At 73.9% G+C, this 56629-nt stretch carries 50 protein-coding genes and 1 pseudogene (1 of these 51 only partly in view); 19 read left to right on the top strand and 32 right to left on the bottom strand.

Features of this window, described 5'->3' with window-relative positions; translation table 11 throughout:
• Positions 1–76: 76 nt before the first annotated feature.
• From F1615_RS19100 to F1615_RS19070, 7 genes are all read right to left on the bottom strand, one after another.
• Positions 77–703, bottom strand: coding sequence for a DoxX family membrane protein (locus F1615_RS19100; protein ID WP_149550204.1), 627 nt, complete (start codon positions 701–703; stop codon positions 77–79).
• A 147-nt stretch (positions 704–850) separates the two neighbouring features.
• Complete coding sequence (locus F1615_RS19095) at positions 851–1303, bottom strand: pyridoxamine 5'-phosphate oxidase family protein (protein WP_149550203.1); 453 nt, start codon at positions 1301–1303, stop codon at positions 851–853.
• 110 nt (positions 1304–1413) lie between these two features.
• Complete coding sequence (locus F1615_RS19090) at positions 1414–1911, bottom strand: flavodoxin domain-containing protein (protein ID WP_149550202.1); 498 nt, start codon at positions 1909–1911, stop codon at positions 1414–1416.
• A 157-nt stretch (positions 1912–2068) separates the two neighbouring features.
• Positions 2069–5626: a sodium/proline symporter PutP gene (putP, locus tag F1615_RS19085; RefSeq protein ID WP_149550201.1), complete on the bottom strand. Its 3558-nt coding sequence runs from the start codon at positions 5624–5626 to the stop codon at positions 2069–2071.
• A 148-nt stretch (positions 5627–5774) separates the two neighbouring features.
• Complete coding sequence (locus tag F1615_RS19080) at positions 5775–6662, bottom strand: universal stress protein (protein ID WP_149550200.1); 888 nt, start codon at positions 6660–6662, stop codon at positions 5775–5777.
• A 158-nt stretch (positions 6663–6820) separates the two neighbouring features.
• The gene (locus F1615_RS19075; protein WP_149550199.1) at positions 6821–7753 is read right to left on the bottom strand and encodes a M56 family metallopeptidase; all 933 of its coding nucleotides are present in this window, start codon (positions 7751–7753) and stop codon (positions 6821–6823) included.
• 6 nt (positions 7754–7759) lie between these two features.
• Positions 7760–8149 (bottom strand): BlaI/MecI/CopY family transcriptional regulator, encoded by a 390-nt coding sequence (locus tag F1615_RS19070; RefSeq protein WP_149550198.1) that lies wholly within the window; start codon positions 8147–8149, stop codon positions 7760–7762.
• 148 nt (positions 8150–8297) lie between these two features.
• On the opposite strand from F1615_RS19070, the gene F1615_RS19065 reads away from it, so the two are divergent.
• Positions 8298–8480 (top strand): twin-arginine translocase TatA/TatE family subunit, encoded by a 183-nt coding sequence (locus F1615_RS19065; protein ID WP_149550197.1) that lies wholly within the window; start codon positions 8298–8300, stop codon positions 8478–8480.
• 53 nt (positions 8481–8533) lie between these two features.
• Here the strand turns inward: F1615_RS19065 and pflA are convergent, their stop codons facing one another.
• From pflA to F1615_RS19050, 3 genes are all read right to left on the bottom strand, one after another.
• Positions 8534–9280, bottom strand: coding sequence for a pyruvate formate-lyase-activating protein (gene pflA, locus F1615_RS19060; protein WP_208818355.1), 747 nt, complete (start codon positions 9278–9280; stop codon positions 8534–8536).
• On the bottom strand, positions 9277–11535 hold the full coding sequence (gene pflB, locus F1615_RS19055) for a formate C-acetyltransferase (protein WP_149550196.1): 2259 nt from the start codon (positions 11533–11535) through the stop codon (positions 9277–9279). The genes pflA and pflB overlap by 4 nt, the downstream gene beginning before the upstream one ends.
• A gap of 172 nt (positions 11536–11707) precedes the next feature.
• Entirely contained in the window at positions 11708–12640 is a 933-nt protein-coding gene (locus F1615_RS19050) for a universal stress protein (protein WP_149550195.1), read from the bottom strand.
• Between the two features lie 249 nt (positions 12641–12889).
• Between F1615_RS19050 and ppdK the strand changes: the two genes are divergently transcribed.
• From ppdK to F1615_RS19025, 5 genes are all read left to right on the top strand, one after another.
• On the top strand, positions 12890–15586 hold the full coding sequence (ppdK, locus tag F1615_RS19045; RefSeq protein ID WP_149550194.1) for a pyruvate, phosphate dikinase: 2697 nt from the start codon (positions 12890–12892) through the stop codon (positions 15584–15586).
• A 101-nt stretch (positions 15587–15687) separates the two neighbouring features.
• Positions 15688–16086, top strand: a complete 399-nt coding sequence (locus F1615_RS19040; protein ID WP_149550193.1) for a hypothetical protein — start codon at positions 15688–15690, stop codon at positions 16084–16086.
• A 380-nt stretch (positions 16087–16466) separates the two neighbouring features.
• Complete coding sequence (gene adhE / locus F1615_RS19035; protein WP_149550192.1) at positions 16467–19109, top strand: bifunctional acetaldehyde-CoA/alcohol dehydrogenase; 2643 nt, start codon at positions 16467–16469, stop codon at positions 19107–19109.
• A 214-nt stretch (positions 19110–19323) separates the two neighbouring features.
• On the top strand, positions 19324–19890 hold the full coding sequence (locus F1615_RS19030; protein WP_149550191.1) for a universal stress protein: 567 nt from the start codon (positions 19324–19326) through the stop codon (positions 19888–19890).
• A 97-nt stretch (positions 19891–19987) separates the two neighbouring features.
• Positions 19988–20449 carry a cyclic nucleotide-binding domain-containing protein gene (locus F1615_RS19025; RefSeq protein ID WP_149550190.1) on the top strand — a complete coding sequence of 154 codons (462 nt, stop codon included), beginning with the start codon at positions 19988–19990 and terminating at the stop codon, positions 20447–20449.
• An 86-nt stretch (positions 20450–20535) separates the two neighbouring features.
• Here the strand turns inward: F1615_RS19025 and F1615_RS19020 are convergent, their stop codons facing one another.
• Positions 20536–23223 (bottom strand): bifunctional GNAT family N-acetyltransferase/acetate--CoA ligase family protein, encoded by a 2688-nt coding sequence (locus F1615_RS19020; RefSeq protein ID WP_149550189.1) that lies wholly within the window; start codon positions 23221–23223, stop codon positions 20536–20538.
• Positions 23224–23429: 206 nt separating this feature from the next.
• Here F1615_RS19020 and F1615_RS19015 point away from each other — a divergent pair, with 206 nt between their 5' ends.
• Positions 23430–24407, top strand: coding sequence for an Acg family FMN-binding oxidoreductase (locus tag F1615_RS19015; RefSeq protein WP_149550188.1), 978 nt, complete (start codon positions 23430–23432; stop codon positions 24405–24407).
• A gap of 43 nt (positions 24408–24450) precedes the next feature.
• Here the strand turns inward: F1615_RS19015 and F1615_RS19010 are convergent, their stop codons facing one another.
• Both F1615_RS19010 and F1615_RS19005 read right to left on the bottom strand, forming a co-directional pair.
• A complete protein-coding gene (locus F1615_RS19010; RefSeq protein ID WP_280118899.1) occupies positions 24451–26196 on the bottom strand; it encodes a GAF domain-containing protein in 1746 nt (581 codons plus the stop codon).
• 122 nt (positions 26197–26318) lie between these two features.
• A pseudogene (locus F1615_RS19005) lies at positions 26319–26549 on the bottom strand (type I glyceraldehyde-3-phosphate dehydrogenase); the annotation flags it as partial.
• Between the two features lie 342 nt (positions 26550–26891).
• Here F1615_RS19005 and F1615_RS19000 point away from each other — a divergent pair.
• Complete coding sequence (locus tag F1615_RS19000; protein ID WP_167533794.1) at positions 26892–28844, top strand: PAS domain S-box protein; 1953 nt, start codon at positions 26892–26894, stop codon at positions 28842–28844.
• 92 nt (positions 28845–28936) lie between these two features.
• Here F1615_RS19000 and F1615_RS18995 read toward each other — a convergent pair whose 3' ends face one another.
• The 4 genes from F1615_RS18995 to F1615_RS18980 all read right to left on the bottom strand — a co-directional run bounded on the left by F1615_RS18995 (position 28937) and on the right by F1615_RS18980 (position 33979).
• Positions 28937–29554: a DoxX family membrane protein gene (locus F1615_RS18995; RefSeq protein ID WP_149550186.1), complete on the bottom strand. Its 618-nt coding sequence runs from the start codon at positions 29552–29554 to the stop codon at positions 28937–28939.
• 381 nt (positions 29555–29935) lie between these two features.
• Entirely contained in the window at positions 29936–31273 is a 1338-nt protein-coding gene (locus tag F1615_RS18990) for a GAF domain-containing SpoIIE family protein phosphatase (RefSeq protein ID WP_208818363.1), read from the bottom strand.
• Positions 31274–31403: 130 nt separating this feature from the next.
• Positions 31404–32999: an ABC transporter permease gene (locus F1615_RS18985; RefSeq protein WP_149550185.1), complete on the bottom strand. Its 1596-nt coding sequence runs from the start codon at positions 32997–32999 to the stop codon at positions 31404–31406.
• Positions 32996–33979: an ABC transporter ATP-binding protein gene (locus F1615_RS18980; protein ID WP_280118898.1), complete on the bottom strand. Its 984-nt coding sequence runs from the start codon at positions 33977–33979 to the stop codon at positions 32996–32998. The genes F1615_RS18985 and F1615_RS18980 overlap by 4 nt, the downstream gene beginning before the upstream one ends.
• A gap of 311 nt (positions 33980–34290) precedes the next feature.
• On the opposite strand from F1615_RS18980, the gene F1615_RS18975 reads away from it, so the two are divergent.
• From F1615_RS18975 to F1615_RS18965, 3 genes are all read left to right on the top strand, one after another.
• Positions 34291–34977: a DUF4389 domain-containing protein gene (locus F1615_RS18975; protein WP_149550184.1), complete on the top strand. Its 687-nt coding sequence runs from the start codon at positions 34291–34293 to the stop codon at positions 34975–34977.
• 13 nt (positions 34978–34990) lie between these two features.
• Positions 34991–35503, top strand: coding sequence for a flavodoxin domain-containing protein (locus tag F1615_RS18970; RefSeq protein WP_149550183.1), 513 nt, complete (start codon positions 34991–34993; stop codon positions 35501–35503).
• A gap of 206 nt (positions 35504–35709) precedes the next feature.
• Positions 35710–36591 carry a universal stress protein gene (locus F1615_RS18965; RefSeq protein WP_149550182.1) on the top strand — a complete coding sequence of 294 codons (882 nt, stop codon included), beginning with the start codon at positions 35710–35712 and terminating at the stop codon, positions 36589–36591.
• Positions 36592–36652: 61 nt separating this feature from the next.
• Here F1615_RS18965 and F1615_RS18960 read toward each other — a convergent pair whose 3' ends face one another.
• The 5 genes from F1615_RS18960 to F1615_RS18940 all read right to left on the bottom strand — a co-directional run bounded on the left by F1615_RS18960 (position 36653) and on the right by F1615_RS18940 (position 40403).
• Positions 36653–37033, bottom strand: a complete 381-nt coding sequence (locus F1615_RS18960; protein WP_149550181.1) for a rhodanese-like domain-containing protein — start codon at positions 37031–37033, stop codon at positions 36653–36655.
• Positions 37034–37273: 240 nt separating this feature from the next.
• Positions 37274–38254, bottom strand: a complete 981-nt coding sequence (locus F1615_RS18955) for an Acg family FMN-binding oxidoreductase (RefSeq protein ID WP_149550180.1) — start codon at positions 38252–38254, stop codon at positions 37274–37276.
• Positions 38255–38299: 45 nt separating this feature from the next.
• Positions 38300–38578 carry an SHOCT domain-containing protein gene (locus F1615_RS18950; RefSeq protein ID WP_149550179.1) on the bottom strand — a complete coding sequence of 93 codons (279 nt, stop codon included), beginning with the start codon at positions 38576–38578 and terminating at the stop codon, positions 38300–38302.
• 27 nt (positions 38579–38605) lie between these two features.
• Complete coding sequence (locus F1615_RS18945; RefSeq protein ID WP_149550178.1) at positions 38606–39502, bottom strand: universal stress protein; 897 nt, start codon at positions 39500–39502, stop codon at positions 38606–38608.
• Between the two features lie 19 nt (positions 39503–39521).
• Positions 39522–40403: a universal stress protein gene (locus F1615_RS18940; protein ID WP_149550177.1), complete on the bottom strand. Its 882-nt coding sequence runs from the start codon at positions 40401–40403 to the stop codon at positions 39522–39524.
• Positions 40404–40706: 303 nt separating this feature from the next.
• Here F1615_RS18940 and F1615_RS18935 point away from each other — a divergent pair, with 303 nt between their 5' ends.
• Positions 40707–41447: a CBS domain-containing protein gene (locus tag F1615_RS18935; protein WP_149550176.1), complete on the top strand. Its 741-nt coding sequence runs from the start codon at positions 40707–40709 to the stop codon at positions 41445–41447.
• A 180-nt stretch (positions 41448–41627) separates the two neighbouring features.
• Here the strand turns inward: F1615_RS18935 and F1615_RS18930 are convergent, their stop codons facing one another.
• The 3 genes from F1615_RS18930 to F1615_RS35960 form a co-directional block, all read right to left on the bottom strand.
• Entirely contained in the window at positions 41628–42455 is an 828-nt protein-coding gene (locus tag F1615_RS18930) for a universal stress protein (RefSeq protein WP_149550175.1), read from the bottom strand.
• A 146-nt stretch (positions 42456–42601) separates the two neighbouring features.
• Positions 42602–43507 (bottom strand): universal stress protein, encoded by a 906-nt coding sequence (locus F1615_RS18925; RefSeq protein ID WP_149550174.1) that lies wholly within the window; start codon positions 43505–43507, stop codon positions 42602–42604.
• 5 nt (positions 43508–43512) lie between these two features.
• The gene (locus F1615_RS35960; protein WP_208818354.1) at positions 43513–43686 is read right to left on the bottom strand and encodes a hypothetical protein; all 174 of its coding nucleotides are present in this window, start codon (positions 43684–43686) and stop codon (positions 43513–43515) included.
• Positions 43687–44067: 381 nt separating this feature from the next.
• Here F1615_RS35960 and F1615_RS18915 point away from each other — a divergent pair, with 381 nt between their 5' ends.
• Both F1615_RS18915 and F1615_RS18910 read left to right on the top strand, forming a co-directional pair.
• Complete coding sequence (locus F1615_RS18915) at positions 44068–44787, top strand: hypothetical protein (protein WP_208818353.1); 720 nt, start codon at positions 44068–44070, stop codon at positions 44785–44787.
• A 91-nt stretch (positions 44788–44878) separates the two neighbouring features.
• Positions 44879–45556: a CBS domain-containing protein gene (locus F1615_RS18910; protein ID WP_149550173.1), complete on the top strand. Its 678-nt coding sequence runs from the start codon at positions 44879–44881 to the stop codon at positions 45554–45556.
• Positions 45557–46336: 780 nt separating this feature from the next.
• Here the strand turns inward: F1615_RS18910 and pspAB are convergent.
• Genes pspAB through F1615_RS18885 form a run of 4 tightly spaced genes read right to left on the bottom strand, consistent with a single transcriptional unit; the run spans position 46337 to position 48905 of the window.
• On the bottom strand, positions 46337–46915 hold the full coding sequence (gene pspAB / locus F1615_RS18900; protein ID WP_149550172.1) for a PspA-associated protein PspAB: 579 nt from the start codon (positions 46913–46915) through the stop codon (positions 46337–46339).
• 15 nt (positions 46916–46930) lie between these two features.
• Positions 46931–47848, bottom strand: a complete 918-nt coding sequence (gene htpX, locus F1615_RS18895; RefSeq protein ID WP_149550171.1) for a zinc metalloprotease HtpX — start codon at positions 47846–47848, stop codon at positions 46931–46933.
• A 5-nt stretch (positions 47849–47853) separates the two neighbouring features.
• The gene (pspAA, locus tag F1615_RS18890; protein ID WP_149550170.1) at positions 47854–48132 is read right to left on the bottom strand and encodes a PspA-associated protein PspAA; all 279 of its coding nucleotides are present in this window, start codon (positions 48130–48132) and stop codon (positions 47854–47856) included.
• The gene (locus F1615_RS18885; RefSeq protein WP_149550169.1) at positions 48129–48905 is read right to left on the bottom strand and encodes a PspA/IM30 family protein; all 777 of its coding nucleotides are present in this window, start codon (positions 48903–48905) and stop codon (positions 48129–48131) included. Before F1615_RS18885 ends, pspAA begins: the two co-directional genes overlap by 4 nt.
• A 451-nt stretch (positions 48906–49356) precedes the next feature.
• Here F1615_RS18885 and dhaK point away from each other — a divergent pair, with 451 nt between their 5' ends.
• The 3 genes from dhaK to F1615_RS18870 are packed head-to-tail and all read left to right on the top strand — an operon-like array spanning position 49357 to position 51428.
• Entirely contained in the window at positions 49357–50349 is a 993-nt protein-coding gene (gene dhaK, locus F1615_RS18880) for a dihydroxyacetone kinase subunit DhaK (protein ID WP_149550168.1), read from the top strand.
• 58 nt (positions 50350–50407) lie between these two features.
• A complete protein-coding gene (gene dhaL, locus F1615_RS18875; RefSeq protein ID WP_149550167.1) occupies positions 50408–51025 on the top strand; it encodes a dihydroxyacetone kinase subunit DhaL in 618 nt (205 codons plus the stop codon).
• The gene (locus tag F1615_RS18870; RefSeq protein WP_149550166.1) at positions 51018–51428 is read left to right on the top strand and encodes a PTS-dependent dihydroxyacetone kinase phosphotransferase subunit DhaM; all 411 of its coding nucleotides are present in this window, start codon (positions 51018–51020) and stop codon (positions 51426–51428) included. Before dhaL ends, F1615_RS18870 begins: the two co-directional genes overlap by 8 nt.
• A gap of 28 nt (positions 51429–51456) precedes the next feature.
• On the opposite strand, the gene F1615_RS18865 is transcribed toward F1615_RS18870, so the two are convergent.
• Positions 51457–52323: a glycoside hydrolase family 75 protein gene (locus F1615_RS18865; protein WP_244328785.1), complete on the bottom strand. Its 867-nt coding sequence runs from the start codon at positions 52321–52323 to the stop codon at positions 51457–51459.
• 388 nt (positions 52324–52711) lie between these two features.
• Here F1615_RS18865 and F1615_RS18860 point away from each other — a divergent pair, with 388 nt between their 5' ends.
• Positions 52712–53713 (top strand): fibronectin type III domain-containing protein, encoded by a 1002-nt coding sequence (locus F1615_RS18860; RefSeq protein ID WP_149550165.1) that lies wholly within the window; start codon positions 52712–52714, stop codon positions 53711–53713.
• A 160-nt stretch (positions 53714–53873) separates the two neighbouring features.
• Positions 53874–54404 carry a hypothetical protein gene (locus tag F1615_RS18855; protein ID WP_149550164.1) on the top strand — a complete coding sequence of 177 codons (531 nt, stop codon included), beginning with the start codon at positions 53874–53876 and terminating at the stop codon, positions 54402–54404.
• Between the two features lie 76 nt (positions 54405–54480).
• On the opposite strand, the gene F1615_RS18850 is transcribed toward F1615_RS18855, so the two are convergent.
• Both F1615_RS18850 and F1615_RS18845 read right to left on the bottom strand, forming a co-directional pair.
• The gene (locus F1615_RS18850; RefSeq protein ID WP_149550163.1) at positions 54481–55056 is read right to left on the bottom strand and encodes a PadR family transcriptional regulator; all 576 of its coding nucleotides are present in this window, start codon (positions 55054–55056) and stop codon (positions 54481–54483) included.
• Between the two features lie 31 nt (positions 55057–55087).
• Positions 55088–56629, bottom strand: the 3' portion of a protein-coding gene (locus F1615_RS18845) for an NADPH-dependent 2,4-dienoyl-CoA reductase (protein ID WP_149550162.1). It continues 474 nt past the right edge of the window; 1542 of the gene's 2016 nt are visible here — the last part of the coding sequence; the start codon falls outside the window, past its right edge; its stop codon occupies positions 55088–55090.

Genomic DNA, 56629 nt, shown 5'->3' with positions numbered 1-56629 from the left:
GCGCGCGCACCGTCCGCGGATGTCCGGCATCCGCGCCCGGGGCGGGGATGCCGGACCTGCGGGCGCGCCGCGGTCGTCACAGGAGCCAGCGGTTGCGGCTGACGAAGGGGAGTCGTGCCCAGGCGCGGCCGAGTCCCCAGGTGGCACCGGCGCCCGCCGCCGCGAGGGCGATCAGGACGGCGGCGTAGACGAGGTGGTAGTCGGCGAACGGGTTCGTCGACATGCTCGGCGAACCGTCCGACAGGTGCTGGGCGGGCGGCCACTCCGCGATCCACATCAGCGCCATCATGGCGGTGCCGGCGACCGCGGCGAGCCGCAGGCCGATGCCCGCGACGAGCGCGAGGCCGGTGCCGAGCAGACCGAGCATGAACAGCCAGTCGGCCCAGGCGGCGCCGGCCCAGGCGTGGAACGTGGACTCCACGGGTCCGACGGCGACGTTGCTGAGGAAGCCCTCGGTCGGCGAGCCGCCGTCGGCCCACGCCTTGCCGGAGGGGGTGGCGTAGCCGAAGCCGAACGTCTTGTCCAGGAACGCCCACAGGAACACGAACCCGGTCAGCAGGCGCAGTCCGGCGAACACGTACGCGCCGGTCGCGGTCGCCGCCAGGGTCGCCGGCCCGGCGGAGGCGGGGGCCGTCCGGGCCCGGCGGTGCAGGGACGGAGCGCGGAATCCCGGGTGCGGTCGGGCGTGGTGGTGCACTGCCATGGTGCTCATCCCTTCCAGGGGGTGACGCCGGATCCGGATGGTTCTCGTCGCACCTTCAATGTCCCGCGTCGCCGGTCCCCGGCGGAGGGGCCGCGAGGCCCGCGCCGCGGGCCGAACGTCCCCCGGTCCGGGACCCGTCGGCGGATGTCATCCCTCGAGCGCCGCGGCCAGGTCCACGCCGTACAGGGTCCGTCCGCCGACGAGTTCGCGCCCGGTGACCAGTTCCGGCTCGATGCGGACGAAGACCTCCTGCCTCGCGGGCGCCCAGGAGACCGGGCCGGTGCGGGAGAGGCGCTCGCGTTCGGCGGGGTCGGTCACCACGGCGGCCCGGCCGGTGACGACCACGCTCCAGCCGGCCCGCCTGGCTGCGTCGACGTCGTCGGTCTCGAAGGCGACCACCGCGCCGTCGATCGCGCGGACCAGCGCCGAGTCCGCGGCGGTGCGCAGCAGCACGGCGCCGTCGCCGTCAAGGGCGAAGTTGACCGGCAGCACGGCCGGCATGGCCCAGCGCGTGTAGACGATGCGGCCGACGGGCACCCCGGCCATCAGCCGCAGGCATTCCGTGCGCCCGAGTTCGCGGAAACCGTCATTGGGATACATCTGTCCGTCCGTTCTCCGCCCGGTACGGCGGTGCTGCGTCCTACCGTGAGCCGGGCGAGGCCCGGAGACGAGGGCCGACGGTCCCGTTCCTTCCGGAGACCGGCCCGGTGTCACACCCGCGTCAGTTCGTCGGCGACACGCGCGGCCCACGTCCCGACGGCGGTGAAGTCGCGGAAGTCACCGCCCTTTCCGTTGCGCAGGAGCATCCGGGCGACCCATCCCCCGGCGCCCTCCTCCAGGCGGCCCCCGAAGGTGACGTGGCCCCTGGCGTCCAGCCGGGCCATGGCCTTCTGCACGCCGGGCACGGGCGGGACGTCCCGTTCCGAGGCCGAGGGGTCCAGCGGGCCGCTGCTGAACAGCCACAGCGGCCGCTGGGCGAGGTCGCGGCGGTGCCGGCGGAGGAACCGGCGGGCGTCCTTGTGCCAGCGGCCGGCGTACAGCCCCGCGCCGGCCACCACCGCGTCGTACGACCTCACGCTCTCGACGGACCGGGCCGGGCGGGTCTCGGCCGTCAGGCCGTGCTCGCGCAGGACGTCGGCGACGGCTGTGGCGATCTGCGCCGTCGATCCGTTCGTGGTTCCGTAGGTGACCAACACGGTGCCGGTCATGGCGCCACCTCCCGAGCCGGGTTCTCCAGTACCAGAGTGGCCACGGGCCGCGCCACGGGGCAGAGGCCGCAGGTCCCCGTTCCGGGGCCGGAGGACCCTCCGGGCCGGGCTCGGGTGGTCTCGGGGGCCGGGGGCTCAGGGTCCGGCGACGGGGGGCTCAGGGTTCGGCCACGAAGGGCTGCTCGGTCCAGATGACCTTGCCGGCCGCAGTGTGCCGGGTGCCCCACCGGTGGGCGAGCTGCGCCACGATCATCAGTCCGCGTCCGCCCTCGTCCGTGGTGCGCGCGTGGCGCGGGCGCGGTGAGGTGCCGCTGCCGTCGCTGACCTCGCAGATGAGGCCGCGGTCCCGGATCAGGCGCAGGCCGATCGGGCCGGACGCGTACCGGATGGCGTTGGTGACCAGTTCGCTGACGATGAGTTCCGTGGTGAACGCCAGGCCGTCCAGACCCCATTCCTCCAGTTGCCGCACGGCGGCGGCGCGGGCGTCGCCGACGGCCGCCGGGTCGCCGGACAGGTCCCAGGAGGCGACGCGGTGCGGTGACAGGACCTTGGTCCGGGCGAGGAGCAGGGCGGCGTCGTCGGGCGGCGGGCCGGTCAGCAGCGTGTCGACCGCGCCCCGGCCGACGTCCTCCAGCGTCTCTCCGGGCTTCGCCAGGGCGTGGCCCAGCCGGGAGATCCCCTCGTCGATGTCCCGGTCGGCCGTCTCGACGAGGCCGTCGGTGTAGAAGGCCAGGAGGCTGCCCTCGGCAAGCTCCAGTTCGGCGGCCTCGAACGGCAGGTACCCGAGCCCGAGCGGCGGCCCCGCCGGCAGGTCCAGGACCTCGGCGGTGCCGCCGGGGGTCACCAGGACGGGCGGGAGATGCCCCGCGCGGGCCAGCGTGCACCGTCTGCTGACCGGGTCGTACACGGCGTACAGGCAGGTCGCCCCCATGAAGCCGGCGCCGGCGACGGCCTCCGCCTCGTTGTCGTCGTGTGCCCCCATGAGGCCGATGACCAGGTCGTCGAGGTGGGCGAGCAGTTCGTCCGGGGGGAGGTCCAGGTTGGCGAGTGTGCGCACCGCCGCGCGCAGGCGTCCCATGGTCGCCGCGGCGTTCATGCCGTGTCCGACGACGTCGCCGACGACGAGGGCGACCCGGGCCCCGGACAGCGGGACGACGTCGAACCAGTCGCCGCCGACCCCGCTGGGGACGCCGGCCGGCTGGTACCAGGACGCCACCTCGAGCGCCGATCCCCCCGTGAGCACCTGCGGCAGCAGGAACTGCTGCATGGCGCGGGAGGCGGTCCGCTCGCGGGTGAAGCGGCGGGCGTTGTCGACGGACACCGCCGCACGGGAGACGATCTCCTCGGCGAGACGCACGTCGTCGTCCTCGAAGGGGGCGGAGCGCCTCGACCGGGCGAAGGTCGCCACGCCCAGGGTGACGCCGCGCGCCCGTACCGGCACGACCATGAGGGAGCGGAAGTCGTACTTGAGGAGCGACGCGCCCAGGGACGGGTCCTCGGTCACCCACGGGCTGGCGGTGCGGTCCAGGGTGCGTTCCACCAGGGTCCTGCTCTCCCGCAGACAGTGCGTCACGGGCGAGGACGGGGCACGCCGGACGGCTTCCCCGACGTCCAGGCTGCCCTCCGGGCAGCCCTCGCGCACCGACGCCTGCCCCGCGCGGCGGATGACGGGTCCCATGCCGACCGGTCCGGGGTCCGGCTCCTCGCCCCGCATGACGGAGTCCAGCAGGTCGACCGCCACGAAGTCGGCGAGGGGCGGCACGGTCACGTCGGCCAGCTCCTGCGCGGTGCGCCGCACGTCCAGAGTGCTGCCGATCCTGGCGCCGGCGTCGTTCAGCAGCGCCAGGCGTTCCTGGGCCCGCCGGCGTTCGGTGACGTCGATGAGCATGTACAGGATGCCCACGATGCGGTCGCGGCGGTCCTTCATCCCGAAGAAGGACACGGACATGGCACGAGCGCGCTCGGGGTCGTCGGTGGTGAGGAACTCGCAGTCCATGACCGGCCGCCCGGTGTCCAGGACGGTGCCCATCTTCTCCTGGAAGAGTCCGGCCTCCGCGGGCGGCAGCACCTCGTGCACCAGCCGGCCCAGGCGGTCCCCCAGGGGGACCAGGCGGTCCAGCGGGTCGTTGACCCAGACGTACCGCAGGTCGGTGTCGAGGACGGCGAGGCCGACCGGCGCGTGGGTGAGGAACGAGGTGAGCATCATCTGGCTCGCGCCTCCGCCGGGCATCCGCCAGAAGGCCCGCTTCGGCGGCCGGCCGACGTACCGGCCGAACAGGAGGGCGGCGGCCGTGGCGGCCAGCACGCCGGGCACCATCTCGTAGACACCCGATTCAAGCGGCCCGAGCAGGGGGTTGATCCAGTCCCACAGCAGCACCGTGCCGGCGCCGGTCACGATGCCGGCCGTGGCCCCCGCCCAGGTCATGGCGGGCCAGTACAGCGACAGCAGCACGACCGGGCCGAAGGCGGCTCCGAAGCCCGCCCAGGCGTGGGCGACGAGGCTCAGCAGCGCGTCGCCTCTGAGCGCGATGACGAAGGCCACCAGGATCACCAGGACGACGGTGGCGCGTCCCACCCGCACCAGAGCCCTGTCGGTGGCGCGCCGGTTGAGGAACGCCCGGTAGAAGTCCTCCGTGAGGGCCACGGACGACACGAGGAGCTGACTGTCCGCGGTGGAGATGACGGCGGCGAGCACGGCGATCAGCATCACCCCGGCGACCCACGGGTTGAGCAGTGTCCGGGACAGGGCGATGTACACCGTGTCGGGGGCGGACAGCGAGGGGACGAGCTCCCCGATCCCCGCCAGGCCGACAAGGGTGGCGCCGGCGAGCACGACCACGACCCACGCGGTTCCGATGCGGCGGGCGGCGGGAACGTCCCGGGCGCTGCGGATGCTCATGAAGCGGGCCAGGATGTGGGGCTGCCCGAAGTAGCCGAGGCCCCACGCGAGCAGCGAGACGATCGCCACGGTACCGAGCGTCCCGTCCGCCGACCACAGACCGCCTCCGTAGTCGACCAGCGCCCCGGGATCGCGCAGGGCGGGCTCTCTGCTGTCCAGGGCGTTGCCCAGGGCGCCGAAGCCTCCGACGGAGACGACGGCGGTCGCGGGCAGCACGATCAGGGCGAGGAACATGAGCGTGGCCTGCATGACGTGGGTCAGGCTCACCGCCAGGAAACCGCCCAGGCTCGAGTAGATCACGATGACCAGGGCGGTGACGGTCACTCCCAGCCCGAAGCGGAGGTCGAAGACGGTGTTGAACAGCAGTCCGCCCGCCACCAGACCGCTGCTGACGTAGAGGGTGAAGAACACCAGCGTGACCGCGGCCGAGACCAGCCTGAGCATCCGGGTGCGGTCCTCGAACCGCTCCTCCAGATAGGCCGACAGGCTGACCGCGTTCCCGGCCCGCTCGGTGTAGGTGCGCAGCCTCGGCGCGACGAAGAGCCAGTTGAGGTAGGTGCCGGCCGCCAGGCCGAGCGCGATCCAGGCGGAGCCGAGGCCCGCCGCGTAGACGGCCCCGGGGAGCGCCAGGAACAGCCAGCCGGACATGTCGCTGGCCCCCGCGGACAGGGCGGCGACGAGCGGCCCGAACCGGCGCCCGCCCAGGGCGAAGTCGGAGTAGGTGCGCGTGCGGGTGCAGGCCCAGACACCCGTGCCGACCATGGCGGCCACGTACAGCGCGAACATGGTGACGATCGGCGCACTCAAGTTGAACATATGGTCCTCGCCCGTGGAGTCCGCGATCAGGGGCACGCCCATCAGTCCGGCCGGCGGTTCGGTACCTCGGCGTCAAATCTACAGATTTCGAACACCCGCAACCATGCGGGTGCGCGCGCCTCGGCTCAAGGTGCCCCGCGCAACCGGTTCAGAAGTGCGGTACGACGGCCACGGGGCAGCCGGCCTGCTGCAGCACGGCGTGGGTCACCGGGCCGGTGCGCGGGACCCTCGGCCGGTCGGTGAGCCGGTGGCCGACGACCAGCAGGTCCGCCGCGGACGCGGCCCTCAGCAGGGCGCCCGACGGCTTGCCCTCCACGGCCATCTCCAGCACGACGACGTCGGGGTACTTGTCGCGCCACACCCGGAGCACCGAGGAGAGGAAACCGAGCCACTCCCCGGCTCTCCGGGGATCGCCCGGCAGGCCCCCCTCACCGGGGCCCGGGGGGAACGGACCGGGCGCGCGCCAGGCGTGCAGCACCCTCAGCCGCGCCCGGCGCAGGCGGGCCGACTCGAAGGCGAACGCGATCACCTCGTCGCACGGCTCGGTGACGTCGAGACCGAGGACCACGTCCCGCCGGCCGTCACGGGGGAGGCCGGCCGGCTCGTCGTACGGCCCTTCGGCGTCCGCCCGTACCAGGACGACGGGGTGCGTGGCCCTCGCCACCACTCCGAGCGCGACCGAGCCGGCGAGAAGGCCGGTGATGCGGCCCGCTCCGCGCGAGCCCAGCACCAGCGGGTCGGCGTCCTCCGCGGCCTTCACCAGGGCGTCGGTGGCCGGCCCCTCGACCTGGTCGTCGTACAGCCGCACCCCGGGGCACGCGGCGAGGACGCGTTCCTCGGCCTGCCGCAGGACCCGCTGCGCCAGGGTCCGCCGGGCGGCGTCCGCGATCGGTGGCTCGCCTCGGCGCGACTGCCCGTCGCGCGCGTGCAGCAGCCGCAGCGCCCGTCCGCGGCGGACGGCCTCGTGCGCCGCCCATGCGGCGGCCACCAGACTCGCGGCGGAACCATCGACGCCGGCGACAACAGGCGAAAGCATGACGTGCACCTCCAGCACAAGAGCTACTCCCCCGCTGTCAGCCTCGCTCCCAGGAGGGTGCCCGCACAGGGGCCGGAGGGTTCATCGCCGCGGGCCATCAGGCCCCATGGCGGGGCGGGGAACGGCCCGCCGCACTCCTGCGAGGTCCCCCGTCCCGGTCACAGGGGGGTGGCGGCGTACAGGATGAGGGCCATCGTCACGGCGGAGTTGGCGGATGACATCGCGGACACGGCGGCCCCCGCGGCGGCGCCCCACGCCGCCAGCCCCACCAGGGTGAACAGCGAAGGCCAGCGCCGTACGGCCGGGGCGGGACCGAGCAGCGCCGCCACCCGGCGCGGAACCGGGCCGGGCGCGGCGAGCCCCGCCAGCGTGGCGACCGGAGTGCCCCGCGACACCAGGGCCGCCTTGCCGATCGCGTGCGCCACGGTGCGGCGGCTGCCGACGGCCTGCGCCGCGTCCTCGTCGGCCCACCGTTCCGCCGTGTACGCCACCGCCGTGCGCAGCGGCCGCAGAAACGGGTTGGCCCGCGCGGCCAGCTGGACCGCGAGCAGGAAGCGGTGGTGGCGGGCGGCGAGATGGGCCCTTTCGTGCGCGAACAGCGCCCGGCGCTCGGCCGGTCCGAGCCGCTCCAGCAGCCCCGTGGTCACCACCACACGGTCCCGCCGCCCGCCCGGCAGCGCGTACGCGTACGGCACGCCGTCGGACAGGACCGCCACCTCCGTCTCCCGCAGCCCGGCCAGCGCCCGGTGGGCGCGACGGCGCACCCGGCCGTGCCGCCACAGCGTCCGGCCGCACGCCACCAGCACCGCGCACAGGGCGGGGATCGCGGCCTTCCCGACGACCTCGTCGTACGGGACCGCAGCGCGCACCTCGGGGTCCGACCAGCCGTCGGGCAGGGGGTTTCCGGGCAGCTGGGCGGTGCCGACCACCATCGCCAGCGCCAGGCACACCGTGCTGCACACCGCCATCACCGCGGCCACCCCGGTCAGCAGCCGGGTCGCGGTCCGCGGGTGCAGGTGGTGCTCGGCGAGGCGCGCGACCGGCCATGCCGTCAGGGGCAGCACCAGCGGCAGGAAGACGAACACCCCCATGGCCGCTCAGTCTTCCCCGTCGTTCCCCGACTGGCCCAGCAGCTCCCGCAGGAGGCGTTCGTCGTCCGGCCCGAGACCGGTGACGAAGCTGGCCAGCACCGCCTCCCGGTCGCTCTCGGCGTCCAGTACCTTGCGCATCTTGTGGGCGGCCAGGCCCGCCTGGTCCGACGAGGACGTCCAGGCGAAGGACCGGCCCGAGCGCTCCCGGGTGACCGCGCCCTTGGCCAGCAGCCTGGTCAGGATGGTGATGACGGTCGTATAGGCGAGGTCGCCGCCGAGGCGCTGCTGCACCCAGCCGGCCGTCGCCGGGCCGTCCGCCTCCCGCAGCGCGGCCAGGACCAGCGCCTCCAGCTCGCCCTGCCCCCGCCGCCGGGAACGCTGCCGCTCCTCCGCCACGCCCTGTCTCCCTTCCGCCACCGCCGGTTCGCCGGGCTGACATCGTATGGACGCCCGTCCGGTGCCTCCGCGCGGCCCACGGGGGCCCGCACCTACTCTACAGTGATGTAGATTCGCGACCGGGCCTCGGAGAAGGAGCAGGACACCCATGTTCGGACTGAGCGAGCTGGCCGTCATCCTGATCGTCGTCATCGCCGTACTCGCCGCCAAGAGGCTCCCGGATCTCGTCCGCTCCGCGGGCAAGTCGGCCCGCATCCTCAAGGCCGAGACCCGCGCCCTGAAGTCCCCCGCCCCGGGGACCGAGGAGCGGCGCGACGGGCTCCGCCCCTGATCCGGTACGGGGCCGGGACGAGCGGGAGGCCGTGACCGGCTCGGGGGTGAGCCTCACTGTGCCCGCAGGCCGTGCTCCCGGAACTGCCGCCGCACCCGCTCGGTCAGGTCCGGATCCGGTACGGGGGTGTCGCGCAGCGGGAAGGGGATGCCCAGCGCGTCGTACTTGTGGGCGCCGAGTTTGTGGAAGGGCAGGACGTCCACCCGGTCGACGTTGCCCAGTCCGGCCAGGAACCCGCCGAGCCCGTCGATCGCGGCCGGGTCGTCGGTCCAGCCGGGCACGAGGACGTAACGGATCCACACCGGGACGCCCAGCCGGTCCAGACGGGCGGCGAAGGCCGTCGTCGGGGCGAGGGCGGCGCCGGTCAGACGGCGGTAGGTGCGCGCGTCGAAGGACTTGATGTCCAGCAGCACCAGGTCGGTGTCGGCGAGCAGGGCGTCGCTCGCGCGGGCGCCGAGGAAGCCGGAGGTGTCGAGGGCCGTGTGCAGACCGAGCTCCTTGCAGCGGCGGAGGACCGCCGCCGTGAACGCCGGCTGGAGGAGGGCCTCGCCGCCGGTGAGGGTGACGCCCCCGCCGGCGGTGGTGATGAAGGCCCGGTACTTCTCGATCTCGGCCATCACCTCGTCGACGGTGGCCGGTTTGCCGTCCCGCATGTGCCAGGTGTCCGGGTTGGCGCAGTACAGGCAGCGCAGGGGGCAGCCGCTGAGGAAGAGGACGAACCGGGTCCCGGGACCGTCCACTCCCGTGGAGAGGTCCCAGGAGTGGATCCGGCCCGTCACCGGCTCGGCCGTGGTGCTCACAGCGAGCCGTGGAAGGTACGGCTGATCACGTCGAGCTGCTGTTCACGGGTCAGCCGGACGAAGTTGACGGCGTACCCGGACACCCGGATCGTCAGTTCCGGGTACTTCTCCGGGTGTTCCATGGCGTCCCGCAGGACCGCGCGGTTCAGGACGTTCACGTTCATGTGGAAGCCGCCCGAGGCCATGTAGGCGTCGAGGATGCCGACCAGGTTGCCGGCGCGCTCCTCGGGGACGTGTCCGAGACCCTCGGGCGTGATGGTCGTGGTCAGGGAGATGCCGTCCCGGGCCTGCTCGTACGGCAGCTTGGCCACCGAGAGGGCCGAGGCGGCCACCCCGTGCCGGTCGCGTCCGTTCATCGGGTTGGCGCCCGGTGCGAAGGGTTCTCCCGCCCGCCGGCCGTCGGGCGTGTTGCCCGTGTGCTTGCCGTAGACCACGTTCGAGGTGATGGTCAGCACGGACTGCGTGTGCTCGGCGTCGCGGTAGGTGGGGTGCTTGCGCACCTTCGCCATGAACGACTCCACCAGGTCGACGGCGATCGAGTCGGCGCGGTCGTCGTTGTTGCCGTAGGCCGGGAACTCCCCCTCGGTGCGGAAGTCGACGGCGAGTCCGGTGCCGTCCCGGAAGACCTTCACCCGCGCGTGCCTGACGGCCGACAGGCTGTCCACGGCGACCGACAGTCCGGCGATGCCGCACGCCATGAACCGGTGCACCGGGTGGTCGTGCAGCGCCATCTCCAGGCGCTCGTAGGCGTACTTGTCGTGCATGTAGTGGATGACGTTCAGTGCCTCGACGTAGGTCTCCGCCAGCCAGTCCAGCACGCGGTCGTACGCCGCCTCCAGCTCCTCGTGGTCGAGGTACTCCCCCGTCAGCGCGGGCATCGGGGGTGCGACCTGCTCGCCGGTCATCTCGTCCCGGCCGCCGTTGACCGCGTACAGCAGTGCCTTGGCCAGGTTCACCCGCGCGCCGAAGAACTGCATCTGCTTGCCCACCGCCATCGCGGAGACGCAGCAGGCGATCGCGGTGTCGTCACCGGTGCGCGGACGCATCAGCTCGTCGGACTCGTACTGGATCGCGCTGGTGTCGATGGAGACCTGCGCGCAGAACCGCTTGAAGCCCGCGGGCAGCCGCGGCGACCACAGGACGGTCAGGTTGGGCTCGGGGGCCGGGCCGAGGTTGTAGAGGGTCTGCAGGAAGCGGAAGGACGTGCGGGTGACCAGCGGGCGGCCGTCCTCCCCGATGCCGCCGATGGACTCCGTCACCCAGGTGGGGTCGCCGGAGAACAGGGTGTCGTACTCGGGGGTGCGCAGGAACCGCACGATCCGCAGCTTGATCACGAAGTCGTCGACGAGTTCCTGGGCCCGGGTCTCGTCGACCGTGCCCTCCTCCAGGTCCCGCTGGAGGTAGACGTCGAGGAAGGTGGAGGTGCGGCCGAGGGACATCGCGGCGCCGTTCTGCTCCTTCACCGCCGCCAGGAAGCCGAGGTAGAGCCACTGCACCGCCTCGTGCGCGGTCGTCGCGGGACGTGAGACGTCACAGCCGTACGAGGCCGCCATCTCGGTCAGTTCGCCCAGCGCGCGGATCTGCTCGGCCAGCTCCTCGCGGTCGCGGATGACGTCCGGGCCTGAGGGCCGCGCGTCCAGCAGGGCGCGCTCGGCGCGCTTGGCCTCGATCAGCCGGTCCGTGCCGTACAGCGCGACGCGCCGGTAGTCGCCGATGATCCGGCCGCGGCCGTAGGCGTCGGGCAGCCCGGTGATGATGCCGGCCTTGCGGGCGGCGCGCATCACGGGGGTGTACGCGTCGAAGACACCGGCGTTGTGGGTCTTGCGGTAGGTGCCGAACACCCGGGTGACGAAGGGGTCGGGCTCGTAGCCGTACGCCCGCAGCCCGTTCTCCACCATGCGCAGCCCGCCGTTGGGCATGATCGCGCGCTTCAGCGGGGCGTCCGTCTGCAGGCCCACGATCAGTTCGCGCTCCCGGTCGATGTAACCGGGGGCGTGCGAGGTGATCGTGGAGGGGGTGGCGGTGTCGACGTCGAGGATGCCCCGGCGCCGCTCCTCGGGGAAGAGCGCGCTGACCTTCTCCCACACCGCGCGGGTCCGGTCCGTCGGCCCGGCCAGGAAGGCCGCGTCGCCCTCGTAGGGCGTGTAGTTGGCCTGGATGAAGTCGCGCACGTCGATGTGCTCACGCCACCGCGTCCCGGCGAACTGCCGCCAGGCGTCGGCGGTCCGGGGGCCGGCTGTCATGGTCGTGGTCATCACGGGTCCTCTCCGTGGCGGGGCTGTCACTGTCGATGCTCGCCGTCCGGCGTGATCGCGGGGAGTGCCGGTCAGGGCACCGCACCGGTTCCGTCCGGCCCCCGTGGTCCGGGACCTTCGGCGCGGCACCGGTGCGGACGGGGCCGCCGGCCCGGCCGCGCGGCCGGGTGGGCTAGACGTGCGGCACCACGGCGACGGGGCAGGCGACGTGGTGGAGGACGGCATGGGTCACGGGTCCGGTGCGGGCACCGAGCCGGCCACCGCCCGTACGGCGTCCCACCACGAGCAGCCCGGCGTCGTGTGCGGCGCGGACCAGGGCGGTGGCGGCCCGGCCCTCGGTCACGCTCCGGGTCACCCGGACCGTCGGGTACTTCTCGCACCAGGGGCCCAGGGCGGCGCTCACCGCCCGCTCCGCGGCCGCGAGGGCCTCCGCCCCGGCCACCGGCGGCGGCGGTGCGGCGGGCGCCGTGACCAGCGACGCGTCGGAGGCGGGCTGCGGCGGCACCTTGAACGCGTGGACGACGGTCAGGCGGGTGCCCCGGCGCCGGGCGGCGTCGAAGGCGAACCCGATCAGTTCGTCGCAGGGGTGCCGGACGTCCAGCCCCAGCACGACGGCCCGGTGGGGCGTCGCGGGGATCTCCTCCGGGGCCACGCCGTCCGCGGCCGGGAGATGCTCGTCGGCCGCGGTCCACCCGGGCCTCACCACCACCACGGGCCGCGGTGACCGGGCGACCATCCGCTGGGACACGGATCCCGTGACGAATCCGGTCACCCCGCTCACGCCGTGCGATCCGAGGACCAGCAGCTCGGCGTCCGCGGCGGCGGCGACGAGGGCGGCGACCGGGGAGCCGGACACGACCCGGCCGGCGACCGGCAGTCCGGGGTGATCCGCGTGGACGCCGTGGACGGCCTCCCGGACGGTCCGCCCGGCCCGGTCCTGCCCGGTGCCGCCCGGGGGCACGTCCGGCCGGGGCCGGGCGGGGTGGCGCCCGGCGTGCACGACGGCGAGTCCGCCGCCGTGGCGCGCGGCCTCCCGGGCAGCCCAGTGCACGGCCGCCGGACTCGCCGCGGATCCGTCGACTCCGACTACTACGGTGTGTGGCATGGCGCGTCCCTCCCGGACCCCGGAACGCTTCCGGTGTCCCCGACGCCCTCGAGCCTCTCCCCCACCCGGGCCGGCTCCCAGGGGCCGCACAGACCCTGTACGGATCCCTTCGGCCCCACTTCCCCGGAACGCCCCCGGCGGGGGGCCGCGGGCCCATCGGCCCCTTGCCCGGGTCTGCCGGCACCTCGCGCCGCGGGCCCGCCGGCCGGACGCTGGATGCATCAGCCCCCAGAAGAGGAGCACGGTGTCATGGTCCGATACGTGTACGACTTCACCGAGGGCGGCCGCGAGATGGCCGGCCTGCTCGGTGGCAAGGGCTCGAACCTGGCCGAGATGACCCGGCTGGGGCTGCCGGTCCCGCCCGGTTTCGTCATCACCACCGACGCCTGCCGGGCCTTTTTCACCACCGGTGGTGAGCCGGCGGGCATGTCGCGGGAGGTCTCCGACCATCTGAAGGCCGTGGAGAAGGCGGCCGGCCGGCGGCTCGGGCAGCGGGACGATCCGCTGCTGCTGTCCGTCCGTTCGGGTGCTCGCTTCTCCATGCCCGGCATGATGGAGACGATCCTCGACATCGGGCTGAACGACGACTCCGTCCTGGGCCTGGCCAAGGTGTCCGGCAGTGAGCGCTTCGCCTGGGACTCCTACCGCCGCCTCGTCCAGATGTTCGGCAGCACGGTCATGGGCGTCGACGCGCGCCTGTTCGAGAGGGCCATGGCGGAGCTCAAGGACCGGCGGGGTGCCCGCGACGACGTGCACCTGGACGCCGGAGACCTCGCCGGGCTGGTGGAGACGTACAAGACGGTGATCCGCCGGGAGACCGGGCAGGACTTCCCGCAGTCCCCCGCCGAGCAGCTGCGCCGTGCGATCCTGGCCGTCTTCGAGTCCTGGAACGGGGAACGGGCGCGCCTGTACCGCCGGCGCGAGCACATCCCCGACGACCTGGGCACCGCCGTCAGCGTGCAGCGCATGGTCTTCGGCAACCTCGGGCCCGACTCCGGCAGCGGTGTGGCCTTCACCCGTGACCCGGCCACCGGCCGCCCCGGACTGTACGGCGACTACCTGCCCAACGCCCAGGGCGAGGACGTCGTCGCCGGTATCCGCAACACCGTGCCCCTGGGCGAGCTGGAGCGGCTGGACCCCGAGTCGTACGCCCGCCTACGGGCGCACATGGAGACCCTGGAGCGGCACTACCGGGACCTGTGCGACATCGAGTTCACGATCGAGCGCGGCACGCTGTGGATGCTGCAGACCCGGGTCGGCAAGCGCACCGCCGAGGCGGCCTTCGCGCTTGCCGCCGCGCTGGCCGACGAGGGACTCATCACCCCGGACGAGGGCCTGGCCCGGGTGAGCGGCGACGGTCTGGCGCGGCTGATGTTCCCGCGCTTCGACACCTCCGAGCACGGGGATCCGCTCGCCCACGGACTCCCGGCGTCCCCGGGTGCCGCGGTCGGCGCGGCCGTCTTCCACTCGGCGGAGGCGGTACGGCGGGCCGCGGCCGGCGAGAAGGTGGTCCTGGTCCGCCAGGAGACCAACCCCGACGACCTGCCCGGCATGATCGCCGCGCAGGCGGTGCTCACCAGCCGCGGCGGCAAGACGAGCCACGCCGCCGTGGTGGCCCGCGGCATGGGCAAGGTCTGCGTGTGCGGCGCCGAGGAGCTCACGGTGGACACCGAGGCACGGCGCTTCACCGCACCTGACGGCACGGTCGTCGAAGAGGGCACGGTCATCTCGGTGGACGGCTCCGCCGGCGCCGTGTACCCGGGGTCCGTGCCCCTCGCCGACTCGGCGGTCATGCGGTTCCTGGAGACGGGCGGCACCGACGAGGGAGCGGCCGGGGTGGTCGACTCGGTGGCGCGTGCCCTGGCCCGGGCCGACACGGTCCGGCGACTGGAGGTGCGGGCCAACGCGGACACCCCCGAGGACGCCGCGCGGGCCCGCCGGTTCGGCGCGCAGGGCATCGGCCTGTGCCGCACCGAGCACATGTTCCTCGGTGAGCGCCGCAAGCTGGTCGAGGAGATGATCCTGGCGGACTCCGACGTGGAGCGCGAGCGTGCTCTGGCGGCGCTGCTGCCGCTCCAGAGGCGGGACTTCGCCGCCATCCTCGAGGCGATGGACGGCCTTCCGGTCACCATCCGCCTGCTGGACCCGCCGCTGCACGAGTTCCTTCCCGACCGGACCGACCTCGCGGTGCGGATCGCCGCGGCCGAGGCGCGCGGGGACCTGCCGGCCGCGCACGACGCCGAACTGCTGACCGCGGTGAACCGGATGCACGAGGAGAACCCGATGCTCGGACTGCGGGGCGTGCGCCTCGGCCTGGTGGTGCCCGGCCTGGTCGCCATGCAGGTGCGGGCCATCGGCGAGGCCGTCGCGGAACGCCTGCGGGCCGGTGGCGCCCCCCGGGCGGAGATCATGGTCCCGCTCGTCGGGGACGTCCGCGAACTGCGCATCGTCCGCGACGAGGTGCGGCGGGTCCTCGCCGAGGTCTCCGAGGAGTCCGGCCTCCCGGTCGACTGCCCCGTCGGCACCATGATCGAGCTGCCCAGGGCGGCACTGACGGCGGGCCGGATCGCCGAGGAGGCGGAGTTCTTCTCCTTCGGCACCAACGACCTGACGCAGACCACCTGGGGCTTCTCCCGCGACGACGTCGAGGCCGAGTTCTTCTCCGCCTATCTCGACAAGGGCGTCTTCCCGGTCTCCCCGTTCGAGACGATCGACCGGGACGGCGTGGGCCGGCTCGTCACGATCGCCGTCGCCGAGGGCCGGGCCGCCCGGCCGGACCTGAAGATCGGTGTCTGCGGCGAACACGGCGGCGACCCGGAGTCGGTGCACTTCTTCCACTCCGCCGGCCTGGACTACGTCTCCTGCTCGCCGTTCCGGGTCCCGGTGGCCCGGCTGGAGGCCGGACGGGCGGCGCTGGAGGACGTGGAGGGGAGCGACAGCAGGTGACCGGGACCCCCGGCCCGGTACCCCGGGCCGGGCGGCCCTGGGGCCCGGGCGGCACGCGGGGCAGTCTGGGGCTGCAGAGATCAGCGGAAGGAGTGGGGCAGATGACGAACGAGGGCACCGGCACCGGTGGTGTCGCCGTCCGGGTGCGGGCCGACGGGAACGTGGACGAGGGGGCGCTCGCCTACCTGCGGGAGAAGATCGGCGCCGTCCTGGGCCGTCCCGGGCTCCCGCCCGTCAGCGGGGAGGTCCGCGTCACCAGGGCCGCGGCGGCCCACGTCGCGCTCCCCTGGTTCGCCGGGGCCGAGATCCAGGTGGGCGACGACCTCGTCGTCGTGCACGCCCGCGAGGCGAGCGCGCGGGAACTCGCCGACCGTCTGCAGGACCGGCTGCGCAGCCGTACGGAACGCTCGGCGCACCGGCGGGTCGAGGCCCGCAGGACGGCCGCGCCACCGCCGTGGCGCGGCGGCCCGCGGCGTCAGCAGCGCCAGGGCGCCGGATGAGGGTGAACGGCCGCGGCACCTCGTGCCGCGGGACGGGCGAACGGCCCGGGGCAGCCGCCCCGGGCCGTTCGCCGTGCCGGGGCCGGCGCCCGGGTACCGCGGGCCGGGACGCGGTCGGCGCCGGCGCCCGGGTGTTCCGTTCCGGCGCCCGTGCGGCGCCGGCCCGTCCCGGCCGTCCGCGGCCTTGGGGGGCCGGGCCGGGCGGCCGCCCGGCCCTCCCGGTCAGGGACGGACGGCCCGGGAAGGGGACCTTCGGCGCCTGCGCGGCACAACGAACGCAGGGGACAGTGGAGTTGAGAGCGGTGCCCGTCACCCACGGCGCCGCCTCCCCACCCGCGGCCGTACGTCATGACGGCCCTCACCCTGGAGGCGTACTCCGCATGAGCCGACACGACGAAGGAACCACGGCCCCGGCGCCCACCGGCGCGCCGTCCGACAGCGACGTCGCCGTGGACCGTCTGGTGACGGCCGCACTCAAGGCGCTCGACGACTACGAGGCCCTCACCCAGGAGCAGGTCGACCACATCGTGAAGAAGGCCTCCGTCGCCGCGCTGGAACAGCACACCCTGCTGGCCCGTCTGGCGGTGGAGGAGACCGGGCGTGGCCTCTTCGAGGACAAGGCGGCGAAGAACATCTTCGCCTGCGAGCACGTCACGCACAGCATGGGCCACATGAAGACCGTCGGTGTCATCGCCCGTGACGACATCGAGGACATCGTCGAGATCGCGGAACCCGTCGGCGTGGTCTGCGCGATCACACCGGTGACCAACCCGACCTCCACCACCGTCTTCAAGGCGCTCATGGCGCTGAAGACCCGCAACCCGGTCGTGTTCGCCTTCCACCCCTCGGCACAGCGCTGCAGCGCCGAGGCGGCCCGGATCGTGCGGGACGCCGCCGTCGCCGCCGGTGCTCCCGAACACTGCGTCCAGTGGATCGACACCCCGTCGGTCGAGGCGACCGGTGCCCTGATGCGCCACCCGGGTGTCTCGCTGATCCTGGCCACCGGCGGCAACGCCATGGTGAAGGCCGCCTATTCGGCCGGCAAGCCCGCCCTCGGCGTGGGCGCCGGGAACGTCCCCGCCTACGTGCACAGGAGCGCGGAGCTGCGCCGGGCCGTCAACGACCTGGTGCTGTCCAAGTCGTTCGACAACGGCATGATCTGCGCCTCCGAGCAGGCCGTCATCCTGGACGACGAGATCTACGACGCGGCACTGGCCGAGTTCCGCGTCCTGCACGCCCACCTGGCGACCGGCGAGGAGAAGGCGAAGCTGGAGACGTTCCTGTTCCCGTCCTCGGCCGCCCCGGGCGGCGGCTGCGAGCCCAAGGTCAACGCGGCCGCCGTCGGGCAGAGTCCGGCGTGGATCGCCGAGCAGGCCGGGTTCTCCGTGCCCGCGGACACGTCCGTCATCCTGGTGGAGGCCGAACGGGTCGGTCCCGACGAGCCGCTGACGCGCGAGAAGCTCTGCCCGGTCCTGGCCGTGCTGCGCGCCGAGAACACCCGGCGCGGTTTCGACCTGGCCGCCGACATGGTCGCCTTCCACGGCCAGGGACACAGCGCCGTCATCCACACCGAGGACCGTGAGCTCGCGGAGGCGTACGGCAAGCGCATGAAGACCGTGCGGATCATCGTCAACGCCCCGTCCTCGCAGGGGGCCATCGGCGGCATCTACAACAACCTGCTGCCGTCGCTGACGCTGGGCTGCGGCTCGTGGGGCAGCACCTCGGTGTCCAACAACGTCTCCGCCGCCCAGCTGCTCAACGTCAAGCGGGTGTCCACCCGCCGCAACAACCTGCAGTGGTTCAAGGTGCCGCCGAAGATCTACTTCGAGCCGCAGGCCATCCGCTACCTGACGTCCATGCCGGACGTGCACCGCGTCACCGTGGTCACCGACGCGACGATGACCCGCCTCGGCTTCGTCGACCGTGTCACGCGCGTCCTGCAGCGGCGCCGGGAGCCGGTGACCGTGCAGGTCATCGACAACGTCGAGCCGGAGCCGAGCATCGACTCGGTGCAGCGGGGCGCGGACCTGATGCGGGACTTCCGTCCGGACACGATCATCGCGCTGGGCGGCGGCTCCCCCATGGACGCGGCGAAGGTGATGTGGCTGCTGTACGAGCAGCCCGACATCGACTTCGCGGACATGCGGCAGAAGTTCTTCGACATCCGCAAGCGCGCCTTCCGCTTCCCCACCCTGGGCGCACTCGCCCGGCTGGTCTGCATCCCGACGACCTCGGGCACCGGCGCCGAGGTGACCCCGTTCGCGGTCATCTCCGACCCCGCCACCGGCAAGAAGTACCCCCTGGCCGACTACGCGCTCACCCCCAGCGTGGCGATCATCGACCCCCTGCTGACCACCGAGCTGCCGCCGGCCCTGGCCGCCGACAGCGGCTTCGACGCCCTCACCCACGCCATCGAGGCGTACGTGTCCGTCTACGCCAACGACTTCACCGACGGACTGGCCCTGCACGCCATCCGCCTGATCTTCGACAACATCGAGACGGCGGTGAACGACCGCGACGGGTCGCCGAAGGCGCGGGAGAAGATGCACAACGCCGGCACCATCGCGGGCATGGCCTTCGGCAACGCCTTCCTCGGCATCGTCCACGCCATGTCCCACACCCTGGGCGCGACCTTCCACGTCGCGCACGGCCGCACCAACGCGGTCCTGCTGCCGCACGTCATCCGCTACAACGGCACCGTCCCCACGAAGCTCACGGGCTGGCCCAAGTACGAGAACTACCGGGCCCCCGAGCGCTTCCAGGACATCGCCCGCGCCCTCGGGCTTGCCGCCGCGACACCCGAGGAGGGCGTGGAGTCGCTGGCCGCCGCCGTCGAACGGCTGCGCGCCGCCGTGGGCATCGAGCCGACGTTCCGGGCGCTCGGCGTCGACGAGCGGGCCTTCCTCGACGCGCTGCCGCAGCAGGCCCTCAACGCCTACGAGGACCAGTGCGCGCCCGCCAACCCCAGGATGCCCATGCTCGACGACATGCAGGAGCTCATGCGTGCGGCCTACTACGGCTGAACGCGGCCCGCGGGCGGGAGCCGGCCGGCCGGGGTCGTCCGGACCCCGCCCCGGCCGGCTTCGGCGTGCCGCCGCGGCACGCCCCGCCCGGCCCGCTCGCCAAGGCCTTCCGCCCGCCGGGGACCATCGGACACCCGCCCGGGGTCTGCCGGCCCACGCCACGGGCACCGGGCCGGGGTCACGATGGGGGCACGAACCCTTGCGGGAGGATGCCATGAACCACCTCGTCACCAACCGGAGCATCGTGGTCGGCGTCGACGGGTCCGAGGCCTCGGCGGCGGCCCTGCGCTGGGCAGCGGAACAGGCCGCCGCGCTGCGCGCCGAGGTCGTCGCGGTGCACGCGTGGGAAGCGACGGCACCGCACATCGCCCCGTACGCCCCGGTCTCCGTCCGGCCCACGCCCGCCCAGGAGCGGGACGCTGCCGCGCGGCTGCTCACGGAGACGCTGCGCCGGGCCTTCGGCCCCCGGACCGACGGCTCGGTACGGGCCGAGCTGGTCGAGGGGCAGGCCGTGCGGGTGCTCCTGAACCGGGCGCGTGGCGCGCTCATGCTGGCCGTGGGCCGCACGGTGCACGGCCAGGGCGACGTGCCGGACGTCGGTCCGGTCGGCCGGGAGTGCCTGCGCCACGCGCCGGTCCCGGTGGTCGCGGTGCCCGCGCCCGACCCGGAGGCGGTGCTGCCGCGCGTGCCTCCGCGCCCGGCGTCCGCCGGTGGGGCCGAAGGGCCCTCCGAGGGGGTCCGAGCGGCCCGTGGCGTCCCGCTCCGGCCGGGCGCACGCTGACATCAGGGAGCCGCGCCGTCCGGGCAGGCACCGCACGCCGGCGGAAACGGCGGCTCCGACAGTACGCAGCAAGGACGAGACGAGAGGAGACAGGGCGATGACCACCACCACCCTGACCACGGCGCTCCCGGCCGAGTACCGCGAGCGGCTGATGCGGCACGCCCGTGAGGTCTCCTTCGACATGGGGACGCGCCTGTTCAACGAGGGCCGGCGCGCCGACCGGTTCTGGATCATCCGTACCGGCACCGTCGCCCTCGACCTTCAGGTCCCCGGTCGCCGGGCGGCCGTGATCGAGTCGCTGGGCCACGGGGAGCTGGTCGGCTGGTCCTGGCACTTCCCGCCCCGGGTGTGGCAGCTGGGCGCCGAAGCCACGAGCCCGGTGCGGGCCTGGGAGTTCGACGCGGACGCGGTGCGGGCGCTGTGCGAGGAGGACCCCGAGTTCGGCCGCGCGATCGCCGTGTGGGTCGGTCGTGTGGTCGCCCACCGGCTGCACTCCGCCCGCGTCCGGCTGCTCGACCTCTACGCCCCGTACGGCAGTGGGATGACCGGGGCACGGTAGGCGCGCGCCGGACGAAGGCGTCGCACATCCCACGGGATTCCGTACGCGGCCCGGACCGGTCAACGACCGGTCCGGGCCGCGTCACGTCACCGGAGCCGGCGCAGGTACGGATCCTGGGGCCCGCGCGGCACCAGGCGGATCCGCGCGTCGAGCACCGTGACCCGGCCGGGTGTGGCGAGCACCGGGTCGAGGTCGGCCTCGGCGAGCTGTGGCAGTTCCTCCGCCATCCGGGACAGCCGCAGCAGCACCTGCTCCAGTTCCTCCACGTCGACGGGCGCGCCGCCCCCCGCGCCGAAGAGCAGAGGTGCGCAGCGTGGGGCGGTGATCAGGTCGTGGACGTCGTGGTCGGTGAGCGGGGCGAGGCGGGCGGCGTGGTCGGCGAGCACCTCCGTGGCCGTGCCGCCGAGGCCGAACAGGACGAGCGGGCCGAAGACGCCGTCCTGGACGACTCCGGCGAACAACTCAATGCCCCGTTCGGCGAGGGGCTGCACGACCACCCCGGTCATCAGCCCCGGGAAGCGTGACGCCAGGTCCTGGTGGGCGGCGCGCACCTGCTCCTCGCCCCGCAGGTCGAGGTGGACGGCACGCTGTTCGCTCTTGTGCACCAGGCCCGGCCAGTGGGCTTTCATGACGACCCGTCCGTCGGCACCGCGCAGCCGCTCGGCGGCGCGGACGGCCTCGTCCTCGGTGCCGGCCCATGCCCAGGGCAGCTGCGGCACCGCGTAGCAGGCCAGCAGTTCGCCGCAGGTGCGCGGGTCGAGCCAGCCGCCGTCCGGACGGCCGGCCAGGAAGGCCGCGACGATCCCGCGGGCGCGCTCCGTGTCGGCGTCGGTGGCCGGGACCGTTCCGGCGGGCCGGCGCAGCCAGGCCGCCCGGCGGGCGGCGTGGGCGAGGGCCTGTGCCGCCGCCTGGGGATCGGCGTAGGAGGGAATGGTGCCGCCGCCGGCCGCGGGCAGCAGACCGGCCGCCACGTCCTGCGCCGGCCGGACCAGAACGAGCGGACGTGCCCGCCGTCCCGCTTCCCGGGTGAGGGCCCGGACCGGATCGTCGCCGGTGGCCTCGGCGACCGCGGTGGGCACCAGCACGACCAGCACGGCGTCGGTCCCCGGGTACTCGATGAGCCGGTCGACACACGCGCTCAGCGCGTCCTCCGACACGGCGGCCGTGGTGTCCACGGGGTTGCCGGCGGACGCGCCGGGGGGCAGCACGGCGAGCAGGCCGTCGACCAGGGTGGGGGTGAACTCCGGCACGGCGAGCCCCGCCTCGGCGCAGGCGTCGGCGGCCGGCACGCCGGCGCCGCCCGCGTTGGTGACGATCGCGACGCGGCTGCCCGCGGGGAGCGGCTGCGCGTGGAACAGCGCGGCGGTGGCGAGGAGTTCACCGACGGAACGGGTCGCGGTGATGCCGGCCTGGATGAACAGGGCCTGCCGGGTCATGGTGCGGCCGGCGGCGGCCGCGGTGTGCGAGGCGGCGGCCCGCCGGCCCGCGTCGGTGCGCCCGGCGTCGACGGTGAGCACCGGCATACGGCGGGTCACCCGCCGCGCGGTGCGGGAGAACGCCCGCGGGTTGCCGAAGGACTCCAGGTGCAGCAGGGCGAGGTCGGTGCGGCCGTCGCTCTCCCACCACTGCAGCATGTCGTTGCCGCTGACGTCGTACTTGTCCCCGAGGGAGGCGAACGTCGACACGCCGATCCCCAGCCGGGACAGCCCGTCGAGCAGGGCGATGCCGACGCCGCCGGACTGCACGGCGACACCCGCGCTGCCGGGTGCGGGATGGCCGGCGGCGAAGGTGGCGTCGAGACGCAGACCGGGCTCGGTGTTGGAGATCCCGAGGCAGTTCGGGCCGACCAGGCGCATGCCGTACGTGCGGCAGGCGGTCAGCAGGGCCTGCGCCTGGGTGTGGTCGAGTCCCGCGGAGACGACCACGAGTGCCCGTACGCCGGCCTTGCCGGACTCCTCGGCGAGGGCCGGGACCGCGGGGGCGGGAGCGGCGATCACCACGAGGTCGGGGGTCCGGGGCAGGGAGCCGATCGAAGGGTGGGAGGGCACGCCGAGGATCGCGGTGGCGTGGGGGTTCACCGCGGACAGGCGGCCGGCGTATCCGCCGGCGCGGATGTGGTGCAGCACGGCGCGGCCGACCGATCCGGGCCTGCGTCCGGCGCCGGCGACGGCCACCGCCTCCGGCCGCAACAGCGGTACGAGGCTGGCCACATCGGCGGCCCGGCCCCGCGCCTCCACGGCGCTGAGGTAGGCCTCGTCCTGGTCGAGGGCGATCGTGCAGCGCACCTCGGTCCCCTCGAGGCGCCGGGTCACGTGCAGTCCGAGGTCGGTGAAGAGCCGCAGCACCTCGCGGTTCTCGCTCAGCGCGTCGGCCGTGAAGGTGGTGACGCCGTCCGCTCGGGCCGCCGAGACCAGGTGCTCGACGAGCAGCGTGCCCACGCCCCGGTGGTGCCGCCCGTCGGCGACGGCGACGGAGATCTCCGCCGGGTCCTTCCCGCCCCCGGTGTCGTACTCCGCGAGGCCGATCACGCGCCCCTGCGCCTCGGCCAGCAGCGCCCGGTACCCGGGGCGTGCGGGAGCGCAGGCCCGGTCGGCGGCCATCCGGGCGGAACGGCGGCTCACGGCGAAGAACCTCATGCGCAGGTTCTCCGGCGACATCTCCTCGTACAGCCCCTCGAGCCGGTCGTGGTCGCCGGGCCGCACCGGGCGGATGCACACCGTCGTGCCGTCCGTCAGCAGAGCGTGAACGGGGGGTCGGCTGATCACATCGTCCATGACGGGTCTCCTCCACGTCTCGCGCCCCTTCGAGCGTCCAGCGGTTCGCCGCCCCGCGCCATGGGCTGCCCGGGACCCTTCGGGGCCGATCGGCCCCGGGCCCCGCCGAGGGCCGTACGGCCCCTGGCGCCGTCCCTCCCCCGGGCCCACGCTGGAACAGGACACGCCCCCTCACGAGCCGTGCGGACGGGCGGGAAGGAGTTCCCATGAGCACCACGGCCGTCGACGTCCCCGTCCTGGAACGAATGATCGCCGCGGCCTCCGCCGCGCCCTCGGTCCACAACACCCAGCCCTGGCACTTCCGGTTCGTCCCGGACACCGGCACGCTGGAGGTCCGGGCCGCCCCGGAGCGGGGTCTTCGGCACATCGACCCGGCCGGGCGCGCGCTCCACGTCTCCGTCGGGTGTGCCGTCCTCAATCTGCGGGTGGCGGTGGCCCACCACGGCTGGGAGCCCGTCACACGGCTGCTTCCGCTCCCCGGCCGGCCGGATCTCCTGGCCACCGTGCGGCTCGCCCGCGCGGCCGGGGGAACCTCGCTCCCCGACCTGTACGAGGTCCTGTGGCACCGGCACAGCAGCCGGTTCCCGTTCTCCCGGCAGCCCCTGCCGCCGAGCCTGCTCGCCGAGTTCGGCGACGCCGCACACGCCGAGGGCGCCCTCCTGTGGTTCCCGGAGCCGCCGGAGACCGCGCGGGTGCTCCAGGCCACCCGGGAGGCGGAGCACCGCAACACGGCGGACGCCGACCGGGCAGCGGAAAGCCGCCGCTGGGTGCGGGCCGCGGAACACTCACACCTCGGCGTGCCGGCGGCGGCGCTGGGCGTCCAGGACTTCCGCGACCACGTGCCGACCCGCGATTTCGGCGCACACCGGCATCCCGCGGTGCTGGAGGCCCGCCCGTACGAGGCGCGTCCGCTCATCGCCGTGCTGTGCACGCCGCACGACCGGCGCGCGGACTGGCTGCGCGCCGGTCAGGCGCTGGAGCGCGTCCTGCTGACGGCCACCGCGCACGGCGTACGTGCCTCGCTCCTGCACCAGGCCCTGGAGTGGCCGGATCTGCGCCGGCACCTCCGGTCGCCGGCCGGAGGCCTGAGGGGCCACCCGCAGATGGTGCTCCGGCTCGGATACGGCCCTCAGGGCCCGGCCTCGCCACGGCGCACCGCCCACGACGTCCTGACGCGCGCGTGACGGACCCGCGGGAGCGGGCCTTTCGTTCCCCTCCGGGACGGGATCACCTCTCGGGGGAAGCGCCCGCCTCCCGCACCGGGACGTGCCACACGAGCCTGGTGCCGCCACCGTCACGGTCACCGGTCTCCATGCCGCCCCCCAGCTTCCTCGCCCGCTCCGCCATGTTGGCGAGACCGCTGCGGCGGCCGCCGGCCGGTATGCCCACGCCGTTGTCGGTGACCGTGAGGCGCACCTCGTTCCCGTCGGTCTCCAGCACGGCCTCGGCGCGGTCGGCGTGCGCGTGGCGGGCGATGTTGGACAGGGACTCGGACAGCACGGCCACGAGATCGTCGGCGGTCTCCCTCGGGACATGCGTGTCGAGCAGTCCCTCCATGCGCACGCTGGGCGCGAAGCCCAGCAGCGGGGCGGCCTCGCCGACGACCCGCACCGCACGGGCGCGCAGACCGGGGGCCGTGTCCTCGGAGCGGGAGCGCAGGCCGAAGATCGTCGAACGGATGATCTTGATGGTCTCGTCGAGGTCGTCCACGGCCCGCAGGACCCGCCCCGAGGCCTCCCGGTGCTCGATGAGGCGACCCGCGCTCTGCAGCGTCATCCCCGTGGCGAACAACCGCTGGATGGCCAGGTCGTGCAGGTCCCGGGCGATCCGGTCGCGGTCCTCCAGCAGAGCCACCTGTTCGGCGTCCGCACGGCGTTCGGCCAGCTCCATGGCGACGGCCGCCTGCGCGACGAAGTCCTGCAGCGGCTCCCGCTCCTTCTCGGAGAACTCGGCCTTCTCCGCACTTCGCACGAGCAGCACCACGCCACGGGCGTTGTCCCCCGAGCCGATGGGTACGGCCACGGCCGGACCGAGCCCGGTGAACCGCGGCGGCCCCGCCGAAACCCGTTCGTCGTGTGTGACGTCCGGGCTCGTCACCGGGGCGCCGTCGGCGAAGGCCCGCCCGACGAGGGTGCCCTCCACCGGCAGCACGAGCCCGCGGTACCGCTCCGCCTCGTCCCCGAGCGCGAGGTCCACCGCGAGGGAGTCGGTGTCCTTCACCGGTATCGCGACCACGGCCAGGGCCGCGTCGGTGATCTCCCGCGCCTGCTCCGCGATCAGTTCGAGGACGTCCACCCGGGCGCCGCCGGACATCAGGCTCCGGGTGACCTCCGCGTTGGCCCGAAGCCAGCGCTCGCGCAGCCGGGACTCCTCGTACAGGCGGGCGTTGTCGATGGCCACGCCGGCCGCCACGGCGAGGGTGGACAGCACCGACTCGTCGTCCTCGTCGAACTCCGCGCCGCCCCTCTTCTCCGTCAGGTAGAGATTGCCGAAGATCTGGTCCCGCACCCTGATGGGCACACCCAGGAAGGTGTTCATGGGCGGGTGGTGCGGCGGAAAGCCGTAGGAGGCCTCGTGCTCGGCGAGCACCGGCAGACGCAGCGTCTCGGGGCGGTGGATCAGTTCCCCGAGAATGCCGTGCCCCTCCGGGTAGTCCCCGATGCGGCCGATCTGCTCGTCCGTGACACCGACGGTGTGGAAGGCCGACAGCCGCTTGCCGTCCGCACCGATCACCCCCAGCGCGCCGTACTGCGCGTCCACCAGGGCCGTCGCCGCCTCCACGATGCTGTACAGCGCCTGCTTGAGTTCCAGTTCCCGGCCGACGGACAGCACCGCCTCGAGCAGGCTGTGCACCCGGTCCCGGGTCCCCCGGGCCGTGTCCAGGCGGGCCTGCAGTTCTTCGAGCAGCTCGTCCAGCTTCAGTTGCGGCAACTGCATCCGGGCCTGCTGAGCATCCTCGGAGCGAGCCAACATGTTCCTCCAACCGTCCGGCGCGGAGCCGACCACTGTCCGCTCATCCGCAACGGTAGCGTCCGGCGTTCGTGGAGGACATGGCGGCACCGGCCGCCGAGGCGCCGGGGGGTGTGCCCGGGCGGTCAGGCTCGCGGCAGCCCGGCCGCCACGAGGCCGGTGAGGTCGAGCAGCCGGTTGGTGTAGCCCCACTCGTTGTCGTACCAGCCGAAGACCTTGACCAGTTCGCCGTGCGCCTGGGTCGGCGGGGCGTCCAGGACGCGGGAGGCCGGGTCCCCGACGATGTCGCGGGAGACGATCGGCGCGTCGGACACCCGCAGAACGCCCCTCAGCGGCCCGTCGAACTCGTCCGCGGTCACCGGCCCTTGATGCCCACGCGTACGGTCATGTCCTCGTCCTCCCGGTGGATGCGCGGCCCGTGGCGTCCGGGCGCGGTCCCAGCCTCCCGCCGACGCGTGGGGCGGGGCCCGGGCCGAAGGGGGGGCGACGTCCGGGGCCGTCCGGCCCCGGACGGCCCCCGCGCCGTCCCGGTGGTCCCCGCGCGGGGACACCCGACCGCACGCAGCCGGTCACAAGCGGTGCGCCGCAGGACCGCACCCGACCCGATAACGACAGTCGGGGACAAACAGGTGCGTGCCGCGCCGGGGTGCGCTGGGATGGCCCCGAACCACTGGGAGCGCGGGACGGCTGGGACGGACATGAACCACACGACCGGGGCCACGGGCACGTGTCCCGTTGCGGCACCCGAACCGGGCACGGCCACGGTCCCCGCGCAGGCCGGCAGGCCGGGAGCCGCCGAGGAGCGGTTCCGCGGACTGCTGGAAGCCGCGCCGGACGCCATGGTCATCGTCGACGAAGCCGGCACCATCAGGCTCGTCAACGCCCAGACCGAGGCTCTCTTCGGCCACCGGCGCGAGGAACTCCTCGGCCAGTCCGTCGAAATGCTCGTGCCGCGGCGCCTGCGCGGACACCACACCCTGCACCGCAACGCGTACGCCGCGAACCGGCAGGTGCGCCCGATGGGTGCCGGGCTCGACCTGCACGGACTGCGCCGGGACGGCACCGAGTTCCCGGTCGAGATCAGCCTCAGCCCCCTGGAGACCGCCGACGGGCCGCTGATCTCCGCCGCCGTCCGCGACGTCAGTGACCGCAGAGCCGCCGAGGAGCGCATCAGCGAGCTGGCCGCCCTGGTGGAGTCCTCCCAGGACGCCATCCTCGCCAAGACACTCGACGGGTACATCACCTACTGGAACGCCGCCGCCCAGCGGCTGTACGGATACACCGCCGCCGAGGTCATGGGCCGGCACATATCGCTCCTCGCCCCCAGCGGTCACCGGGAGGAGATCGCCACGCTCCTGGGCCGTCTCCGGCTCGGCGAGAAGGTGGAGCACTTCGAGACGCTGCGCGTGACCAAGGCCGGCGTGCTGCTGGACGTCGACGTCACCATGTGGCCGAGGCGGGCGCCGGACGGCACGGTCGTGGGAGCGTGTGCCATCGTCCGCGACATCGGCGACCGCAAGCGGGCGGAGGCGGAGCTCACCGCCCTGTACGAGCAGCAGCGTCACGTCGCCCTCACCCTGCAACGCAGCCTGATGGGCACCCCGCCCGCCGTACCCGGCCTGGTCACCGCCAGCCGCTACCGCCCCGCCACCCAGGGAGCCGGGGTGGGGGGCGACTGGTTCGACCTGATACCGCTCGGTGCCGGCCGGGTCGGCGTGCTGATCGGCGACGTGATGGGCCGCGGGCTGGAGGCGGCCGCCGTGATGGGCCAGTTGCGCTCGGCGGCGCACGCGCTGGCCAAGACGGGAATGCAGCCCCGGCGGCTGATGCAGGCCCTGGACGCGTGCGTGGCGGACCTGGACGTGCCCGACCAGCTGGTCACCTGCTGCTACCTCGTCGTCGCCGCGGACGAGGCGGAGGTGACCCTGTGCTCCGCCGGCCACCTCCCGGTCCTGGTCGCCGTACCCGGGGACGGGGCACAGCCGCTGTCGGCCCCCGTGAACGCGCCGCTCGGCGTGGGCGACGTCCTGTACGAGCAGTCGTCGGCGTCGGTGCCGCCGGGCGCCACCCTGGTGCTCTACACCGACGGCCTGATCGAGACCCCCGGCTGTGACATCGAGGACAGCCTCGACGCACTCACGGCCACGTGCGGCGCGCTGTTCACCGCGGAACCGCCCGGCCTGGACGTCGTGGCCGACCGCATCCTGTCCGCCCTGCGGCCGGACGCCGAGGGCCACGACGACGACGTCACGCTCCTGCTGGCGCAACTGCCGGCCGCGCCGCTGGCGTCCGTCACGACCACACTGTCCACCCGGCCGGAGTCCGTGCCGGAGGGCCGCTCCTTCCTCGGCGATGCGCTGGCTGCCTGGGACTGCCACGAGAAGGCCGACGACGCACGGCTTCTGGTGTCCGAACTGCTGGCCAATTGCGTCCAGCACGCCCAGGGCCCGGTCACGCTGCACGTGTGCCGCACGGCCGCCGAACTCACCGTCGAGGTGGGTGACGGCAGCCCGCGTCTGCCGGAACCCCGGCGTGCCGGCGAGGACGAGGAGTCCGGCCGCGGGCTCAACCTCGTGCGTGTCCTGGCCGACAGCTGGGGGGTGCGCCCCACCGACGAGGGAAAGACGATCTGGTTCACGCTGCGACTGTGAACGTCCCCGGCCCCGCCCCGCGTCCGGTCCGCGCGCCGACAGGCCCCGGGTGCGCCGCGCTGCCGCGGCGCACCCGGGGCCCGGGGAGGGGTTCAGAGCAGCCAGCGGTTGCGGCTGACGATCGGCAGTCGCGCCCACGCCCTGCCCAGCCCCCACACGGCACCGGCGCCCGCCGCCGCGAGGGCGATCAGGACGACGGCGTAGACGAGGTGGTAGTCGGCGAACGGGTTGGTCGACATGCTCGGCGACCCGTCGGAGAGGTGCTTCGCGGGCGGCCACTCCGCGATCCACATCAGCGCCATCATCACGGTGCCCGCGACGGCGGCGAGCCGCAGTGCGATGCCCGCCGTGAGTGCGAGACCGATACCGAGCAGGCCGAGCATGAACAGCCAGTCGGCCCACGCGGCCCCGGCCCAGTCGTGGAACGTGGACTCCATCGGACCGACGGCCACGCCGCCGAGGAAGCCCTCGGTGGGCGATCCGCCGTCGGTCCAGCCGTTGCCGGACCGGGTGGCGTAGCCCAAGCCGAAGGTCTTGTCGAGGAACGCCCACAGGAAGACGAACCCGGTCAGCAGGCGCAGCCCCGCGAGGGCGTACGCGCTCGTCGCGGTCGTCACTTCCGCGCCGGCCGCCGCCGATGCCGTCCCGGACCTGCGCCGGGCGGGCAGGCGGAATCCCACGTGCCGGTGCGAGTGATCGTGGACTGCCATGATGCTCATCCCCTTCGAGGGTGCTGCGCCTGAGGTCTTCCCGGTTCTCGTTGCGCTTTCAATGTCCTGCGTCCACGGCGTCCGCCGGAGAGGCCGGCAGGCCCGGCCCGCGGTCCGAACGTCCCCTCTCCGCACGGCCTTTCGGGTCGCACCTCCCGGCACGCGGCAGGAGGCCCGATGAGCCCCGCGGTGCCGCATGTGGCGGGAAGGGGAGGTGAGTTCCGGTGCTCCGGCTGTGGCGCCGGCGGAGGCACGGGGCGCGACGGCGCACCGATGTGCCGGAGGCCCGGGTCGCGCCGGCCACGCGCCGCCGCAGCGGGGCCCGGTGCGCGTGGGGGCGCGGCAGCGCCTGACACCGCGCCGTGGCCGCCTCCGCGTCCCCTAGGGGGCGTGGCGCGGAGGGGGCCGCAGGGCGAGGAGGGCCAGGTCGTCGTGCCCGTCGCTCGGGTGCCCGTCGGCCAGAACCCGGCACAGCTCGTCGAGTGGCATGCCGGTGTGGGCCGAGGCGAGGGCGGCGAGTTCGTCCATGCACGCGCTCAGGGGGCGGTGCGGGTGCTCCACGAGGCCGTCGGTGAACAGCAGCACCGTGTCTCCCGCCCTCAGCGGGTGGACGTGGTCGGGTCGCGGCAGCGCGTCGTCGACACCGAGGGGCAGGCCGGGTTCGGCGTGGAGGTACCGGGTGTGCCCGTCGGCGGCGATCACCAGGGGCGGGAGGTGGCCGGCGGTGGACCAGTGCAGGTGCCAGCCGTTCCCGGCGGATTCGACCCGGGCGAGGCAGGCGGTGGTGACCGGGGCCTCGGTGATGGCGTGCAGGGTGTGGTCGAGGCGGTGCAGGACCAGACTGGGCGGGGTGCGGCGGTCGTAGAGCAGGGCGCGCAGCATGTTCCGGATCTGCGCCATGGCCGCGGCGGCCGTCAGGTCGTGGCCCAGCACGTCGCCGATGATGGCCGCGCAGCTGCCGTCCGGGAGCAGCAGGGCGTCGTACCAGTCGCCGCCCAGGTGGTGGCCCGGGGCGGTGGCGGGCCGGTAGACCGCGGCCGCGGAGAAGGGGGCGAGGTCGGGCAGCGTGGGGAGCAACAGGCGCTGGAAGTGCTCGGCGGAGTCGCGGGTCTGCTCGAAGAGCCGGGCGTTCTCGATGGCGATGCCCGCCGCACCCGCCAGCGCGGTCACCACGGCCTCGTCCTCGTCGTCGAACGGCAGGCCGTCGATGCGGTCGCACAGGTAGAGGTTGCCGTAGATCCGCCCGCGCACGCTGATCGCCACCCCGAGCAGGGTGCGCATCGGAGGGTGGCCCGACGGGAAGCCGACGGAGTCCGGGTGGCCCTGCAGGTCCTGTACGCGCAGCGGCTCGGGATGCCGGATCAGGTGTCCCAGCAGACCCCGGCCGTGCGGGAACTCGGAACCGGCGAGGGCCTCGTACTCCGCGTCGCTCAGGCCGAGCGGTATGAACTCCTCGAGAGCTGTCGCGTCGTCGTTGAGCACGCCCATGGCGCCGTAGCGGGCGGCGACGAGTTCCATCGCGGTGCTGACGATGCGCCGCAGCACCACCGGCAGCTCCAGTTCCCGGCTGACGGACAGGACCGCGCTCAGCAGGCCCGACATGCGCCACTGCGCCCGGTCCGGGCCGTCGGCCCGGTCGGTCGTGCGTTCCGGGTACGTCTCCTCACCCGGGCGGGGATCCTCCGGGCGCCGCCGGCCGTCGTCCCGGGCCACGGCCATCCACCTCTTCTCGCCCACCGGGGGGTGGTCGTTCGCGTCACTGCCTCTATGGACATCGTCACCCGTGCTCCCGCCTTCCGCACGCAGGCCGCCGCGCCGGCCGTCGGCGGCGCGGCGGCAGCGGGCGTGTTCAGTGGCCGACGTCCCGGTGGCGAAAGCCCATCAGGCCGAGCGTGGTGAGGGCGGCGGCGAGCGCGGCGAGGAACACCGGTGCCGCGAGGCCCGGGTCGGCCGCGGGCAGGTGGGGGACGTGCTCGAAGGGTGACAGGTCCCGCGCCCAGCCCGGCAGGTCCAGCGCCTGGCCCAGCAGGCCGACGACGAGACAGGCCGTCAGGGCGGCCCAGGCCGCGGCCGTGGCGCGGGGGACGAACCCGAACAACGCCGTCGTGAGGCCCCCGAGCAGCCAGAGGGCGGGCGCGTAGGCGAGCGCCGCGCCGATGAGGCGGGGCACCTGCCCCAGGTCGGAGGCGGCGATGCCGTACGCGAGGCCCGTACCGAGGCCGCCGGCGACGAGCACGAGGACGCTGCCGGCCAGTGTCACCGTCAGATGGCCGGCGGCCCAGTGGCTCCGTGAGACGCGGGTGGCCAGCACCGGCTCGGCCCGCAGTCCGCTCTCCTCGCCACGCAGCCGCAGGGCGGACTGCACCGTGTACCCGGCGCCGAGGAGGGCCAGCACGAGGACGGACTGGGCCAGGTAGGAGTCGGTGAGTCCGGCTCCGCCGTATCCCGTGATCAGCTCCTCCATGGCCTCGTTGTCGGCGATGAAGTCCTCCACGGTGTCGGCGACCGAGCCGTAGGCGAGCCCGGTCAGGAACAGACCGCAGCTCCATCCGATCAGGCTGCCCCGCTGCAGTCGCAGGGCCAGCCCCACCGGCCGCCCGAGCCCTCGTGCGGCGCGCGGCGGCCCCGGGCGGGGAGCCACCAGGCCCGTGCCGACGTCGCGCCGGTCCGACAGCGCGTGTGCCACGGCGACGGCGACGACGGCGAAGACGGCCGGGAGGATCAGCGGCCAGAGGCGTTCCCCCGCGAAGGGCCGGGTCTTCTGGACCCAGCCGATGGGTGACAGCCATGACGCCGTGCCGTCACCGATGTCCCCGACGGCCCGGAGGACGAAGGCGACCCCCAGACAGGCGGCGGTGGCGCCGTGCACCACCCGTGTGTTCTCGGAGATCTGGGCGGCGACCGCGGTGATGCCGGCGAAGACGAGCCCGAGCGCGCAGAAGGACAGGCCGAGGACGACCGAGCCCGTCACGGGCAGGCCCATGAGGATCAGGCCCACCGCCACCAGTGCCCCCACGACCGCGTTCATCGCGGAAACGACCAGCAGGGCGGCCTTGGCGCCGGCGTGCCGGCCGACCGGCAGAGAGCCGATCAGCTCGGCGCGGCCGGTCTCCTCCTCGGCGCGGGTGTGCCGTCCGGTCATGAAGGTGCTCATCAGCGCCACCACGACCAGTCCGAAGGTTCCCACCTGGAAGGCGACCTGTCCGCCCAGCGTGTCGAGTCCCTGGGCCGGTCCGTTGAAGGCGATGGCCGCGGCGTTGTCCTCGCTGACCCGGGCCGCTACGTCGAGGTCGTGCTGGGTGGGGTACAGCCCCTTCACGCTGGCCGCGGTCACGAGCACCAGCAGGGGGACCGCGACGGTCCAGACCGCGACGCGGATCCGGTCCCGGCGCAGGACGAACCGGGCGAGGACCGTGGTGCCGGTCAGCTCCGTCGACGGCGTCATCGCACGTCACCGCCGTGGTGCCGCGGGGCGGAGGGGCGGGGGGCCGGGTCGTCGTCGCCGTAGTGGCGCAGGAACAGCTCCTCCAGCGTGGGCGGCTGACTGGCGAGCGTGCGCAGTCCGAAGCCGGTGAGGTGACGCACGACGTCGTCGAGGTGGTCGGTGTCGACGTCGAAGCGGGCACGGTGGTTCTCGGAGCGCAGGTCGTGGACGCCGGGCAGGGCCTCGAGGCCGGTGACGGTGCGGACCGTCTCGACGTCGATCGCGGTGCGTGTCAGGTGCCGCAGTTCGGCGAGTGTGCCGCTCTCCACGGTGCGGCCGGCCCGGATGATGCTCACCCGGTCGCACAGGGCCTCCACCTCCGCCAGGATGTGGCTGGACAGCAGGACCGTGCGGCCCTCGGCCTTCGCCTCGCGGATGCACTCCTGGAAGACGCTCTCCATCAGCGGGTCGAGTCCGGAGGTCGGCTCGTCCAGGAGCAGCAGCTCGGCGTGGGACGCCAGCCCCGCCACCAGGGCCACCTTCTGCCGGTTGCCCTTGGAGTAGGTGCGTGCCTTCTTCGTCGGATCCAGTTCGAACCGCTCCAGCAGCTCGTCCCGCCTGGCCCGGTCGAGATCACCGCGCAGCCGTCCGAAGACGTCGATGATCTCGCCACCGGTGAGCTTGGGCCACAGGCTGACGTCACCGGGGACGTACGCGAGCCTGCGGTGCAGGGCGACGGCGTCCCGCCAGGGGTGGCCGCCCAGCAGCCGCATCTCGCCCGCGTCGGGCCTCAGCAGGCCGAGCAGGGCACGGATGGTGGTGGTCTTGCCCGCGCCGTTGGGCCCGAGGAAGCCGTGCACCTCGCCCCTCGCCACGGTCAGGTCCAGCCCGTCCAAAGCCCGGGTCCGTCCGAACGTCTTCACCAGCCCGGAGACCCGCACGGCGACGGCCCTGTCCCCGTCCGGTGACGTGTCGTCCTGCGGGACGGAAACCATCGACATCGACGCCTCCTGCGGTCGCTTCCTTCGACGGTGCCGCACGAGGCGACCGCGGCGGCAGGGGCCGAAGGTCCCCGGCGGCCGGCCGGGGAGACCCCGATCGACGAGGCACACCACGAGGCCGGCCGTCACCGGACACGACGCCGACACGCCCGGCGGCCAGGCCGACGGGACGACGGGCCCGGTCCGGTGGCCCGCTCAGCCCATGCCACCGGGAGCGGTCCGGCGGACAATGGGATCAGCGCACCGACTCGGGGACGATCACCCGCGTCACCGCTCGTGATCGTCACCGGAACCCGGAGGGACCGGTCACCATGAGCACGAACACCAGGCCCTCGGCCATGCCGCCCCCCGCGATGACGCCGTCGCCTCATCCGGCGCGGCTGACCGCGACTCCCGACGCCCCGCTGTCCCGCTGGCTGTGGCTGGTCAAGTGGCTGCTCGCCCTCCCCCACTACGTCGTCCTGCTGTTCCTGTGGGTGGCGTTCGCGGGGGTGAGCGTGGTGGCGTTCTTCGCCATCCTCTTCACCGGCCGCTACCCACGGGCCCTGTTCGACTTCAACACCGGTGTGCTGCGGTGGAACTGGCGTGTGGCGTACTACGCCTACGGCGCGCTGGGCACCGACCGTTATCCGCCGTTCACGCTGGCCGACGTCCCCGAGTACCCGACGCACTGGGAGCTGACGTACCCCGCTGAGCTCTCCCGCGGCCTCGTCCTGGTCAAGTGGTGGATCCTGGCCGTCCCGCACTACCTGGTCCTCGGCTTCTTCCTCGGCGGAGCGCGCACGGCCTGGTTCACGGGCGGCCTCATCGGGCTGCTGGCCCTGTTCGCCGGGATCGCCCTCGCCTTCACCGGCCGCTATCCCCGTGGCCTGTTCGACCTGGTGATCGGCCTGAACCGCTGGGTGCTGCGGGTGGCCGCCTACGCCGCCCTGCTCACCGACGTGTATCCGCCCTTCCGTCTCGACCAGGGCGGCCGGGAGCCGGAGGCGTCGTCGTGAGGAGGTGCCCCACATGGACGTCCTCGTCGGGTACGCGACCGCCCACGGCTCCACCCGGACGATCGCGGAGCGGACGGCCGCCGTGCTGAGCCGTGCCGGGCTCACGGCCGGGGCCAGGTCCATGGCGGACGTCGGGGATCCGGGCGCCTACCGTGCGTTCGTCCTCGGCAGCGCCGTGCACGGACAGAGCTGGCTCCCCCCGGCCCGGGACTTCCTGCGGGACCACCTGGACGTGCTCGCTTCCCGGCCCGTGTGGCTGTTCAGCGTCGGCGTGCCCGCGGCTCTGCGGGGTCCGTGGCGCCGCCTGGCCCCCGGGGAGCTGCCGGCGATCGAGGAGGGCCTGCCGCCGGATCTGCGGCCCCGAGGTCACCGCTTGTTCTCGGGTGTCGTCGAACGGGGCGATTTCCCCCGCGCCGGGCGCGTGTTCTTCCGCCTGGTGGGCGGCCGGTACGGCGACTTCCGGGACTGGGAGGCCGTCGACCTCTGGGCCGGGGGTATCGCCGGGGAACTCCGCTCCGCGGAGTGACCGGGACCCGTCGTCCGCGACGACGGGCGCCACGGTGGACGTCCGGGGCCCGAAGACCCCGGTCACGCCGGCCGGCCGGGCCCATCGTCACGCGGGCGGGCGCCCTTCGGCCCTCGTGCGGGACTCCCGCGCGGACCACTCTGGTCTCACGAGGCCGTCCGGCGCGAGGGCGTCCGGCCGACCGAACACTTCTGGAGGTGCCGGCCATGCACGCCCACGGACGGAGACCGATCGTGATCGGTGTCGATCCCGATCCCGGCAAGCGGGCGGCTCTCGCCTGGGCCGCGGACGAGGCGGACCGGCGCCGCCTTCCCCTGACGCTCGTGTGCGCGCAGGGCACACCGCTGCCCGGATTCCGGCTGGAGGGCACCCCGCCCTCGTGGGTGAAGTGGCGCGACGACCTGCACACCGCCGGCAACGACGTACTCGAGCGCGCCGCCGCGTTCGTCGGCACGCGCCGCCCGGACGTGGACACCTCGCTGGTCCTGGCCGAGGGCCATCCCGCCTGGGTGCTGGCCGAGCACTCCCGGCACGCCACCCAGGTGGTGGTCGGCTCCTGGCATCTCGGTGCCGCACGCGAACTGTTCGGCTCCGCGGCCGTCGGCCTGCCGCTGACCGCCCACGCCGCCTGCCCCGTAGTCGTCGTACGCGAGACGGAGCACACCACCCAGCAGCCGCCGTACTTCGTCGTCGGCGTCGACGGCAGCCCCCGCTCCGCCGCCGCCGTCGACCTCGCCTTCGAGGAGGCCTCCCTGCGCGGCGCGTCCCTGCGCGCCCTCCACGTCCGGCACACCCCCCTGCCCGGCGTCCTGGACGAGGACGCCGAGCTCAAGGAATGCCGCCGCCTGCTGTCCGAGACCGTCGCCGGACGCACCGCCGCCCACTCCGGGGTCGAACTCCACCACGAGGTCGTCAGGGGCCACCCGGTGCAGGAACTGACCAAGGCCTCAGCCCACGCGCTCGGCCTGGTGGTCGGCACGCGCGGACACGGCGGCTTCCGCGGCATGCTGCTGAAATCCGTCAGCCAGGGCGTCCTGCACCACGCACGCTGCCCCGTCCTCACCGTCCCCCACCCGCGAGAGCCCTAGAAGGGCCGCACCCTGCCGGACGCCGGACGGGTGCGGCACATCGCCGTCGAGGCGGCCGGGCTCATGCCACGGTGCCGCTCCCGCCGTGCGCGTTCACCACCGGAAGCCCGGCTCCCGCCCACTCCTCCATGCCGCCCGCCACCTCCACGGCGTCGGCGCCGCGCACGGCGAGAAGTTCGACGGCCTGTCGCGAGCGGTCGCCCGATCGGCAGATGACGACCAGCGGCCGCGCCTGGGCACCGGCGGGCAGTCCCGCCCCGGCGGCAAGTGCGGACAACGGCATGTGCACGGCACCGGGCGCGTGCCCGGCCTGCCATTCCCAGGGTTCGCGGACATCGAGCAGCAGGGCGTCGGCCCGCGTCGCGGCCCCGTGTCCCGTGAGTGCGGCGGCCTGCTGGACGCTCACGCGCCCCGGGCCGCCCGGGTTCGGTCCCGAGGTCATTCCGGCTCCGGCACGTGTGTGAAGGAGGCCCGGGCCCCGGGGCCGCCGCCGTGGTCGTGCACGCGCGTCCTCCCCCCGGACGCGGTGGGCATCCCGCCGAAGAGCACGGAGGGCTCCTTCCGTCGACCGATTACCCCCAGGGGTATGCATCGACGGTAACACAGTTACCCGCCGGGGTATCTCCGCAGGTGTGGTCCGCACGGCGCCGGCGCGGACAACGGGCGGCGACGGCGGCGCCGTTCACCGCAGGACCTCCGTCAGCGGGCGCCGGGGCAGGGGGCACACACCGGGGGCGTATCCGAGGCGAAGGATCATCTGGGGGAAGGCGCCAGCGCCGACGGTCTGCCGGATCTGCGCGCGCAGGTGCGGCAGTTCGAGGGGCTGGGTGTGGAAGGCCGCCATCACGTCGTGGGCGGCGGCGTGCAGCAGCACCCGTTCGAGCGCCTGCCCCGCCCGCAGCCAGGCCCGGCGGTCGTCCCGGTCGGTGCCGAGGATCGCGACCAGGCCGCTCTGCCCGTGTCCGCGCCGGGGCGGCGCGGGGAACATGGGGACGAGCCCCGCGTAGTCCCGTCCGGCGAAGGGCAGGAAGTCCGGGTGCTGGACGGTCACGTCGGCCCGGACGCCGTCGGCGCGCGGCCGGGCGAGCCGCCAGGTCCAGGCGGCCTGCTCGGCGACCCGCGCCGGCTCGCCTCGCTGCGCGTCCTCACCGGCCCGCACCAGGGCGGCCAGACGCCGCCGGCCCCCTGTGTCGCCCACGACGTGGAGGTCGGCGCCCTCGACGTGCGCGTGTTCGCTCAGCGCGTCGAGCAGACCGGCCGGCAGCGGGTCCGTCAGGAGCGGACCGCGCACCGTGTGCCGTCGGCGCAACGCGCCGTACAGCCGCTGCTCCTCACCGGTCGGCGGGGCGTAGGCGCCCCACATCACCCTGGCCAGACAGGCGGGGTCCCCCGGGTCCGGGAAGTCCCGCACGACCGGCTTGAAGCCGAGGTGCCGCATGGCGAGGCGGACGTTGAACAGGGCCGCCCCGCAGCTGATGAGCATCTCCCGGCCGTGCGGATCGGCCAGCGGAAGTCTGCGGCCGGCGTCGGCGTGCACCTCGATGCCCCGGTCGCCGTCGGCGACGAACAGCCAGGGCTGGGAGTTGTGCACCGACGGCGCGGTGACGGCCGCGCGGGCCAGGTAGGCGGAGGCATGGCCGGGACGTGCGCTGATGACGGACATGAAGGGGTACCGCCCTTTCTCGAGGAGCCGGCCGGTCCGGTGGGATCAGGGGGAGTGTCCGCCCGGGTGCGGGACGTCTCCCCGGAGCACCGCCAGCCGGCGCCGGTACTCGTCCTCGTCGATGTCCCCACGGGCGAACCGCTCGCCGAGCAGCAGCTCCGCGGAGGGGCGGCCGTCGGGCGGGTGCGGTGCGCCGGGGACACGGCCGACGGCCCTGACGATCAGCACCCCGGCGACGATCAGCAGTGCCCAGAGCAGGGTCATACCGAGGGACATGGCGAACCAGCCCCAGCCGTTCATGCCGTGCCCGTTCCAGTACGTCATCACGGTCCACTTCCTTCCGGCGTCCCGTCAGCCGTGCGGCACGATCGCCACCGGGCGGCCGACATGGTGGATCAGGGCATGCGCGACCGGCCCGGTGCGCGAGCCGATCGGGGAGCGCCTCGTGCGGCGGCCCACCACCAGCAGGCCCGCTCCGCGCGTCGCGCGTTCCAGGACACGGGCGGGGAAGCCCTCGTGCAGTTCCTCCCTGACGAACACGGCGGGGAACTTCCGGTGCCACGGCTCCAGGAGCGCCGAGAGCTCCCGCTCCGCCTCCCGCCGGATCCGTGCCCGCTCCTCGGCATCGACGACGCCCCGCCCGAGCGGCACGTGCCAGGCGTGCACCGCGCGCAGGGGGGCCCGGCGCAGTTCGGCCGCGCGGAACGCGAACTCCAGCACGTCGCCGCAGGATCCGCCGGTGTCGACCGCGACCGCGACGTCACGGTGGGCCGTGTGCGTCGCCGGCTTGTCCGTGTCGTCCGGCAGATGCTCGTTCTCCGCCTTCTCGCCCGCCCGCACGAGGACGACCGGGCCCGTGGCGTGCGCGACGGTGGCCATGGCCACGGACCCGGCGACGAGCCCGCCGACCGCGCCGAGCCCTTGACTGCCGATGACGAGCAGTTCGGCGTTCTCCGCCTCCGCCGACAGGGCCGTGGCGGGCGCCGTCGTCACCTGTTCGGCGGCGATGTACAGCTGCGGATGCCGCTCGTTGATCTGGACGAGCGCGCGGCGCAGCACCTGGCGCGCGTGGTACCGGGGCGAGCCCGGTCCGGGCGGGCGCACCTCGGTGTCGTCCTCGGGCGGTCCCTCCCAGGCCTGCACGAGCCGCAGCGGCAGTCCCCGGCGCAGGGCCTCCCTGGCCGCCCAGTGGGCTGCCGCCATGCTCTCGCGCGAGCCGTCGAGGCCGGCCACGACTGGTTTCGGCACGGGGATCACCTCGGTGGTCTCAGTAGTGGGGCACGACCGCCACGGGGCAGGCGGCCTGGTGGATCACGGCGTGGGTGACCGGGCCGGTACGCGGGATCACCGGGCGTTCGGTGAGCCGGTGTCCGACGACCAGCAGTTCCGCGCCGGACGCCGCCTCGGCCAGGGCCGCCGCGGGCCTGCCCTCGGCCACGGTCTCGAGAACGTCGACATCGGGGTACTTGTCCCGCCACGCCTGGAGCACGGCGGAGAGGAAGCCCAGCCATTCCCCGGCCCGCTCGGGACCGCCCACCAGGCCGATCTCGCCGGGCCCCAGGGTGAACGGGTCGGGCATCCGCCAGGCGTGCAGGACCCTCAGCCGCGCGTGGCGCGCACGGGCCGCCTCGAAGGCGAACCCGACGACCTCGTCGCACGGTTCCGTGACGTCGACACCGAGGACGACGTCCCGCTGTCCGGTGGCGGCCACGTCCTGGCCCTCACCAGCCGGGCCGGCGGCTCGTACGAGGACGACGGGCCCGGTGGCCTGCGCCGCGACCCCGAGCGCGACCGACCCCACGAGCAGTCCGCCGAGACGGCCCAGCCCGCGGGAGCCCAGCGCCAGCAGTTCGGCGTGGCCCGCCGCCTTCACCAGGGCGGCGGTCGCCGGGCCCTCGGCCTGCTCGTGGTGGACCCGCACGTCGGGGCACGCCGCCCGGACGCGTTCCTCCGCCTGTCGCAGGACCCGGCCGGCCCGGTGCCGCGCGGCCGCACCGGCGGTCGCCGCCTCGTTCCGGCCCGGGTGCCAGTTCCGCACGTGCAGCAGGCGCAGTGGCCGTCCGCGGCGGACGGCCTCACGGGCCGCCCACTCGGCGGCGGCGAGGCTCTCGGGGGAACCGTCGACCCCGACGGCAACGGGTGACAGCATGACGCCCACCTCCGGAAAAGGCCTTCCCCCTTATCAGGGTCGCGCGGGCGCCGTTCTCGTGGCAGGGGCCACCGGGTCCACCCGGAGGGCCATCAGGCCCACTCCCCCGCCCGGCCGCTCGCGCCGACGAGGCACTCCGGCCCCCGCTCCCCCGAGGTCCTGTCGGGACGGTCGGCCCTGTCTTGTGCCCGCCCAGTCCCTGGGCGGGCGCGGACCGCAGGCGGGACGCTGAAGCCGCAGGATTCCCTGGGAGTTCGCGTCGGCCCGGCCGACGGGGCCCCGACCGTTCGAGGAGGATCAGCGATGAAGGCCACCAGGGTCGGTGCCGTCATGACCACCGACGTCGTCACCGCCGCGTACGGCACCCCGTTCAAGGAAGTGGTGCGCAGGCTCGAGAACCACGGCATCAGCGGCCTCCCGGTGATCGACGAGGACGACAGGGTCATCGGTGTGATCTCCGAGTCGGACCTCGTGCTCCACCAGGCGCGCTCCGCCGGGCCCGGCGCTGCGGCCGGTGGGTGGGCGGACCGGCTGCGGAAGCTGAGCCGCCGCGTTCGCCGGGAGGCGGCCAAGAGCCGCGCACGGACGGCCGGCGGAGTGATGTCCGCGCCGCCCGTCACCGTACGGGCCGACGCCACCGTCACCGAGGCGGCCCGGCTCATGACGGAGCGCGGCGTCGAGCGGCTTCCGGTGGTGGACGAGGAGGACAGGCTCACCGGCATCGTCACCCGGCGCGACCTGCTCCAGGTCTTCCTGCGCAGCGACGACAGCATCGAGCGCACCGTGCGCAAGGAGGTCCTGGGGCGCACGCTGTCGCTGGGGCCGCATGCCCTCGCGATCACCGTCCGGGACGGCGTGGTCACCCTCACCGGTCGACTGGAGCGACGCAGCGACATCGGCGTCGCGCTCGGCACGACGGGCCGCGTGGACGGTGTCGTCGCCGTCGTCGACCAGTTGTCGTACCGCGTCGACGACACCCGTCTGCGGCCGGCCGGACAGGCCGCCGTGCACGGCGTGGCCGACGACTGGATCCGCCGCCTGTGAACCGGACCGCGGTCGCCGTCCCGGCAGCCCTGCCGGGACGGCCTCCCCAACGGCCGGAGCGGTCGCCGTGGACGCCGTGAGCGCCGTGGACGCCGTGAGCGCCGTGGACGCCGACGGGTACCGAGGCGTCCACGGCGCGCCCCCGCCGCACCCGGGAGACGCCGGACCGGCCGGTCCCGGTCAGTCGTGGGGGATCACCGCGACGGGCGCGACGGCGTACTGGAGGACCGCCTGGGTCACCGGGCCGATGTGCAGTCCGAGCGCGGCATGGCGGGTGCGGCGGCCGACGACGACCAGCGAGGCGTCACGGGAGGCGTCCGTCAGATGGGTGCCGGGCCGGCCGATCACGCACTCGTCCGTCACCTCGACATCGGGATACTTCTCGCGCCACGGGCGCAGGACGCCGACCAGGTCCGGCGGCGGGGTGTCCCCGTCGTGGATCACGCGAAGGCGCGCGGAGCGGCGGGAGGCGGCGTCGAAGGCGAACCCCAGGACCGCGTCGTGGGGGACGTGGAGACCCAGCACGACGTCGCGGCGCCGGGCGCTCCCGGCGCCGCACTCCACGGCCGGGCGACCGTCCGCCGCCGCGCTCACCAGGATCACCGGCTGACCGGCCCTGGCCACGACGGCCGACGCCACGGAGGTGAACAGGAACCCGGCCGCGAGGCCCAGCCCCCTGGATCCGAGCACCAGCAGCCCGGACTCCTCCGCCGCGGCCACGAGCCCGGCCACGGTGCGGCCGTCGAGCCGGTCCGCGCCGATCCGCAGGCCCGGGTGACGGTGGGCGAGGCGGTCCCGCACCTCGCGCAGCATGCGCGCCGAGCGGTCGTCGCCCGGCGGCGCGACGGCGTTCCCGGCGAACGGCACGAAGGAGGAGGGCCGCTGCTCGCCGACGTGGACGAGACGCAGGGCCGCCCCGCGCAGGGCGGCCTCGCCCGCGGCCCAGCCGGCGGCGGCGAGGCTTTCGCGCGAGCCGTCAAGTCCGACGGTGACGGTGGGGGACCTCATGGAGCCTCCTGGTGAGATGTGGTTCCACTCTCGCGGCCCCGGCGGACGGCGGAACGTACCGCAGATCCCCGAGCGGACGGCCCGGGGCCGCGCCTCGGAGGCCCCCGTCTCCCGGCTGCTGCCGGGAGACGGGGGCCCGCCTGCGGTCAGGCGTCACCCTCGCGGTGCGGCACCACGGCGACCGGGCAGGCGGAGTGGTGCAGGAGCCCGTGAGCGACCCGGCCGAGCTGGAGTCCGACGTGCCCGTCCCGGCGCCGGGCGCCCACGACCAGCAGGTCGGCCCGGTGCGAGGCGTCCAGGAGGACCCGGCGGGCGTACCCCTCGACGGTGCGCCGGTACACCCGGAGGTCGTCGGGGACGTCCCTCAGCGCCGTCTCGAGCTCCTCGGCCGCGCGCTCCTCGTGCAGGCGGGCGGGCTCACCGGTGATCAGGGGATGGTCGACGCTCTCGCGCGCGGGGCACCGCCAGGCGCGTACGGCCTCCAGGGCCACCCCGCGCCGCCGGGCCTCCGCGACGGCGAACCGTACGGCCGCCGGGTCCTTGACGTCCTCGCCCACTCCCACGACGACACGGCCGTGCACCGGCGGCGTCGCCTGGTTGTCGTGGCTGCCGCGCAGCACGATCACCGGGCAGTCGGCGTGGGCGGCGACGGCCAGACTGACCGAACCGAGCAGCATCTCGGCGACGCCGCTGCGGCCGCGGGTGCCCACGACCAGCGCGGCGGCGTGGCGGCCCTCGCGCACCAGGGCGTACTCCGGTTCCTCGGGCACCACCTCGACGGTCACCCGCAGGCCGGGGTGCCGGGCGAGGGCGCGCCGGGCCCCGGCCTCGGCGACGTCCCGCGGCGACGGCGGCCCGGCCGGGCGCTCGACGTCCCGGGCGAGCGCGGACCCCTCGTACCGGTCCCAGAGGTGGGCGTACACCACCCGCAGCGACACCCCGCGCAGCACCGCCTCGTCAGCCGCCCAGTCGACGGCCCGCAGGCTCGGCTCGGAGCCGTCCACCCCCACGACCAGATACTCGCCGTCTCCTCGTCCGACCGCTGCGTTCATGATCCTCAATCCTTCGTGTAGGGCGTTCGGCCGTGGGCGACCACGGCGACGGGGGCGGTGGCGTGGTGCAGCCCCGTATGGGTGACGGTGTGGGCGCGGAGGGGGCTGCCGCGGCGCGACTCGATCATCTCGGCGTGCTTCTCCCCGCGGGTCTCCCCGCCCGGCGGCGCCTGTGCCACGGGCTCCCGGACGTGCGCAAGGAGCAGCCGCGAACCACGCGGCCGGCCCCACGGACCGCCCGCTCGGCGGCGGCACGGCTCTCGAGCGCCCCGTCGAAGCCCACCGTGACGGTGCGGGACATGACATCCACCTCCAGAGCCGGGGTCCTTCCGATCCCAGAATGGCCGCGCGGGACGTCCCGGTGCAGAGACCGCAGGTCCCCGGCCGCGGGCCGAAAGGCCCTCACCGCCCCGACCGGACCGGCGGAGGTCCCGGCCTGACCTGCCACGGACTCCCGCCTGAGGCACGATGGTCATGGCGGGTGCACGACGTGTCGGACTCGCTCCGGTCGCGCACGGCGAGCCGGACCGCCACGCCCCTCGACGACCGAGGAGGGCTCGATGTCCACGAAACAGACCTGCCGACGGCGGCCTGACGTCCGGGCGGCCGGGCCGGGGGCGCTCTGCGCCGCGACCGCGCTGTACTCGCTCTTGATCCGGCCGCGGCTGCTGACCTGGGGTGCGACCGGGGAGGAGACGGGCCGCGCCTACCCCGGCGACGAACTCGTCCCCGAGGCCGACGGTTCGTCGGTCATGGCGACGACGCTCCCCGCACCCCCCGAGGAGGTCTGGCCGTGGCTGGTGCAGATGGGCTGCGACCGCGCCGGCTGGTACAGCTGGGACCGCCTGGACCGGTACGGGGAACCGAGCGCGGACCGCATCGTCCCGGAGTGGCAGAACCTGACGGTGGGGCAGCAGCTCCCGGCGACCCGGGACGGCCGGTCCTGGTTCACGGTGGCGCGTCTGGAGCCGAACCGGACCCTGGTGCTGAGCTCGGACCTGAACCTCGCCGCCGGCCGCTCCTTCGTCCGGGGCCGGGACCCCGTTCCCCGGGCGCGCATGACGGGGGTCTGGGGCTTCCACCTCCGGCCGGATCCGCACGGCGGAACCCGTCTCGTGGTCCGTACCCGCGGCCAGGGGCGGCCCCGGTTGCTCACCCGGCCCGTCGACGTGCTGCTGGGAGAACCGGCGCACGTGATCATGCAGACCCGCCAGTTCCACAACCTGCGCGGCCGTGTCGGGACGAAGGCGCTCCGGGAACCGGCGGACGCGCCCCGGTGACCCGCGGCACCCCGCCGGTCCCCCTGCCCCGGCGGCCGGAGCAGGGGGGACACGACGCCCGGCAGGCACGCAGGAGACGAGGAGGTCCGCAGTGTCGGAGACCCCGCACATCGTGAGCGACGTGATGACCCAGACGGTCGTGGCGATCGGGCGCGACGCGCCCTTCAAGGAGATCGTCAGGACGATGGCGCAGTGGCAGGTCAGTGCCATGCCGGTGCTCGAGGGCGAGGGACGCGTCGTCGGCGTCGTCTCCGAGGCCGACCTGCTCGCCAAGGAGGAGTTCCGCGACAGCGATCCGTCCCTGCTCGAGGACCGCCGGCGCCTGTCCGACATCGCGAAGGCCGGGGCGGTGACGGCCGGGGACCTCATGACCGCCCCTGCCCTGACGATCCACTCCGACGCCCCCCTGGCCCAGGCCGCGAGGATCATGGCCGTCCGGCACGTCAAACGACTGCCCGTGGTCGACGAACTGGGCATGCTCCAGGGGATCGTCAGCCGGGCGGACCTCCTGAAGGTGTTTCTGCGGCCGGACGAGGACATCGAGGAGGAGGTGCGCCGTACGGTGGTGTCGCTCCTCTTCCCGGCCCTCACCCACGCCGTCCACGTGCAGGTGCACGAGGGCGTCGTCACCCTCCGCGGGAACATCCACGACACCTCGCTCATCTCGGTCGCCGTCCGGCTCGTCCGCGCGGTGGAGGGGGTCGTGGACGTCGAGCCCCGCCTCACCGGCGGGTCCACCCGCCCGGGCACGCCCGAGCACCCCGCGTGAGCAGCCGTTGCGCCCCCGGACCACGGGTGGCTCGAAGGAATCCCAGCCGACGCGCGGCGAACAGCACGGCCGTCAGCAGCCGGCAGTGAAGACACAACCGCGTCGTCGCCTCCGGGACTGCCGGCGTGCGTTGCACCGTGTGCTGCTCGGAGAAGGGAAACGGGTGGGCCCGGCGCACGCCGTACCCGGGCACGGCCACCCGCCGTGGGCGGGCCGGAACGGGTTCAGGTCATCGTCTCCCCGCCGTGCCGCTGGGCGTGCTGGGCTGGTTCTGCCTCGGTCCGGGCCGGGACCGACCGGTCACCAAGGAACCCACCGCGCCGACACGTCGCCTCCGAACGCCTGGCCGCGAGAAACGCCACGCCCTCGTGCCGTCGATGACGTCCCCTCGACGGAAAGGAGTGGCCGCCCGCTCCCGGAGCCCCGGCGTCGACGAGCGCATCCCTGAGAGGTCGGCCCATGAGGAAATCGCGTGCTCTGACGGGGGGATGGTGACCCGGACCGTGTGGGTGGCCAACGAAGAGGACGCCGGCCTGACCGCGATCGACGCCTCCAGCCACCGGGTGGCAACCACGGTGAAGGGCATCACCGGCCACCGCGGACGCCGGCAGTGTGACGTGCACGGGCCGGCCGCGCTACGGCCCCCAAGAGCCCGTGGTGCACGAACGACTCACCTGCGACCATGGCCGCGACGCTGATGTTCGGGGTGGTCTCTGGTTCCCGGACACCCGCTCCGGGTTCATGGCGCCCGTCGCCGTCGCATCCTTGTCCGCGGGCCGGTCACAGACCGGGCGCGCCCCACAGGGGAAACCACCGGTTCAGGTCCTGCTCGACCCGTAGGTCGTCCTTGACCACGGCCTTGACCTGGAGTTCCAGCGGGTTGTCGCGCTTGTGGCCGGGCAGCGGCGCGAAGGGATAGAAGGCTCCACGCTTGTAGAGGTAGACGAGGGCAAGGGGGCGCAGCTCGGCATCCTGGAACGTCACCAGGGAGCACAGGAGCTGCGGGCCGAACCCGCTGTCCTGCAGGGCACTGTTCACCGCGTGGAGGTCGTTGACCAGGGCGGGCAGGTCACCGGGGTCACGGCGGGAGACCAGCCAGGAATAGCCGTAGCTGTCGCGGCTGAACCCGACGGGGAGACCACGTCGTTCGGGGTCCGCGTCCAGCAGGGCCCGTACCTCCTGCTGGACCTGTGCGAAGGCCCCGCCCTCGATGGAGGCGAAGCACACCGAGCCGGCTCCGGTCGGAGTGAAGCCGATGGCCGCCTGCAGGGTGATCGCCGCCGAGGGCAGGCCGAAGAGCTGGTCCAGGTCGGGCTTGACGGGCCGGCTCCGGCCGAACAGCACGTCCAGGAAACCCACGGGATCACATCCTTGTCATGGTGCCGCCCCGCCGCCCGGCTCGCCCAGCTCGGCGGAGAGCTCCGCGAGCGCCTCCAGCCGTCGCTCCAGGCTCGGATGGGTGGAGAACAGGTGGGCCACCGCCGTGCCGGGCCCGAGAGCGGGGGTGAAGAAGAACGCGTTGAACGCCTGGGCGGTGCGCAGGTCCTGGGTGGGAATGCGAGCTACGTCCCCGCTGACCTTGGTCAGTGCGGAGGCCAGGACGGAGGGCTTGCCGGTGAGCATGGCGCCGGCGCGGTCGGCGGCCAGTTCCCGGTACCGCAACAGCGCCCGGATGAGCAGGAAGCTGATCGCGTAGACCAGGGCGGACACGGCCATGACGAGAGCGAGCACGGCGGCGGTGTTCTGGTCGCGGCTGCGGCCGCCGAACAGCTGGGAGTAGAAGGCGAAGCGGACGACGAGTCCAGCGATCACTCCCAGGAACGAAGCGATGGTGATCACCGCGACGTCTCGGTGCGCGACATGGGACAGCTCGTGGGCGAGAACGCTTTCGAGTTCCTCGGTCTCCAGCCGTCTCAGCAGCCCGGTGGTGACACAGACCACGGCGTGGTCGGCGTTGCGGCCGGTGGCGAACGCGTTGGGCAGGTCCATCGCCGAGACCGCCACCCGGGGCTTGGGCATGTCGGCGGTGGCGCAGAGCCGGTCCACGACGCCATGCAGCTCAGGCTGCTCCTCTGCTGTGACGAGGCGGCCGCGCATGGCGTACAGAGCGATCCTGTCGGAGTACCAGAACTGCGCCAGCAGCAGCCCGCAGGCGATGACGACCACCACGACCACGGACTCCAGCAGCACGATCAGCGCGGCGATGAACGCCACGTACACCAGCCCGAGCAGGAACATCGTGACCGCCATGCGGGCGGTCAGCTGCCGGTCGGGCTCGAATCGGCTGCGCACGGTCATCACCCCGGGATCAGGCCTTCATCGGACAGCAGTGTCCGTACCTCGGTGAGGCTGGTGTCCTCGTCGGGCAGCACCAGGTCGGACGGTGTGATCACGTCGTCCGCCACCGGATCGCCGAGGCCGCGTACGGCGTCCAGGAGGGCCGCCAGCGCGGAGGTGAATGCCCTCTCGTCACCCGCGTCGGCGGCCGACTGCAGGGCGGAGTCCAGTTCGTTGAGCCGGTCAAGATTCCCGTCGCTGATCTCGTACTGGCCCTCGCCGAGTATCCGCATGATCATTTCGTGGTCTCCTGGTCGGGCGGGTTCTTCGAGGACTCGCCGGCCTCCACGGCCGGGGGCGCGGCGGACGCGGGCAGCTGTTCCCTCATCCGGGCAAGCTCGATCTCCACGTCCTGCCCGGCGCTCACGCGCTCGAGCTCGGCCTGGATGTCGTCCCGCCCGGCCGGCAGGGTGGCGTCCTCCAGCGCACCGGAGGCGATCAGTTCGTCCAGCGCACCGGCACGCGCCTGCAACTGCTCGGTCTTGTCCTGGGCGCGCTGCATGGCCAGACCGACATCGCCCATCTCCTCACCGATACCGGTGACGGCCTCGGTGATGCGGGTCTGGGCCTCGGCTGCCGTGTAGGTGGCCTTGAGGGTCTCCTTCCGCGTGCGGAAGGAGTCGACCTTCCCCTGAAGGCGTTGCGCTGCGAGCGTGAGCTTCTCCTCCTGCGCCCGCAGCGACTGCTGCTGGGTTTGCAGGTCGGTGATCTGCGAGGCCACGGCCGTGCGGCGGATGAGTGCTTCCCTGGCGAGGTCCTCCCGGCCGACGGCCAGGGCCCGCTGTGCCTGGTCCTGGAGCTTGCCGGTGGACTGCTCCAGCTGATTCAGCTGCAGGTCGACACGCTTGCGGCTGGTGGCCACGTCGGCCACGCCGCGGCGTACCCGCTGGAGCATCCGAAGCTGCTGTTCGTAGGAGTGGTCCAGTACCTCGCGGGGATCCTCGGCCTTGTCCAGCGCCTTGTTCGCCTTGATCCGGAAGAGCGCCGCGATGCGCCTGGTGATGCTGCTCATGGCCAGCCATTTCCTTTCGCAGCGGGCGGCTGTGGCCGGGCCGGGAGAGCGGTCCGGCGCACACCTACCACCATCCCTCAGTACCGTCGGCTCGGCAGGTCAGCGCCACCGCACACCCCGCGCCGGCCATTCGGCGACGGTTTCGACGGATTCACCCGGGAGCGCGACGGGCACGGGCCCGGCCCGGGCACCGGCTCGCTCAGGATGTCGCCCCACGTGACCTTCACGGTCGCAAGGTCGATACTGCCTTCGTAGGGCTCCGATCGGTATGCCACCGATCCGTCGCGGGAATCCGACACAACGTCATCGCAGTCAGTATCGACTCGGCAGCCCAGCTCCACAGTCCGCCTCCGACCGCCTCCGACCGCCAAGATCCAGAACTTTCCGTGTTTGCCCTGACCAGCGAAACGCAGGCCGGCAACCCACCTGCCAACCTTCCCAGGAGGTACCCATGAAGATGCTGATCAACGTCCCGGAGACCGTGGTCGCGGACGCGTTGCGCGGGATGGCTGCGGCGCACCCCGAGCTGGCGGTGGATGTGGAGAACCGGGTGATCGTCCGCAAGGACGCCCCGATGGCGGGAAAGGTGGGTCTGGTGTCCGGCGGAGGTTCCGGACACGAGCCGCTGCACGGTGGGTTCGTGGGGCCGGGGATGCTGTCGGCGGCCTGTCCCGGCGAGGTGTTCACCTCCCCCGTGCCCGATCAGATGGTGCGGGCGGCGGCGGCCGTGGACAGCGGCGCCGGGGTGCTGTTCATCGTGAAGAACTACACCGGTGACGTGCTCAACTTCGACATGGCCGCCGAGCTGGCCGAGGACGAGGGCATCCAGGTCGCGAAGGTGCTGGTCAACGACGACGTGGCGGTGACCGACAGTCTGTACACGGCCGGCCGCAGGGGCACGGGCGCGACGCTGTTCGTGGAGAAGATCGCGGGCGCGGCGGCCGAGGCGGGCCAGCCTCTTGAGCGGGTCGAGGCGATCGCCCGGCAGGTGAACGAGAACGCGCGCACCTTCGGTGTGGCGCTGAGCGCCTGCACCACTCCGTCCAAGGGCACCCCGACCTTCGACCTCCCCGAGGGCGAGCTGGAGCTGGGCATCGGCATCCACGGCGAGCCGGGCCGGGAGCGGCGGCCGATGATGACGTCCGGCGAGATCGCCGAGGCCGCCGTCGACGCGATCCTGGACGACCTCACCCCGCGCAACCCCGTCCTGGTGCTGGTCAACGGCATGGGCGCCACCCCGTTGCTGGAGCTGTACGGCTTCAACGCCGAGGTGCAGCGGGTGCTCGGCGAACGCGGCGTCCCCGTGGCCCGCGTCCTCGTCGGCAACTACGTCACGTCCCTCGACATGGCGGGTGCCTCGGTCACCCTGTGCCAGGTCGACGAGGAGCTGCTGCGGCTGTGGGACGCGCCGGTGCGGACCCCGGGCCTGCGCTGGGGCATGTGAAGCACGTCGGCGCCACCGTCCGGAAGTACCTGAAGTACCTACCACGCAAGGAGTGTTCGTGCTCGACGCCGACTTCTTCCGCCGTTGGATGACGGCCACCGCCGCGTCCGTGGAACGCGAGGCGGAGCGGCTCACCGCCCTCGACTCACCGATCGGGGACGCCGATCACGGCACCAATCTCCAGCGCGGGTTCCGGGCGGTGAAGGACGCGCTGGAGAAGGAGCCGCCGGCCACCCCCGGGGCCGTGCTGACCCAGGCCGGGCGCCTGCTCATCTCGACGGTCGGCGGTGCCTCCGGTCCGCTGTACGGGACACTGCTGCGCCGCACCGGAAAGGCGCTCGGGGACGCGGCCGAGGTGGATGAACGGCAGCTGGCCGAGGCGCTGCGCGCCGGGGTGGACGCGGTGATGCAGCTCGGCGGCGCCGCACCGGGCGACAAGACGATGATCGACGCTCTGGTGCCCGCGGTGGACGCGCTCGGCGACTCCTTCGCCGCGGGCCGCGACGCCGCCGAGGAGGGCGCCGTGGCGACGACGCCGTTGCAGGCCCGCAAGGGCAGGGCCAGCTATCTGGGCGAGCGCAGCATCGGGCACCAGGATCCCGGGGCCACGTCGTCGGCGCTGCTGATCGCCGGGCTCGTCCAGGCCTCGGCGGACGCGGAGGCCGGCGGTGAGTGACGAGAAGCTGGTGGGGGTCGTCCTGGTGTCGCACAGCGCGACGGTGGCGACGTCGGTGGCGGAGCTGGCGAAGGGCCTGGCGGGGGCCGGCAGCGCGGTTCCGGTGGCTGCGGCGGGCGGCACGGAGGGCGGAGGCTTCGGCACGAGCGCCGAGTTGATCTCCGCGGCGGCCGCGTCCGTCGACCGCGGGGCCGGGGTCGCCGTGCTGGCCGATCTGGGCAGCGCGGTCCTCACCGTGAAGGCGTTGCTCGCCGAGGGGGACGAACTCCCCGGGCACACCCGGCTGGTGGACGCGCCGTTCGTCGAGGGCGCGGTGGCCGCGGTGGTCACGGCGTCCACGGGGGCGGACCTGGCCACGGTGGAGGCGGCGGCGGTGGAGGCGTACTCGTACCGGAAGGTGTGAGGGGCGCGGCAAGGCCCGGCCGGCCGGTTCAGTCGTCGCCGTCGACGAACTCCCGGGCCAGCCGTTCCCCCTCCGCGACCGCGGCCCCGTGGTCCTCGACGGGGGTCACCTCGCTGTTCCTGAACACGATGTAGGTGACCCCGGAGGGAGTTCCGCCGCTGCGCGGGTCCGGGTCGATGCCGAGTGACTCGGCGGCGGCGTAGGACGCCTCGCCGATGATGTCCGCGGGGCCGGTGTCGCCCACGACCGCGTACCGCACGCGGTCGCGGTACACCACCGCCGCGACCGATCCGCCGCGCACGCCGTCCGTCCGGTGGTTCCACACGGTGCTGGGCGCGGGCACCACCACGTAGGGCAGCTCCTCGGAGCTCAGCGGACGGCCGTCGGACTGGGCGAAGGCCGTGGAGGCGGAGAAGTAGGGGTCGGTGCCGGCGTTGCAGCGGAGTCCGGGGCGGCCGTCGCAGTCGATGTCCATGTCCGCCTTCCAGAACACGGCGTCGCGGGTGCCGCACACCGGGACGGTGGCCGGTGAGCCGTGGTCCTCGCGGTAGCGGCCGTGGGAGACGGGCGTGCAGGTGCGCACCCTGGCCAGCAGGTCGGCGGCGGTGACTGGGTCCGCGCGTCGCGGGGTGACGGAAGCGGCGCTGCGTGACGGGGCGACGTCCGCTCGCCGTGACGGCACTGGGCCCGCGTGCCCTGACGGGGCGGGGTCCACGCGCCGTACCGGGGCGGTGTCGGCGCGCAGTGACGGCCCGGGGTCCGCGCCCCGTACCGGGGCGGTGTCGGCGCGCCGTGCGACCGGTTCGGTGCGGGGCTGGGGTGCGGCGGGGAGTGCCGAGGGAGCCAGCAGGGCGGCACCGGCCATGGCCAGGCTGATCGACCGGACACAGGACACGATCCAGGGGGCCTCTCGTCGGGGACACGGACGCACACTCACGGGAACTTTGCCCCATTTCGCCCCGATGTGGCGCCATGGCGGCTCCCGCGGGGCCGGACGGCGCACGAGCGCATCCGTGGCGGCGGCGGGGGCCGGGACCCGAGCCCGGATCGGCTCGGGCCGGCCGGCCACCCGCGCCGGCGCGGGATCTGCGACGACAGCGGTCCGCGCCACAAGGCCGAACTCCCCTATGCGACAAAGAGGTTCGGCCCGCATGAACCTTCAGCATACGTAACGCGCGGCGACTCTCCCCCTCCCGGCCTCTTGATGTGGACGCGCCAGCACCCCATATTGGTACGGACCATTGTCCGGGTCCATGACGTGATCCACCCCGGGAGGCGAAGTCGTGCGTGGCGTTCCCCCAGCCGGGTTCCCCCGTCGCCTCCTCGTGCTCTGCGGGGCCCTCCTGCTGGTCGTCTCCTGCCGCTGGGGCGGGTCGCAGGAGTCCGGCGGCGAACGTCCCCCCGGAGCGCCCACCGGCGTGACCGCGGAGGCGGGCAGCGCCACCAGCGTGCACGTCATGTGGAACGCGGTCGCCGCCGCCGACGCGAAGGTGAGCCGGTACGAGGTGTATCGCGGCGCCACGAAGGTCAAAGAGGTGCCCGGCTCCGAGCACATGGTGGACGTCACCGGGCTCCGGCCCGCCACCGCCCATGTCTTCACGGTGCGCGCCCGGGACGCCGACGGCCGGCTCGGCCCGCCGAGCCGGGCGGCCCGCGCGACGACACCCGGGGCGGCCACGGCCGACGACTCCCCGCCCACGCGTCCGGAGGAGCTGCGGGGCCGGGCGGCGGGCAGCCGCGCGGCCCAGCTGTCGTGGTCCGCCGCGAGGGACGACCGGGACGTGGTGTCGTACGACATCCACCAGGGAGGGACGAAGATCCACAGCGTGGGCGGGAACCAGACGTCCACCGTGGTCACCGGACTGCGGCCGGGCACCCGGTACGCCTTCACCGTCCGGGCCCGCGACGCGGCCGGCAATCTCTCCCCGCCCGGCCCCGCCGTCCGTCTCGCCACCGCGGGCAGCGCGGACGGCAGTGCCGCCACGGCGCCCACCGGCTTCCGGGCCAGGAGCCAGCGGTCCGACGGCGCCCACTACCTGGTCCTCACCTGGGTGCCACCGCGTGTGGACGGGGTGATCACCGAGTACGAGGTGCGCCTGGACGGCCGCAGCGCCACCTCGCTCGTCTACGGCGGTGAGGCGCCCCGCGACCGGGCGACGTACCGCTTCTACCTGGGCCGGGAGGCGGGAGTCACGCACCGGGTCCGGATCCGGGCGATGCTGCCGGACGGGACCTGGGGCGGCTTCTCGGCGGAGCGCACGGTGACGACGGGCGCCGGGGACTGACCCGGTCGGCCACCTGGAGGAGGGTGTCACCTGCCCGGATGCGGCCGGAGTGCGCGCCGGTCCGCCCGGCCTTTGGCTGGCCTGGTGGCAGCACGGGCGCTCCCCGACCTCGGCGGCGCAAGGGATGTACCGCCGGCCGTGCCGCCGGAAGGCAGTCCACATGCGCAACTCCAAGCCTCTGCTCCGCTCCGGACCGACCGTGGCAGCCGCCGCCGCGCTCGCCCTCACCCTGGCCGGACCGGCCGCCGCGGCCGGGATCTCCGTCAGCACCAGCGGGTCGACGGTCTCGGTCACCACCGGTGCGTGCACCCAGGTCAACGGCCACTGGGGCACCGCTTCCCTGCTCAACAGCGGTCAGACGAACTTCTCGCAGGGCCGTCAGGTGGCGCTGTCGGGGACCGGTGCGGGACAGTCCGCCGCCTGGTCGAACGTCGCCGCGGGCACCTACACGGTGGTCGTGGTGTGCTCGAACGGGAACACCGCGGGCACCCAGGCCGTCGTCGTCAGCCCCGCGCCCGGCCCGTCGGTCACCCCCACCGCCTCACCCACCCGCGGGGTGATGGGCGGCCTCGGCGGCGGCTCCACGGACTACGGCACGATCACGCTGGTGGCGGGCGGCTCGCTGGTCGGCACCGGCCTCCTCGCCACGGCCTGGTACCTGCGCCGGCGCAGCAGGCCGCGCCATCTCTAGACCCGGCGCCGGCCGCCATCACGTCCGACGCGCTCCGGTCGGGCGGCCGGCGTCGACCCCGTCCCGTGGACGGCGGTCAAGCCTTCCGTGCGTCCGGCAGCTCCCGATCCCCCGCGTCCGGCAGCCGGGCGAACTCCGACAGCGCGTGGTCGAGCCACTGCGTCCAGAAGGTCTCCAGGTCGATGCCGGCCCGCAGCACCAGGTGCCGCAGCCGGTCCTCGGGCCCGTCCTTCCCCGGCGGGAAATCGCGCCGCTCGATCTCCCGGTACTTCTCCAACTGCCGCTCGTGCAGCTCCCGGTGGCGCCGCAGATCGGCCTCAAGGCCCTCGGTGCCCACCACGGCCGCCGCCCTCAGCCGCAGCAGCATCACGTCGCGGTGCGGCTTGGGGTCCTGGGACGCGGCGGTCCAGCGGGCCAGTTCGTCCCGCCCCGCGGGCAGCACCTCGTACGCCTTCTTCTGACCCCGGGCCGGCTGCTCGGAGGCGAGGGCCCGGATCAGGCCCTCGGCCTCCAGCTTCCCCAGCTCGCGATAGATCTGCTGATGCGTCGCGGACCAGAAGTAGCCGATCGACTTGTCGAACCGGCGGGTCAGCTCCAGCCCCGACGACGGCTTCTCGAGCAGGGCGGTGAGGATCGCGTGCGGGAGTGACATGGGCTCATCCTAGGGACGGGCCGCGCGTCCCCTACAGCGCCGCCGCCAGCTCCGTGCCCTGCTTGATGGCGCGCTTGGCGTCCAGTTCGGCGGCCACGTCGGCGCCGCCGATCAGGTGGACGGGCCGTCCGGCGGCGACGAGGCTCTCGTACAGGTCGCGGCGCGGCTCCTGCCCGGTGCACAGGACGATCGTGTCCACCTCCAGGACGGTGCTCTCGCCGTCGACCGTCACGTGCAGCCCGGCGTCGTCGATCCGGTCGTAGCGCACGCCCGGGACCATGGTGACGCCGCGGTGCTTGAGTTCGGTGCGGTGGATCCAGCCGGTGGTCTTGCCGAGGCCCGCGCCGACCTTGGACGTCTTGCGCTGGAGCAGGTGGACGGTGCGCGGCGGGGCGGGCCGTTCGGGCGCCGTGAGGCCGCCGGGGCCGCGGTAGTCGAGGTCGACGCCCCACTGCCGGAAGTACGTCTCGGGGTTCTCGTACGCCTTGTCGCCGCCGTCGGTGAGGAACTCGGCGACGTCGAAGCCGATGCCGCCCGCGCCGAGGATCGCGACCCGGTCGCCGACGGGGGCGCCGTCACGGAGCACGTCGAGGTAGCCGAGCACGCTCGGGTGGTCGACGCCGGGGATGTCGGGGGTGCGCGGGGTGACGCCGGTGGCGACGACGACCTCGTCGTGCCCGGCCACGTCGTCGGCGGTGACGCGGGTGTCCAGCCGTACGTCGACGGCCAGTTCGTCCAGCCGGGTGCGGAAGTAGCGCAGCGTCTCGTCGAACTCCTGCTTGCCGGGGACCCTGCGGGCCACGTTGAGCTGGCCGCCGATCTCGCTCGCGGCGTCGAACAGGGTGACGTCGTGGCCGCGTTCGGCGGCGCTGACCGCGCAGGCGAGGCCGGCCGGCCCGGCGCCGACGACGGCGACGCGCTTGCGGCGGCGGGTCGGGGAGAGGACCAGCTCGGTCTCGTGGCAGGCGCGCGGGTTGACCAGGCAGGAGGTGATCTGCCCGCTGAAGGTGTGGTCGAGGCAGGCCTGGTTGCAGCCGATGCAGGTGTTGATCGCCTCGGGGCGGCCGTCGGCGGCCTTGGCGACGAAGTCGGGGTCGGCGAGCATCGGGCGGGCCACGGACACCATGTCCGCCGTGCCCTGGGCGAGCAACTGCTCGGCGAGTTCCGGGGTGTTGATGCGGTTGGTGGTGACGAGCGGGATCGACACCTCGCCCATGAGCCGCTTGGTGACCCACGTGTAGGCGCCGCGCGGCACGGAGGTGGCGATGGTGGGGATGCGGGCCTCGTGCCAGCCGATGCCGGTGTTGATGATGGTCGCCCCGGCGGCCTCGACGGCCCGGGCGAGGGTGATCACCTCGTCGAGCGTCGAGCCGCCGGGTACGAGGTCGAGCATGGAGAGCCGGTAGATGACGATGAAGTCCTCGCCGACCGCCTCGCGCACCCGGCGCACGATCTCCAGCGGGAAACGCATCCGGTTCTCGTACGAGCCGCCCCAGCGGTCGGTGCGCCGGTTGGTCTGCAGGGCGATGAACTCGTTGATGAGGTAACCCTCGGAGCCCATGATCTCCACGCC

The sequence above is a fragment of the Streptomyces marokkonensis genome (genome assembly GCF_008312835.1).
GTDB classification, from domain to species: domain Bacteria; phylum Actinomycetota; class Actinomycetes; order Streptomycetales; family Streptomycetaceae; genus Streptomyces; species Streptomyces marokkonensis_A.
This window is presented reverse-complemented; position numbering and strand designations above follow the sequence as displayed.

Bases quoted from the DNA above. Each gene is read 5' to 3' on its own strand.
- F1615_RS18950 (WP_149550179.1), bottom strand. From the start codon at position 38,578: ATGACGTACTGGAACGGGCACGGCATGAACGGCTGGGGCTGGTTCGCC.
- F1615_RS18925 (WP_149550174.1), bottom strand. From the start codon at position 43,507: ATGAACGCAGCGGTCGGACGAGGAGACGGCGAGTATCTGGTCGTGGGG.
- F1615_RS19095 (WP_149550203.1), bottom strand. From the start codon at position 1,303: ATGTATCCCAATGACGGTTTCCGCGAACTCGGGCGCACGGAATGCCTG.
- putP (WP_149550201.1), bottom strand. From the start codon at position 5,626: ATGTTCAACTTGAGTGCGCCGATCGTCACCATGTTCGCGCTGTACGTG.
- F1615_RS19025 (WP_149550190.1), top strand. From the start codon at position 19,988: ATGACCACCACCACCCTGACCACGGCGCTCCCGGCCGAGTACCGCGAG.
- F1615_RS18970 (WP_149550183.1), top strand. From the start codon at position 34,991: ATGGACGTCCTCGTCGGGTACGCGACCGCCCACGGCTCCACCCGGACG.
- F1615_RS19050 (WP_149550195.1), bottom strand. From the start codon at position 12,640: ATGCCACACACCGTAGTAGTCGGAGTCGACGGATCCGCGGCGAGTCCG.
- F1615_RS19090 (WP_149550202.1), bottom strand. From the start codon at position 1,911: ATGACCGGCACCGTGTTGGTCACCTACGGAACCACGAACGGATCGACG.
- F1615_RS19100 (WP_149550204.1), bottom strand. From the start codon at position 703: ATGGCAGTGCACCACCACGCCCGACCGCACCCGGGATTCCGCGCTCCG.
- F1615_RS19040 (WP_149550193.1), top strand. From the start codon at position 15,688: ATGACGAACGAGGGCACCGGCACCGGTGGTGTCGCCGTCCGGGTGCGG.
- F1615_RS18850 (WP_149550163.1), bottom strand. From the start codon at position 55,056: ATGTCACTCCCGCACGCGATCCTCACCGCCCTGCTCGAGAAGCCGTCG.
- F1615_RS18975 (WP_149550184.1), top strand. From the start codon at position 34,291: ATGAGCACGAACACCAGGCCCTCGGCCATGCCGCCCCCCGCGATGACG.
- F1615_RS19010 (WP_280118899.1), bottom strand. From the start codon at position 26,196: ATGTTGGCTCGCTCCGAGGATGCTCAGCAGGCCCGGATGCAGTTGCCG.
- F1615_RS18885 (WP_149550169.1), bottom strand. From the start codon at position 48,905: ATGAGCAGCATCACCAGGCGCATCGCGGCGCTCTTCCGGATCAAGGCG.
- pspAA (WP_149550170.1), bottom strand. From the start codon at position 48,132: ATGATCATGCGGATACTCGGCGAGGGCCAGTACGAGATCAGCGACGGG.
- F1615_RS18985 (WP_149550185.1), bottom strand. From the start codon at position 32,999: ATGACGCCGTCGACGGAGCTGACCGGCACCACGGTCCTCGCCCGGTTC.
- F1615_RS18955 (WP_149550180.1), bottom strand. From the start codon at position 38,254: ATGTCCGTCATCAGCGCACGTCCCGGCCATGCCTCCGCCTACCTGGCC.
- F1615_RS18960 (WP_149550181.1), bottom strand. From the start codon at position 37,033: ATGACCTCGGGACCGAACCCGGGCGGCCCGGGGCGCGTGAGCGTCCAG.
- F1615_RS19080 (WP_149550200.1), bottom strand. From the start codon at position 6,662: ATGCTTTCGCCTGTTGTCGCCGGCGTCGATGGTTCCGCCGCGAGTCTG.
- F1615_RS18995 (WP_149550186.1), bottom strand. From the start codon at position 29,554: ATGGCAGTCCACGATCACTCGCACCGGCACGTGGGATTCCGCCTGCCC.
- F1615_RS19065 (WP_149550197.1), top strand. From the start codon at position 8,298: ATGTTCGGACTGAGCGAGCTGGCCGTCATCCTGATCGTCGTCATCGCC.
- dhaK (WP_149550168.1), top strand. From the start codon at position 49,357: ATGAAGATGCTGATCAACGTCCCGGAGACCGTGGTCGCGGACGCGTTG.
- F1615_RS18980 (WP_280118898.1), bottom strand. From the start codon at position 33,979: ATGTCGATGGTTTCCGTCCCGCAGGACGACACGTCACCGGACGGGGAC.
- F1615_RS19020 (WP_149550189.1), bottom strand. From the start codon at position 23,223: ATGGACGATGTGATCAGCCGACCCCCCGTTCACGCTCTGCTGACGGAC.
- F1615_RS18940 (WP_149550177.1), bottom strand. From the start codon at position 40,403: ATGCTGTCACCCGTTGCCGTCGGGGTCGACGGTTCCCCCGAGAGCCTC.
- F1615_RS18855 (WP_149550164.1), top strand. From the start codon at position 53,874: ATGCGCAACTCCAAGCCTCTGCTCCGCTCCGGACCGACCGTGGCAGCC.
- pflB (WP_149550196.1), bottom strand. From the start codon at position 11,535: ATGACCACGACCATGACAGCCGGCCCCCGGACCGCCGACGCCTGGCGG.
- F1615_RS19000 (WP_167533794.1), top strand. From the start codon at position 26,892: ATGAACCACACGACCGGGGCCACGGGCACGTGTCCCGTTGCGGCACCC.
- F1615_RS18990 (WP_208818363.1), bottom strand. From the start codon at position 31,273: ATGGCCGTGGCCCGGGACGACGGCCGGCGGCGCCCGGAGGATCCCCGC.
- F1615_RS18965 (WP_149550182.1), top strand. From the start codon at position 35,710: ATGCACGCCCACGGACGGAGACCGATCGTGATCGGTGTCGATCCCGAT.
- F1615_RS18915 (WP_208818353.1), top strand. From the start codon at position 44,068: ATGTCCACGAAACAGACCTGCCGACGGCGGCCTGACGTCCGGGCGGCC.
- adhE (WP_149550192.1), top strand. From the start codon at position 16,467: ATGAGCCGACACGACGAAGGAACCACGGCCCCGGCGCCCACCGGCGCG.
- F1615_RS19015 (WP_149550188.1), top strand. From the start codon at position 23,430: ATGAGCACCACGGCCGTCGACGTCCCCGTCCTGGAACGAATGATCGCC.
- F1615_RS18935 (WP_149550176.1), top strand. From the start codon at position 40,707: ATGAAGGCCACCAGGGTCGGTGCCGTCATGACCACCGACGTCGTCACC.
- ppdK (WP_149550194.1), top strand. From the start codon at position 12,890: ATGGTCCGATACGTGTACGACTTCACCGAGGGCGGCCGCGAGATGGCC.
- F1615_RS18930 (WP_149550175.1), bottom strand. From the start codon at position 42,455: ATGAGGTCCCCCACCGTCACCGTCGGACTTGACGGCTCGCGCGAAAGC.
- F1615_RS19030 (WP_149550191.1), top strand. From the start codon at position 19,324: ATGAACCACCTCGTCACCAACCGGAGCATCGTGGTCGGCGTCGACGGG.
- F1615_RS19075 (WP_149550199.1), bottom strand. From the start codon at position 7,753: ATGGGGGTGTTCGTCTTCCTGCCGCTGGTGCTGCCCCTGACGGCATGG.